The 55,228-nt window shown below is 60.0% G+C and carries 46 protein-coding genes, 1 tRNA gene and 1 pseudogene; 23 read left to right on the top strand and 25 right to left on the bottom strand.

The window, feature by feature from the left end; translation table 11 throughout:
• Positions 1 to 9: 9 nt before the first annotated feature.
• The 9 genes from RTX98_RS03180 to RTX98_RS03140 all read right to left on the bottom strand — a co-directional run bounded on the left by RTX98_RS03180 (position 10) and on the right by RTX98_RS03140 (position 9,319).
• Positions 10 to 711 carry a glycosyltransferase gene (locus RTX98_RS03180; protein ID WP_312794508.1) on the bottom strand — a complete coding sequence of 234 codons (702 nt, stop codon included), beginning with the start codon at positions 709 to 711 and terminating at the stop codon, positions 10 to 12.
• Positions 712 to 825: 114 nt separating this feature from the next.
• Positions 826 to 1,434 carry a hypothetical protein gene (locus tag RTX98_RS03175; RefSeq protein WP_312794507.1) on the bottom strand — a complete coding sequence of 203 codons (609 nt, stop codon included), beginning with the start codon at positions 1,432 to 1,434 and terminating at the stop codon, positions 826 to 828.
• Positions 1,435 to 1,446: 12 nt separating this feature from the next.
• Positions 1,447 to 1,845: a F0F1 ATP synthase subunit epsilon gene (locus RTX98_RS03170; RefSeq protein ID WP_312794506.1), complete on the bottom strand. Its 399-nt coding sequence runs from the start codon at positions 1,843 to 1,845 to the stop codon at positions 1,447 to 1,449.
• Between the two features lie 65 nt (positions 1,846 to 1,910).
• The gene (atpD, locus tag RTX98_RS03165) at positions 1,911 to 3,353 is read right to left on the bottom strand and encodes a F0F1 ATP synthase subunit beta (RefSeq protein ID WP_312794505.1); all 1,443 of its coding nucleotides are present in this window, start codon (positions 3,351 to 3,353) and stop codon (positions 1,911 to 1,913) included.
• Positions 3,354 to 3,409: 56 nt separating this feature from the next.
• A complete protein-coding gene (locus RTX98_RS03160; protein ID WP_312794504.1) occupies positions 3,410 to 4,294 on the bottom strand; it encodes a F0F1 ATP synthase subunit gamma in 885 nt (294 codons plus the stop codon).
• A 24-nt stretch (positions 4,295 to 4,318) separates the two neighbouring features.
• The gene (atpA, locus tag RTX98_RS03155; protein ID WP_189504764.1) at positions 4,319 to 5,848 is read right to left on the bottom strand and encodes a F0F1 ATP synthase subunit alpha; all 1,530 of its coding nucleotides are present in this window, start codon (positions 5,846 to 5,848) and stop codon (positions 4,319 to 4,321) included.
• Positions 5,848 to 6,408 (bottom strand): F0F1 ATP synthase subunit delta, encoded by a 561-nt coding sequence (locus RTX98_RS03150; RefSeq protein WP_312794501.1) that lies wholly within the window; start codon positions 6,406 to 6,408, stop codon positions 5,848 to 5,850. Before RTX98_RS03150 ends, atpA begins: the two co-directional genes overlap by 1 nt.
• Positions 6,409 to 6,649: 241 nt before the next feature.
• The gene (locus RTX98_RS03145) at positions 6,650 to 7,045 is read right to left on the bottom strand and encodes a DUF4345 family protein (RefSeq protein WP_312794499.1); all 396 of its coding nucleotides are present in this window, start codon (positions 7,043 to 7,045) and stop codon (positions 6,650 to 6,652) included.
• Positions 7,046 to 7,126: 81 nt separating this feature from the next.
• Positions 7,127 to 9,319, bottom strand: coding sequence for a primosomal protein N' (locus RTX98_RS03140; protein WP_312794497.1), 2,193 nt, complete (start codon positions 9,317 to 9,319; stop codon positions 7,127 to 7,129).
• Between the two features lie 112 nt (positions 9,320 to 9,431).
• Here RTX98_RS03140 and fsa point away from each other — a divergent pair, with 112 nt between their 5' ends.
• Entirely contained in the window at positions 9,432 to 10,085 is a 654-nt protein-coding gene (fsa, locus tag RTX98_RS03135) for a fructose-6-phosphate aldolase (protein ID WP_189504768.1), read from the top strand.
• Positions 10,086 to 10,156: 71 nt separating this feature from the next.
• Here fsa and RTX98_RS03130 read toward each other — a convergent pair whose 3' ends face one another.
• The 4 genes from RTX98_RS03130 to RTX98_RS03115 all read right to left on the bottom strand — a co-directional run bounded on the left by RTX98_RS03130 (position 10,157) and on the right by RTX98_RS03115 (position 16,473).
• On the bottom strand, positions 10,157 to 11,047 hold the full coding sequence (locus RTX98_RS03130; RefSeq protein WP_312794494.1) for a 1-acyl-sn-glycerol-3-phosphate acyltransferase: 891 nt from the start codon (positions 11,045 to 11,047) through the stop codon (positions 10,157 to 10,159).
• Positions 11,048 to 11,143: 96 nt separating this feature from the next.
• Complete coding sequence (locus tag RTX98_RS03125; protein WP_312794493.1) at positions 11,144 to 11,800, bottom strand: hypothetical protein; 657 nt, start codon at positions 11,798 to 11,800, stop codon at positions 11,144 to 11,146.
• On the bottom strand, positions 11,787 to 14,372 hold the full coding sequence (gene leuS, locus RTX98_RS03120) for a leucine--tRNA ligase (RefSeq protein ID WP_312794492.1): 2,586 nt from the start codon (positions 14,370 to 14,372) through the stop codon (positions 11,787 to 11,789). Before leuS ends, RTX98_RS03125 begins: the two co-directional genes overlap by 14 nt.
• A 100-nt stretch (positions 14,373 to 14,472) precedes the next feature.
• Positions 14,473 to 16,473 carry a choline BCCT transporter BetT gene (locus RTX98_RS03115; RefSeq protein ID WP_312794490.1) on the bottom strand — a complete coding sequence of 667 codons (2,001 nt, stop codon included), beginning with the start codon at positions 16,471 to 16,473 and terminating at the stop codon, positions 14,473 to 14,475.
• Positions 16,474 to 16,639: 166 nt separating this feature from the next.
• On the opposite strand from RTX98_RS03115, the gene RTX98_RS03110 reads away from it, so the two are divergent.
• Entirely contained in the window at positions 16,640 to 17,302 is a 663-nt protein-coding gene (locus RTX98_RS03110; RefSeq protein ID WP_312794488.1) for a YggS family pyridoxal phosphate-dependent enzyme, read from the top strand.
• Positions 17,303 to 17,860: 558 nt separating this feature from the next.
• On the opposite strand, the gene RTX98_RS03105 is transcribed toward RTX98_RS03110, so the two are convergent.
• Entirely contained in the window at positions 17,861 to 18,967 is a 1,107-nt protein-coding gene (locus RTX98_RS03105) for a branched-chain amino acid ABC transporter substrate-binding protein (RefSeq protein ID WP_312794486.1), read from the bottom strand.
• A 235-nt stretch (positions 18,968 to 19,202) separates the two neighbouring features.
• Between RTX98_RS03105 and RTX98_RS03100 the strand changes: the two genes are divergently transcribed.
• The 5 genes from RTX98_RS03100 (at position 19,203) to RTX98_RS03080 (ending at position 29,279) form a co-directional block, all read left to right on the top strand.
• Positions 19,203 to 20,249: an aldo/keto reductase gene (locus RTX98_RS03100; protein WP_312794485.1), complete on the top strand. Its 1,047-nt coding sequence runs from the start codon at positions 19,203 to 19,205 to the stop codon at positions 20,247 to 20,249.
• 187 nt (positions 20,250 to 20,436) lie between these two features.
• Positions 20,437 to 22,398, top strand: coding sequence for an acetate--CoA ligase (gene acs, locus RTX98_RS03095; protein ID WP_312794484.1), 1,962 nt, complete (start codon positions 20,437 to 20,439; stop codon positions 22,396 to 22,398).
• A 5-nt stretch (positions 22,399 to 22,403) separates the two neighbouring features.
• Positions 22,404 to 23,015, top strand: coding sequence for a LysE family translocator (locus RTX98_RS03090; protein ID WP_312794483.1), 612 nt, complete (start codon positions 22,404 to 22,406; stop codon positions 23,013 to 23,015).
• A gap of 112 nt (positions 23,016 to 23,127) precedes the next feature.
• Positions 23,128 to 27,864, top strand: a complete 4,737-nt coding sequence (locus tag RTX98_RS03085) for an NAD-glutamate dehydrogenase (RefSeq protein WP_416223055.1) — start codon at positions 23,128 to 23,130, stop codon at positions 27,862 to 27,864.
• Positions 27,861 to 29,279 carry an MFS transporter gene (locus tag RTX98_RS03080; protein ID WP_312794482.1) on the top strand — a complete coding sequence of 473 codons (1,419 nt, stop codon included), beginning with the start codon at positions 27,861 to 27,863 and terminating at the stop codon, positions 29,277 to 29,279. The genes RTX98_RS03085 and RTX98_RS03080 overlap by 4 nt, the downstream gene beginning before the upstream one ends.
• Here the strand turns inward: RTX98_RS03080 and RTX98_RS03075 are convergent.
• The 3 genes from RTX98_RS03075 to rplU form a co-directional block, all read right to left on the bottom strand.
• A complete protein-coding gene (locus RTX98_RS03075; protein ID WP_312794481.1) occupies positions 29,259 to 29,852 on the bottom strand; it encodes a GNAT family N-acetyltransferase in 594 nt (197 codons plus the stop codon). The two genes, RTX98_RS03080 and RTX98_RS03075, sit on opposite strands and share 21 nt — an antisense overlap.
• 124 nt (positions 29,853 to 29,976) lie before the next feature.
• Complete coding sequence (gene rpmA, locus RTX98_RS03070; protein WP_189504794.1) at positions 29,977 to 30,246, bottom strand: 50S ribosomal protein L27; 270 nt, start codon at positions 30,244 to 30,246, stop codon at positions 29,977 to 29,979.
• A gap of 109 nt (positions 30,247 to 30,355) precedes the next feature.
• Positions 30,356 to 30,670, bottom strand: coding sequence for a 50S ribosomal protein L21 (rplU, locus tag RTX98_RS03065; RefSeq protein WP_189504796.1), 315 nt, complete (start codon positions 30,668 to 30,670; stop codon positions 30,356 to 30,358).
• A gap of 298 nt (positions 30,671 to 30,968) precedes the next feature.
• Between rplU and RTX98_RS03060 the strand changes: the two genes are divergently transcribed.
• Both RTX98_RS03060 and RTX98_RS03055 read left to right on the top strand, forming a co-directional pair.
• Positions 30,969 to 31,058, top strand: a tRNA-Ser gene (locus RTX98_RS03060).
• 661 nt (positions 31,059 to 31,719) lie between these two features.
• Positions 31,720 to 32,664, top strand: coding sequence for a hypothetical protein (locus RTX98_RS03055; protein WP_312794476.1), 945 nt, complete (start codon positions 31,720 to 31,722; stop codon positions 32,662 to 32,664).
• A gap of 47 nt (positions 32,665 to 32,711) precedes the next feature.
• Here RTX98_RS03055 and RTX98_RS03050 read toward each other — a convergent pair whose 3' ends face one another.
• The gene (locus RTX98_RS03050; RefSeq protein ID WP_312794475.1) at positions 32,712 to 32,903 is read right to left on the bottom strand and encodes a hypothetical protein; all 192 of its coding nucleotides are present in this window, start codon (positions 32,901 to 32,903) and stop codon (positions 32,712 to 32,714) included.
• A 134-nt stretch (positions 32,904 to 33,037) separates the two neighbouring features.
• On the opposite strand from RTX98_RS03050, the gene RTX98_RS03045 reads away from it, so the two are divergent.
• Genes RTX98_RS03045 through RTX98_RS03025 form a run of 5 tightly spaced genes read left to right on the top strand, consistent with a single transcriptional unit; the run spans position 33,038 to position 36,757 of the window.
• Positions 33,038 to 33,607: a hypothetical protein gene (locus RTX98_RS03045; protein ID WP_312794474.1), complete on the top strand. Its 570-nt coding sequence runs from the start codon at positions 33,038 to 33,040 to the stop codon at positions 33,605 to 33,607.
• On the top strand, positions 33,604 to 34,983 hold the full coding sequence (locus RTX98_RS03040) for a 7-cyano-7-deazaguanine synthase (protein ID WP_312794473.1): 1,380 nt from the start codon (positions 33,604 to 33,606) through the stop codon (positions 34,981 to 34,983). The genes RTX98_RS03045 and RTX98_RS03040 overlap by 4 nt, the downstream gene beginning before the upstream one ends.
• Complete coding sequence (locus RTX98_RS03035) at positions 34,980 to 35,543, top strand: helix-turn-helix transcriptional regulator (RefSeq protein ID WP_312794472.1); 564 nt, start codon at positions 34,980 to 34,982, stop codon at positions 35,541 to 35,543. The genes RTX98_RS03040 and RTX98_RS03035 overlap by 4 nt, the downstream gene beginning before the upstream one ends.
• On the top strand, positions 35,449 to 36,156 hold the full coding sequence (locus RTX98_RS03030) for an ImmA/IrrE family metallo-endopeptidase (RefSeq protein WP_312794471.1): 708 nt from the start codon (positions 35,449 to 35,451) through the stop codon (positions 36,154 to 36,156). The genes RTX98_RS03035 and RTX98_RS03030 overlap by 95 nt, the downstream gene beginning before the upstream one ends.
• Positions 36,131 to 36,757: a hypothetical protein gene (locus RTX98_RS03025; RefSeq protein WP_312794470.1), complete on the top strand. Its 627-nt coding sequence runs from the start codon at positions 36,131 to 36,133 to the stop codon at positions 36,755 to 36,757. Before RTX98_RS03030 ends, RTX98_RS03025 begins: the two co-directional genes overlap by 26 nt.
• Positions 36,758 to 37,167: 410 nt before the next feature.
• Here the strand turns inward: RTX98_RS03025 and RTX98_RS03020 are convergent, their stop codons facing one another.
• Entirely contained in the window at positions 37,168 to 38,265 is a 1,098-nt protein-coding gene (locus RTX98_RS03020; RefSeq protein WP_312794469.1) for an HNH endonuclease domain-containing protein, read from the bottom strand.
• A gap of 150 nt (positions 38,266 to 38,415) precedes the next feature.
• The gene (locus RTX98_RS03015) at positions 38,416 to 38,586 is read right to left on the bottom strand and encodes a hypothetical protein (RefSeq protein WP_312794468.1); all 171 of its coding nucleotides are present in this window, start codon (positions 38,584 to 38,586) and stop codon (positions 38,416 to 38,418) included.
• 137 nt (positions 38,587 to 38,723) lie between these two features.
• On the opposite strand from RTX98_RS03015, the gene RTX98_RS03010 reads away from it, so the two are divergent.
• The 4 genes from RTX98_RS03010 to RTX98_RS02995 all read left to right on the top strand — a co-directional run bounded on the left by RTX98_RS03010 (position 38,724) and on the right by RTX98_RS02995 (position 44,565).
• A complete protein-coding gene (locus RTX98_RS03010) occupies positions 38,724 to 39,149 on the top strand; it encodes a phage portal protein family protein (RefSeq protein WP_312794467.1) in 426 nt (141 codons plus the stop codon).
• Between the two features lie 790 nt (positions 39,150 to 39,939).
• Positions 39,940 to 41,163 (top strand): SIR2 family protein, encoded by a 1,224-nt coding sequence (locus RTX98_RS03005; RefSeq protein WP_312794466.1) that lies wholly within the window; start codon positions 39,940 to 39,942, stop codon positions 41,161 to 41,163.
• Positions 41,160 to 43,913 carry a hypothetical protein gene (locus RTX98_RS03000; protein ID WP_312794465.1) on the top strand — a complete coding sequence of 918 codons (2,754 nt, stop codon included), beginning with the start codon at positions 41,160 to 41,162 and terminating at the stop codon, positions 43,911 to 43,913. Before RTX98_RS03005 ends, RTX98_RS03000 begins: the two co-directional genes overlap by 4 nt.
• Positions 43,914 to 44,193: 280 nt before the next feature.
• The gene (locus tag RTX98_RS02995; protein WP_312794464.1) at positions 44,194 to 44,565 is read left to right on the top strand and encodes a hypothetical protein; all 372 of its coding nucleotides are present in this window, start codon (positions 44,194 to 44,196) and stop codon (positions 44,563 to 44,565) included.
• Here RTX98_RS02995 and RTX98_RS02990 read toward each other — a convergent pair.
• A complete protein-coding gene (locus RTX98_RS02990) occupies positions 44,534 to 44,752 on the bottom strand; it encodes a hypothetical protein (RefSeq protein WP_312794463.1) in 219 nt (72 codons plus the stop codon). The two genes, RTX98_RS02995 and RTX98_RS02990, sit on opposite strands and share 32 nt — an antisense overlap.
• Positions 44,753 to 44,895: 143 nt before the next feature.
• On the opposite strand from RTX98_RS02990, the gene RTX98_RS02985 reads away from it, so the two are divergent.
• The gene (locus RTX98_RS02985; RefSeq protein WP_312794462.1) at positions 44,896 to 45,480 is read left to right on the top strand and encodes a hypothetical protein; all 585 of its coding nucleotides are present in this window, start codon (positions 44,896 to 44,898) and stop codon (positions 45,478 to 45,480) included.
• A complete protein-coding gene (locus tag RTX98_RS02980; RefSeq protein WP_312794461.1) occupies positions 45,473 to 46,534 on the top strand; it encodes a hypothetical protein in 1,062 nt (353 codons plus the stop codon). Before RTX98_RS02985 ends, RTX98_RS02980 begins: the two co-directional genes overlap by 8 nt.
• A 689-nt stretch (positions 46,535 to 47,223) precedes the next feature.
• Here RTX98_RS02980 and RTX98_RS02975 read toward each other — a convergent pair.
• Together RTX98_RS02975 and RTX98_RS02970 are read right to left on the bottom strand one after the other, a co-directional pair.
• Entirely contained in the window at positions 47,224 to 48,120 is an 897-nt protein-coding gene (locus tag RTX98_RS02975) for a hypothetical protein (RefSeq protein WP_312794459.1), read from the bottom strand.
• Positions 48,121 to 48,273: 153 nt separating this feature from the next.
• A pseudogene (locus RTX98_RS02970) lies at positions 48,274 to 48,399 on the bottom strand (IS3 family transposase); the annotation flags it as partial.
• 264 nt (positions 48,400 to 48,663) lie between these two features.
• Here RTX98_RS02970 and RTX98_RS02965 point away from each other — a divergent pair.
• The 3 genes from RTX98_RS02965 to RTX98_RS02955 all read left to right on the top strand — a co-directional run bounded on the left by RTX98_RS02965 (position 48,664) and on the right by RTX98_RS02955 (position 53,572).
• Positions 48,664 to 49,512 carry a hypothetical protein gene (locus tag RTX98_RS02965; RefSeq protein ID WP_312794457.1) on the top strand — a complete coding sequence of 283 codons (849 nt, stop codon included), beginning with the start codon at positions 48,664 to 48,666 and terminating at the stop codon, positions 49,510 to 49,512.
• A 1,999-nt stretch (positions 49,513 to 51,511) separates the two neighbouring features.
• A complete protein-coding gene (locus RTX98_RS02960) occupies positions 51,512 to 51,673 on the top strand; it encodes a hypothetical protein (protein ID WP_312794456.1) in 162 nt (53 codons plus the stop codon).
• Between the two features lie 1,176 nt (positions 51,674 to 52,849).
• Positions 52,850 to 53,572, top strand: coding sequence for a ParA family protein (locus RTX98_RS02955; RefSeq protein WP_312794455.1), 723 nt, complete (start codon positions 52,850 to 52,852; stop codon positions 53,570 to 53,572).
• Positions 53,573 to 54,281: 709 nt separating this feature from the next.
• Here the strand turns inward: RTX98_RS02955 and RTX98_RS02950 are convergent.
• Together RTX98_RS02950 and RTX98_RS02945 are read right to left on the bottom strand one after the other, a co-directional pair.
• Complete coding sequence (locus tag RTX98_RS02950; protein WP_312794521.1) at positions 54,282 to 54,443, bottom strand: helix-turn-helix transcriptional regulator; 162 nt, start codon at positions 54,441 to 54,443, stop codon at positions 54,282 to 54,284.
• Positions 54,444 to 54,502: 59 nt separating this feature from the next.
• The coding region (locus RTX98_RS02945) for a site-specific integrase (protein ID WP_312794454.1) at positions 54,503 to 55,228 on the bottom strand (726 nt) is incomplete at its 5' end.

Here is a 55,228-nt window from a genome sequence, read left to right as displayed (position 1 = left end):
GAGTGCGGATCAGATCGGCTGCCAGCCTGGCTCGACCTTGTCGGCCTCAGCGCGCCATTCATCGCCGTAATCAACATTCTGCCAGTCCTTGAACCAGGGGCCGCCATTGGTGAAGTGGACTGCGCCCGGCGTGCCGGTTTCCGGCTTCTCGTTCCAGCCTTCCAGCCAGTTCCAGCGTGTCAGAATCTCGCCGATCTCATCATCACCCGCCCATTGCATGCGGTGGAGGTAAGCGCCGCTTTCGCGGTTGATCCGTTCCGGTGTCAGCTGCTGGGTCGAAGGGTGTTCGCAGTTGAAGAGCATGAAGCTCGACCAGTTCTTGCGGGGATAATTGGTCTGCACCTTCCCATCCATCTTCACCGTCGCCTTGGGCGTGTAGTCGTGTTTCACGCAGGCCACCGCGAGCGAGGGATCGCGATGTTGCAGGATCTCGGCGATGTCATCGAGAAACAGAAAATCGCAATCGCAAAACAGCGCCCAGCCCTTGAAGCCGGCCATATAGGGCACGAAGAAGCGTGAATAGGTGAATTCGGTGGAAGCGAGCGGGTCGATGTCGCGGGTGTAAACACCCTGTTCCACTAGTTCATGTACCTTGATCGGGAAAACCCGCACCGGCACGCTGGCATGGTCCTTCAGCGTTTTCTCGGCGACGTCGTAAGCAATCGGCTCGCGCGAGTCCCAGCCGATGTAAATGTCCAGCGATTGATCCATGGTTTCCAAGCCCTCCAGTTAACCCGCACCACCCCGCAAGATGGAGGAACAGAAGGAAATGTCGAGCAAAACCATCATGGCCGCATAGGCCAGTTGTCGGAAATCGGCTGGTCGTCAGGCCATCATGGTCAAGCGGCCGTCGGCGATCTTCTTTTCCACCCAACCGCGCTCGTCCGACCAGGCATGACGCTTCCAACCTTCCCAGGAGAACCCACAAATCTGGACGTGGTGCTCGGGGTAATGGTGGAAGACGTGGCGCAGGCCGAGATAGCCAGTGCTGGGGAAGACCGTGCGCATCTGCTCACGCGGAATGCCGAGCTCGGCGCAGCCATCCTCGTAAAAAGACGGCGGCATGATCCGCACTTCCTTGCCGGCCATGCCAAAGGCTTCAACGGCCTGGATGGTCCAGTCCGCTTTGCGGCCGCGCAGGCTCGACAGCCAGTTCGGCCGGATCATGTAGGTGCGAATGGCGTAGGGGTGGTAAGGGAAAACGATCTCGCCGGCGTTCTGCACGATGGCAGAGCGGAAGTAACCGGGATCGCGCAACCGGCGCTGCATAGGCTTGCCGGAATTGCTGACCATCAGCATGTCGGTCTTGACGCCCGACAGGCCGATCGACTCTTTGGGTTCGTTGAAGCGCAGAACGAAGTCGGCGCTTTCGACCTCATCCGTCAGATCGCGCGGCAGCCGGCCATTGCCGACAACGACGACACGGCCGGTCATAGCCGTTCAGCCTCAGACTGCGTCGCCGAGAGCGGACAGGTGATGCAGGAATTCTTCGGCGCGGGTGCGGGCATGATCGTCCGGCGCGCTGCCAATATCGGCGCGTGCGCGCTCAACGCGGGCCGTGATGTCGGCCTTGTCTAGCGTGTTGATATGCGTGGCCGATTCGGCCAGAAGGGTGCAGGTATCCGGAAGAATATCCGCGAAGCCGCCATAAACGACGTAACGATCTTCCTTGCCGGAAACCGTCTTCACCGTCACGATGCCGGGCTTGATCGTGGTCATCACCGGCGAATGGTTCGCCATCACCGTCATCTCGCCTTCGGTGGCGGGAATGACGATCGATTCAACGCTTTCCGAAACGAGCAGGCGTTCCGGCGAAACGAGTTCGAACTTGTAGGGCTCGGCCATGACGTCTCACATATCAGCTGAAATGACCGGCGATGAACCTCGCCGGTCATGGGGTGCTTGGTTGATCAGGCTGCTTCGGCAGCGAGACGCTTGGCCTTTTCAACGGCCATGTCGATGGAGCCGACCATGTAGAAGGCGGCTTCCGGCAGATGGTCGTATTCGCCATCCACGAGGCCCTTGAAGGAGCGGATCGTGTCTTCGAGCGGAACCAGCTGGCCGGGTGAACCGGTGAACACTTCGGCCACGAAGAACGGCTGCGACAGGAAGCGCTCGATCTTGCGGGCGCGAGCGACCGTGACCTTATCTTCTTCCGACAGTTCGTCCATGCCCAAGATGGCGATGATGTCCTGCAGCGACTTGTAGCGCTGGAGGATTTCCTGAACGCGACGAGCGACCGTGTAGTGTTCTTCGCCGACGATGATCGGGTCGAGCATGCGCGAGGTCGAATCGAGCGGATCAACGGCCGGATAAATACCCTTTTCCGAGATTGCGCGGTTCAGAGTCGTGGTTGCGTCCAAGTGAGCGAAGGAGGCGGCCGGAGCCGGATCGGTCAAATCGTCGGCGGGCACGTAGATGGCCTGCACCGAGGTGATCGAACCCTTGGTGGTAGTGGTGATGCGTTCCTGCATCGCGCCCATGTCGGTTGCCAGCGTCGGCTGATAACCCACGGCGGACGGAATACGGCCGAGCAAAGCGGACACTTCCGAGCCAGCCTGCGTGAAGCGGAAGATATTGTCCACGAAGAACAGCACGTCCTGGCCCTGATCGCGGAAGTGCTCGGCGATCGTCAGACCGGTGAGAGCGACGCGGGCGCGGGCACCTGGCGGCTCGTTCATCTGGCCGAACACGAGGGCGCACTTGGAGCCTTCGGTCGAGCCGTTGTTCTCGTGCGGATCCTTGTTCACGCCGGACTCGATCATCTCATGGTAGAGATCGTTGCCTTCGCGGGTCCGCTCGCCGACGCCGGCGAACACGGAGTAACCACCATGCGCCTTTGCGACGTTGTTGATCAGCTCCTGGATTAGCACCGTCTTGCCGACGCCAGCGCCGCCGAACAGGCCGATCTTACCGCCGCGAGCGTAAGGAGCCAGGAGGTCGATGACCTTGATGCCGGTAACGAGGATCTGCGCCTCGGTCGACTGGTCGACGTAAGGCGGGGCTTCCTGGTGGATGGCGCGGCGCGATTCCGAAGGAACCGGACCAGCCTGGTCAACCGGCTCGCCGATGACGTTCAGGATGCGGCCAAGCGTGGCTTCGCCGACGGGAACCATGATCGGGGTGCCGGTGTCGCGCACGGCCTGACCACGAACCAGACCTTCGGAGGAGTCCATGGCGATGCAGCGCACAGCGTTTTCGCCGAGATGCTGCGCCACTTCGAGAACGAGGCGATTGCCGCCATTGTCGGTCTCGAGCGCGTTCAAAATTGCCGGAAGGTCGCCGCCGTCGAAGGCCACGTCCACCACGGCGCCGATGACCTGCGAGATGCGGCCGGTCTTGGCTTCTGCCATCGTATCTAACCCTTTTATCTAGGCTGCGGCGGCTTTCGCCTCCGAGCGATTGGTTTTTAGAGCGCTTCCGCGCCCGAAATAATCTCGATGAGTTCCTTGGTGATCTGCGCCTGACGCTGACGGTTGTAGGTAATCGTCAGACGGTTGATCATGTCACCGGCATTGCGCGTCGCATTGTCCATGGCGCTCATCTTGGCACCCATCTCACCAGCGACGTTTTCAAGCAACGCGCGGAAGATCTGGACGGAAATGTTGCGCGGGATGAGATCGTTGAGGATCTCAGCCGGATCCGGCTCATAGTCGTATACCGCGCCATTTGTGCCCGACACGGCGCCAGCCACAGCCGGCAGGCTCGCCGGGATGATCTGCTGCGCGGTCGGAACCTGGCTGATCACCGACTTGAACTCGGAATAGAACAGGGTGCAGACGTCGAACTCGCCGGCATTGAACATCTCGATGACGCGGCGGGCGATTGCTTCCGCATTGGTGAAGCCGATCTGCTTGACTTCGCGCAGTTCGACCTTCTCGATGATCAGCGAGGCGAACTCGCGGCGCAAAATGTCGTTGCCCTTCTTGCCGACGGTGAAGATCTTCACCGTCTTGCCTTCGGCGATCAGCTTGCGGGCATGATCCCTGGCAAAGCGCGCGATCTGGCTGTTGAAGGCGCCGGCCAAACCGCGGTCGGCGGTCGCAACGACCAGCAGATGCACGTCGCGCTTGCCAGTGCCCGTCATCAGGGCAGGGGCGTCGCCGCCATCGGCAACAGCCTGGCTGATATTGGCCAGAACGGCTGCCATGCGCGTGGAATAAGGCCGCGCGGCTTCCGCTGCTTCCTGGGCACGACGCAGCTTCGCCGCGGCGACCATCTGCATCGCCTTGGTGATCTTCTGCGTCGCCTTAACCGAAGCGATGCGGTTGCGAAGTTCTTTCAGGGAAGCCATGCGGCGGCTCTATCCTCGGGTCGGTTACGCGTAGGTCTTGGCATAAGCGTCGAGCGACGCCTTGAGATTGGCACGCGTCGCATCCGACAGCTGCTTCTCCTGGCGGATCGTCTCGAGAACGCTCTTGCCTTCGCTGCGCATGTAGGACAGCAGGCCCTGCTCGAACTTGCCGACCTGGTTCACAGGCAGCTTGTCGAGATAACCGTTGACGCCGGCATAGATCACCGCGACCTGCTCTTCCGTCTTCAGCGGCGAGAACTGCGGCTGCTTCAGGAGTTCGGTCAAGCGTGCACCGCGGTTGAGCAGGCGCTGCGTCGAGGCGTCGAGATCCGAGCCGAACTGCGCGAAGGCAGCCATCTCACGATACTGGGCAAGCTCGCCCTTGATAGAGCCGGCAACCTGCTTCATCGCCTTAATCTGGGCCGACGAACCGACGCGCGACACGGAAAGACCGACGTTCACGGCAGGGCGGATACCCTGGAAGAACAGGTTGGTCTCAAGGAAGATCTGGCCGTCGGTGATCGAGATCACGTTGGTGGGAATATAGGCCGACACGTCGTTGGCCTGCGTTTCGATAACCGGCAATGCCGTCAGCGAACCCTTGCCATTGTCGTCGTTCAGCTTTGCAGCGCGCTCGAGGAGACGCGAATGCAGGAAGAACACGTCGCCCGGGTAAGCTTCACGGCCTGGCGGACGGCGCAGCAGCAGCGACATCTGGCGATAAGCCACGGCCTGCTTGGAGAGATCGTCATAGGCGATCACGGCATGCATGGCGTTGTCGCGGAAGAATTCGCCCATGGCGCAGCCGGCGAACGGTGCCAGGAACTGCATCGGAGCCGGATCGGAGGCCGTTGCGGCAACCACGATCGAGTATTCCAGCGCGCCGCGCTCTTCCAGCGTCTTCACGAACTGAGCAACGGTGGAGCGCTTCTGACCAACGGCAACGTACACGCAGTACAGCTTCTGCGATTCGTCGTCGCCCTGATTGAGCGGCTTCTGGTTGAGGAAGGTATCCAGGATGATGGCGGTCTTGCCGGTCTGGCGATCGCCGATCACCAGCTCGCGCTGGCCACGGCCGATCGGGATCAGCGCGTCGATGGCCTTGAGGCCGGTAGACATCGGCTCATGCACGGACTTGCGCGGGATGATGCCGGGAGCCTTGACGTCGACGCGGCGACGCTCGTCGGACACGATCGGGCCCTTGCCGTCGATCGGGTTACCCAGGGCGTCGACAACGCGGCCGAGCAGCCCACGGCCAACCGGCACGTCCACGATCGCGCCGGTGCGCTTGACGGTGTCGCCTTCCTTGATGTCGCGGTCGGCGCCGAAAATAACCACGCCGACATTGTCGCTTTCGAGGTTCAGCGCCATGCCGCGGATGCCGCCCGGGAACTCGACCATTTCGCCCGCCTGGACGTTGTCGAGACCGTAGACGCGGGCAATGCCGTCACCAACGGAAAGAACCGAACCAACTTCAGAAACCTCGGCCTCGCGACCGAAGTTCTTGATCTGGTCCTTCAGAATTGCGGAAATTTCCGCGGCGCGGATATCCATCAGCCGACCTCTTTCAGTGCGAGCTTAAGCGAAGCGAGTTTCGTTTTGAGCGACGTGTCGATCTGGCGTGAGCCCATCTTGACGACGAGGCCGCCGAGAAGGGTCGGATCAACAGTCACGTTGATTGATACGTCCTTGTTGGCAATGCTTTTCAGCGCAGCCTTCAATTCGGATTCCTGGGTTTCCGTCAGCGCATGCGCCGTGGTCACCTCGGCCGTTGCTTCGCCGCGATGATCGGCAGCGATTCGGCGGAATGCCTGGATCATGCCGGGAACAGCAAACAAACGGCGGTTCTGAGCGACAACCTGCAGGAAATTGGCGACCAGACCGGTGATGCCAGCCTGTTTCAGCACGGCGGCGAGCGCCTTTTCCTGATCTTCAGCGGAAAAAACCGGGCTCTTGATGAGGCGGGTCAGATCCTCGCTCTCATGAAGCAGAGCCTCGAAACGGGTAAGATCAGCCTCAACAGCGGGGATGCTGTTTGTTTCGCGCGCGAGGTCGAACAATGATCCCGCGTAGCGGTCGGCAACACCAGCGATCAGCGAAGTGGATTGAGCCACGTTACGTCTTTTCTCTCTGCCTTGAGGGCCGCAGGGTTAAGGACCGCAGATTGTGGCGCGAGCACTTGGACTCTGGCTTAAATCTTTGACCTTGTGTGCAAATCAGGCTGAAGCAAGCGGCTTTGCCACCCCCTCCGGCCAAAAGTCGATTGCCGTCTAGCACAGGCAAAACGGTGCCGCAACATAGCGGACGGCCACGATTTGAACAGATTTGTCGCAGCGGACCGAAGCGTTCCTTCGATCAGGCGATGAATCCCAGCGCGAAGGCCAGCGCCAGTCCGGCCAGAGCGCATTCCAGCACGAGGCGCATCCAGTTGAAGGGCGTGCTTGCCTTGTCGGAGAGGATCGAAACGAGGCGGCCGAACGCGGTGAAAGCCCAGGAAAACCCCAGCGCCAGATAGACCCAGAACTGGCCGGTAAGCAGGCAGCAGAGCCCAACGCCGAGATAAAAGCCGGCCATGGTCGCGCGGCCTTCGCTAATCGCCTCGGGATGACCGGGAAGCGGAGCAATGCGCAGGATGCGGAACGACAAGGCGGGCGCGATCAGCAAAGCCAAGCCAAACAAAACCGTGATCGCGGCGGATGTGAAAGCCAGCCACTCGCCATTCGTGATCGGCCAGGGAAATGCGAGGTTCATGCGGATCCTGCGAATCGCTCAGTTTGGCTGTTCTAGCGCGAGACGGCCTGCCTTTGCATCACCGCAGCTGAAGCATCGCATTTACAGGAAACTCTGCGGGTCGATGTCGACCTGGACCCGCAGCGATCCACGCGGCTTGGGGCCGGTGGCGAGCAGGGTGCGGATGTAGGTCTGGATGTCGGCCTTGCGTTCGCCCTGGATCAGCAGGCGGAAACGATGGCGGCCGGCGATGAGGGCGAGCGGGGCTTCGGCGGGACCGAGAATGTCGATGAAGTCGGACTCCGGTGCTGCGCGGCGCAGAGCGCGGGCATGGGTTTCGGCTTCGGCCTTGGTTTCGCCGCTGACGATGATGGCGGCAAGGCGTCCGAAGGGGGGAAGGTGTCCGCGGCGGCGTTCGGCAATTTCCTGCGCGTAAAAGGCGTCCGAATTCCCTGAGACCAGCGCACGCATGACGGGATGATCGGGCTGGTAGGTCTGGATCAGGCCCCGGCTCGCCTTGCCGGTGCGGCCAGCACGGCCCGTGACCTGGCTAAGCAGCTGGAAGGTTCGCTCGGCGGCGCGCGGGTCGCCGTTGGCAAGACCGAGGTCGCCGTCCACGACGCCGACCATCGTCATGTTGGGGAAGTTGTGCCCCTTGGCGACGAGCTGCGTGCCGATCACGATATCGGCTTCGCCCTTGGCGATGGCTTCCAGTTCCAGCCTCAGCCGCTTGGTGCCGCCCAGCATGTCGGACGACAGCACGATGGTGCGCGCCTCGGGGAAGGCCGCGTCCACTTCCTCGGCGATCCGCTCCACGCCCGGTCCGCAGGCGACGAGATGATCCAGCGTGCCGCATTCCGGACAGGCTTCGGGCTTGGGTTCATGATGGCCGCAATGATGGCAGATCAGCTGGCCGCGGAAGCGATGCTCCACCAACCAACTCGAGCATTGCGGGCATTGGAAACGGTGACCGCACACGCGGCAGAGCGTCAGCGGGGCGTAGCCGCGCCGGTTGAGGAACAGCAGCGCCTGTTCGCCGCGCTCGACGCTGTCGCGCATTGCGTCAACCAGAGCCGGCGACAGGAAGTTGCCGCGCGCCGGCGGGGAACGCCGCATGTCCACGGCCCGAATTGATGGAAGGGCGGCTTCGGCATAGCGGGCGGGCAGGGAAACGAGACCGTAGCGCCCGCTGGTTGCGTTAACGCGGCTTTCCACCGACGGTGTCGCGGATGCCAGCACCACCGGGAAGCCGCCAAGCTGGCCCTGCACTACCGCCATGTCGCGCGCATTATAGAAGACACGGTCTTCCTGCTTGTAGGCGGGGTCGTGTTCTTCATCGACCACGATCAGGCCGAGTTCCTTGAAAGGCAGGAACAGGGCGGAGCGTGCGCCGGCCACGACCCGCACGCGGCCCTCGGCTAACTGGCGCCAAACCCGCTCGCGCATGCGCGGGGCGAGATCGGAATGCCATTCGGCAGGCTTGGCCCCGAAGCGATCATGGAAGCGGTCGAGGAAGGCCTGAGTCAGCGCGATTTCCGGCACGAGAACCAGCACCTGACGGCCCTCCTTGAGGGCTGCCGCGATCGCTTCGAAATAGACTTCCGTCTTGCCGGAGCCGGTGACGCCATCGATCAGCGACACGGAAAAGGCGTCATCGGTGATGCGAAGGCGCAGGGCTTCGGCTGCCTCGGCTTGGCCGTCGCTCAGCGTCGGCGCGGCATAATCCGGATCGGGCTCGGCGACGACGGGCCTCGCGGGGATCTGCACCTTTTCGAACACGCCTTGCGCCGCCAGCCCATCCACAACGGTCATCGACACGCCGGCCGCATGGGCCAGGCCGGAGCGTGTCCAGGCGAGGTCGCTGCCGTGTTCTTCCACGATGGACAGGACCCGGGTGCGTGCCGGCGTCATGCGGTCGGGATGGCGGTTGGTCAGCACCAGACCGTCAATATCAGGCTCGGGATCGAAGGCGGTTGGCACGCGAAGGATCATGCGCGGGACCATGCCGGGTGCGGCCAGCGTGTAGCCCGCGACCCATTCCACGAAGCGGCGCATGCGCTCCGTGACAGGCGGGCAATCGAACACTTCCGAAATCGGGCGCAGCTTGCGCGCATCCACCGAGCCGCCTTCGCCATCCCAGACGATCCCCGCGACTTCACGCGGTCCAAGCGGGACGCGCACGATCGAGCCCGGCACGACCTGCATGCCGGGTGGAACCTGATAGGAATAGGGAGCTTCGGCAGGCATCGGCAAGAGAACCGGCACCACGCGAACCCCAAGCGAATCTTGCGTCATTGCGCGTGACCTTGCCGCTTTCTTGCGCTAGAGCAAGCCCCATACAAAAGCGGGCCAATCGACCCGCGCCACGCCCGCTTCCACCGTGGGCAAACATGCCAAGGAGACGGTTATGAAGTTTTTCGTCGATACCGCTGACGTCAAGGACATCCGCGAGCTGAACGATCTCGGTCTGCTCGACGGCGTTACCACCAATCCGTCGCTGATCCTGAAGTCCGGCGGCTCGATCGCCGAAGTCACCAAGGAAATCTGCTCCATCGTCGAAGGCCCGGTTTCAGCCGAGGTTGTGGCGATCGAGTATGACGAGATGATGCGCGAAGCCGACTTCCTGTCGAAGATCGCCGACAATGTCTGCATCAAGCTGCCGCTGACCCTGCCCGGCCTCAAGGCCTGCCGTGCCATCACCGGTGACGGCCGCCTCGTCAATGTCACGCTCTGCTTCTCGGCCAACCAGGCGCTGCTCGCCGCCAAGGCGGGTGCTACCTTCATCTCGCCCTTTATCGGCCGCGTCGACGACATGGGTCTGGATGGTATGGAGCTGATCCAGGAAATCCGCCAAATCTACGACAACTACGATTACAGCACGGAAATCCTTGCGGCCTCGATCCGCACCGTGAACCACGTCAAGCAGGCCGCGCTGATCGGCGCCGACGTCATCACCGCACCGCCCGCCACGCTCAAGGCCCTGGTAAAGCATCCGCTCACCGATAAGGGTCTCGAGACCTTCCTGGCCGACTGGGCCAAGACCGGCCAGAAGATCGGCTGATTTTTTGGCATCGTGAAATGAGAAAGGCCCGGGCGGCGACGCTTCGGGCCTTTTCTTTGTGGGGTGCCTGCTTAGCCGAATGTCGCGGCGGGGTTGGTCTTCAGCGTGTCGACCGTAAAGGTCTGGAGCCGTGCGGTCAGTTCGGCCGGGTCGCCGTCGAGCTGGTCGGGTTCAATTGCCTTGCCGACATGGAAGGTGAATTTCATGCCCTTCTTGTTCAGCAGCTCGCGGAACAGCGTCATGTCGCGCAGTTCGGTGGAATGCTTGGACAGGAAGTAGAACAAGCCGGAATTGCGGGCTGAAATGTTCACCGGCACGACGGGAAACTTGTAGCGACGTGCCAAGGCGACAAACGACGTTTGCCACGGACGTTCGGTCAGCTTGCCCTCATTCCAGTAGGCAATGCGGCCGGCTGGAAACAGCACAATGGCGCGCTTTTCCTGAAAGGCGCGCGCCGTCAGTTCCAGCGTTTCGCGGCTCTTGGCATGGCTCTTCTCGCCGGCGCGCCATTCCACGGGAATGATCACGTCGCGAAACTGCGGCGCAACGCGCTGCGCATCGCGATTGGCGAAGATGGCGATGTCCTTGCGCACCTTGTTGACGAGATCGAATGCCGCAATCCCGTCTGCGATGCCGGTTGGGTGGCTTGGCGCCAGGATCACGCCGCCGGTCGCCGGGATGTTTTCCAACCCGGTGATCGTGAGATCGAGCTGCAGCACCTTGCTGATGAAGTCGAGCGCGTCCCAGCCCGGCAGCGGCGCGATGCGGTCGGCCATACGCACGGCCTGATGATAATGCATCAACCGGAACAGAAGCGGCTTGGCGATGGGCCAAAGGGGGTGGCGTGACAGGTTGGTCGTGCGCTCATCGATCAGGCGATCGATGATATGCCGTTCATCCGCCGGAAAGAGTTCCGCCGGAAAACTGCCGACCCCGGTCGTGACCGAAGGTCTCACTGTCATGACACCGTGCCCCATGACCTGTTGTTTGGACAGCGAGCATGACGCGCGGATGACGCGGGCGCCACAACTTTCTGGTCGGTCTGAAGCCGGCAAGTCTTAGTTCGCAATAGACCCTCGAGTCTGGTTGCCGGGCCGCGGCGTGACCTCGGCGATCGGGGCCGAAACGCTGGACTTGGCGCCGAAGCCTGCTGGCTGCGACAGGTCCTGCGCGATAGCCAGACGAAGCAGTTCGGCGAGTTCGCGACCCGCACGCTCCTGCGCATCGCGCTCTGCACGCAAAGCGGAAAACTGCTGGCGCGGCACGTCGAAGGAGGACACGACCTGGCGGCTGCCGGTGCGAATCACCTGGCCGGTCGTGGTGTCGGTAATGTCATAGGCGCCACGCATGGTGACGGCACCCGCGGTCGGCTCGTCCTCGCTGGTGCGCTGGACGTAAGCAGCCGAGGATGTTTCCGACGTGACGTTGAGGCCCACGGAATAGCGTGTGGTTGCTTGTGGTTTTGCACCGCCGTTCAACAGGAACACCAACTGGTTGCGCACGATCTGCGCCGGACGGCTGCCGACAGCCTTGACGCTGATCGAGGACAAGGGCGTCACATCGCCGGTTGCCCCGCTGACCAGCGTTCCGCCGCTGCCGTAAAGCGGGCGGGCCTGACAGCCGGCGGCAAGGCCGAGCAGTCCTGCTGCAACAACGAGAAGGGCGGGGCGCAGGAACCGAACCGCGCCAGAGTTACGAACGTCAACCAACGACATTCACGATCCTTTGCGGCACCACGATAATCTTCTTGGGCTGGCGGCCTTCGAGCGCAGCCTGGACGAAGTCCAGCGCCAGCACGGCGGCTTCCACGGCAGATTGGTCAGCGTCGCGGGCAATTGTCAAATCACCACGCTTCTTGCCGTTGATCTGGATCGGCAAGGTGACCTCGTTGTCCAGGAGGAAGGACGGATCGAAATCCGGCCAGGCACGCGCTGCAACCATCTCGGTGCCGCCGATTTCCGCCCAGCATTCTTCCGCTAGATGCGGCATCATCGGCGCGATCATGGCGATCAGGAAGTCGACCGCCTGGCGCAGGGCCGGGCTGGCTGTTCCGGTCGATGCGGCTTCGGTCAGCGGCGCATGCAAGGCGTTGACGAGTTCGTAGATGCGGGCAACTGCCTTGTTGAAGGCGAGCTTCTCGATGTCTTCGCCGACATGCTTCAGCGTGCGATGCGCGATCTTGGCAACAGCCTGATCGCTGGCCGCCGTGCCCTGCGGCGCCTTCAGCCCGTCAGCAGCTTCCGCGATCAAACGCCAGATGCGCTGCACGAAGCGGTGCGAGGCATCCGCTCCCGCTTCCGTCCAGATCACGTCGCGCTCGGGCGGCGAATCGCTGATCATGAACAAGCGGGCGGTATCGGCGCCGTAGCTGTCGATGATGTCGTCGGGATCGACCACATTCTTCTTCGACTTCGACATCTTTTCGATTGAGCCGATCTCGATCGGCGAGCCATCGGATAGAAGCGTCGCCGTGCGCTTCCCGCCGACATCCGAAATCTTGATCTCGGCCGGCGTCACCCATCCATTCGGACCCTTATAGGTCTCGTGAACCACCATGCCTTGCGTGAACAGGCCCTTGAAGGGCTCGGCCAGATCGACATGGCCGGTGTCGCGCATGGCGCGGGTGAAGAAGCGCGAATACAGCAGATGCAAAATCGCGTGCTCGATGCCGCCGATGTACTGGTCGACGGGCATCCATTCATTGGCTGCCTTGCGATCGGTCGGCTCGTTTTCCCAGGGTGCCGTGAAGCGCGTAAAATACCAGGACGAGTCCACGAACGTGTCCATCGTATCGGTTTCACGTCGCGCCTGGCCACCGCAGGATGGGCACTTCACGTGTTTCCAGGTGGGGTGACGGTCGAGCGGGTTGCCGGGCGTCTCGAAATCCACGTCGTCCGGCAGCTTCACCGGCAGATCGGCCTTCGGCACGGCAACGATGCCGCAGGCGTCGCAATGGATCATGGGGATTGGGCAGCCCCAATAGCGCTGGCGCGAAATGCCCCAGTCGCGCAAACGGAACTGTGTTTCGCGCTTGCCCCAGCCGTCCTTCTCGAAGATGGCGAGCGAGCGCGACATGGCTTCATAGGCCGTCTGCGTGCAGGGCTCGCCGACCCATTGCACATAGCGCACGGGTTGCGTCTTCAGCGGCACGAAGGCGGTGTTTCCGACGCGCTCGTCGCTGTCCAGCGGCAGGAAGACGTCGATCACCGGCAGATCGTACTTGCGGGCGAAGTCGAGATCGCGCTGGTCATGCGCGGGGCAGCCGATGATGGCGCCCGTGCCGTAATCCATCAGCACGAAATTGGCGATGAAGAGCGGCAGCGTCCAGCTGGGATCAGCGGGATGCGTGACCTTGATGCCGGTGTCCAGCCCGAGCTTCTCTGCCGTCTCGATCTCAGCCGCCGAGGTGCCAATGCGGCGGCATTGCTCGTTGAACGCCGCGACCTCCGGGTTGTTTTCAGCAAGCTTCTTGGCCAGCGGATGGTCGGCCGCGATCGCCGCAAAGGTCGGCCCGTACATGGTGTCCGGGCGTGTGGTGAAGACGGGCAGCGTGTCGAAACCATCCGGTGCGTCGACCAGGCCGAAGGCGAAGGACAGGCCTTCCGACTTGCCGATCCAGTTGGCCTGCATGGTGCGGACCTTTTCCGGCCACTGGTCGAGGCCGTCCAGGGAGTCCAGCAGGTCCTGCGCGTAATCGGTGATCTTGAACACCCATTGCGCCAGCTCGCGCTGTTCGACCTCGGCACCCGATCGCCAGCCACGACCGTCGATCACTTGTTCGTTGGCGAGCACTGTCTGGTCGACCGGATCCCAGTTGACCTTGGACACTTTGCGGCCAACCAGGCCCTTGGCCTGGAAGTCGATGAACAGCATCTGCTGGCGATGGTAATAATCGACATCGCAGGTGGCGAATTCGCGCGACCAGTCGAGCGACAAGCCCATCGACTTCAACTGCGTGCGCATCGCCGCGATGTTCTGGTAGGTCCAGTCCTTGGGATGGACCTTGTTCTGCATGGCCGCATTCTCCGCCGGCATGCCGAAGGCGTCCCAGCCCATCGGGTGCAGGACGTTGAAGCCCTTGGCCTTGCGGTAGCGCGCCAAAACGTCGCCCAGCGTATAATTGCGGACGTGGCCCATATGGATGCGCCCCGACGGATAGGGGAACATCTCCAGCACGTAATATTTCGGGCGTGGATCGTCGTTCTTCGTCTCGAACAGCTTTGCGGAATCCCAGGCTTCGCGCCATTTGGGCTCGGCGGCACGGGGATTATAGCGTTCGACGGGCATGGGACGGGTCACTTTCACAATCGCGCGGCATCAATAAGGTGCCAGGCAAGGTTTGCAAGCCATTCTTAGTGCGGCGCGATTGCGAAGGGCCGTCGGCGCCTCAGGCGCCGGCAGCGTGCAGGAACTGGAAGTGCCGGTCATATTGCGACAGCACGTCCTGGATCAGTTCTTCCTTGGAGAAGCCCATCACGTCATAATCCTGGCTGCCTTCGGCCAGGAACACCTCGGCGCGATAGTAATGATCCGCCTCGTGCCTGCGCCGTGCCGCACTTTCGATGAAGCTGTAGCTCGGCAGATCGTAGCGGCGCATGCGGATGCCATAGCCGAAAGCTTCGGGTGCGTCTGGCGCCACCCTCAGGCGGATGCGATCGTCCCGCACATCCACGTCAGCAAGGAGGTCGCGCTTGCGTAACTCTTCGGCCACATCTTCCAGCGCCGGGCGCGCCGTTTCATCCATGAAGCGGGTGACCTCGCTGCGGCTCGGATGATTGAGGATGCCCTGCAGCTGGCGCTGCCAGTTGCGCGTGGCGCGCGGCCGCAAGGTCTGGGTCAGCGCGTTCTGGCGAATGCCTTCGCGTGCCAAACCCTTCCACAAGCCGTAACACATGATGAGCATCACGAAGGTGAAAGGCAGGGCGCCGGCGATCGAAGCGGTTTGCAGGGCATCGAGGCCGCCCGCCCACAACAGTACCATGGCGATGACGCCCGACAGGATCGCCCAGAATACGCGCCGGGCGGTCGGGCCGTCCTCACGACCGCCCGAGGTGATCGTATCGATCACCAGTGCAGAAGAATCCGCGCCTGTGACGAAGAAGAACACGATCAGGAACATGGCGAACCAGGAGACATAAACGCCAAGCGGGAACTGCTCGAGGAATACGAACAAAGCGAGCGTGACATCTTGCGAAACCGCATCGGTGACGGCACGCGTTGCGCCGGTGAGATGCATGCCCAAAGCGGTATCGCCGAAAACGGTCATCCAGGCGAAGCTGAAGCCGGTGGGAACCAAGAGAACACCCAGCACGAACTGGCGGATGGTGCGGCCACGCGAGATGCGGGCGATGAACATGCCGACAAAGGGGGACCAGGCGATCCACCAGCCCCAATAGAAGAGGGTCCAGCTGCCGAGCCATGCGCCCGGGCCATCATCCGGCGCATAGGCATACATATAGAAGGTACGCGAAACGAACTGGTCGAGATAAGCGCCAAAATTCTGCACGAAAGCGCGCATCAGGAAGGCGGTCGGACCCATCACGAACACGAAGGCCATCAACGCAATGGCCATGATCATGTTCAGATTCGACAGGAACTTGATGCCCTTGTCGAGACCGGTCGCAACCGACACCGTCGCCATGCCGGTTATGACGACGATCAGCGGCAATTGCACCCAGAAGCTCGTCGGCCAGCCCAGCACATGGCTGAAGCCTGCATTGATCTGCAGCACGCCCAACCCGAGCGATGTCGCCACGCCGAAGATGGTGCCGATCACCGCAAAGATGTCGACCGCATTGCCGATCGGCCCGTAGATGCGCTCGCCGATGATCGGATAAAGGGCCGAGCGCATCGTCAACGGCAAACCGTGGCGGAAGCTGAAATAAGCGAGGCTCAGGCCGATCACGGCATAAACGGCCCAGGCATGCAGACCCCAATGAAAGTAGCTGATCTCCATGGCGGTGCGGGCTGCCGCGATCGTTTCGGGATCACCGACCGGCGGCTTGGCGAAGTGGGTGACAGGTTCTGCCACGCCGAAGAACACAAGGCCAATGCCCATGCCGGCGGCGAACAGCATCGAGAACCAGGCGCCGTAGCTATAATCGGGTTCGGAATGGTTCGGGCCGAGCTTGATGCGTCCGAAACTGGAGACGGCCAGGAACAATGTGAAAAGCAGGAAGATCGCGACCGAAAGGAGATAAACCCAGCCAAGCTCCGAGACGATCCAGGATTGCACCGCCTTGAACAAAGCGGCAGAGCCCTCCGGAGAAAGGACGCCGGCAAGCACAAAAGCCAGCGTGATACCCACCGAGCCGAAGAAAACAGATCGATTGACGCCCTCGGTCAATCCGACGGGTTTGGCTGCGGGCGGGTCTAGGTGATCGGTCAACGGAACATGGTCTCCTGAGGGCGGATTTTGGGCGCGACCGTGTCACCCACCGGGTGGGCAAGTGGGGCGATCTGCGTCACCGACAAGTCAAAAACCGGCCTCTCGCTTGACGAGGCGCGCTGTTCGGCTCCAAACGGCAAGCCATAGATCTCAGGAGAATGCAGCCATGTCGGACGCAGTCGACAACCTCAACCAAGTCCGGTCCCGGATCGCGGATGCCGAGCGCCAGGCGCAGCGTCCGGCTGGTTCGGCTGTGCTTGTCGCGGTGTCCAAGACCTTCGATGGCGACGCGATCCGGCCGGTTCTGGACGCCGGACAGCGCATCTTCGGTGAGAACAAGGTACAGGAAGCGCAAGGCAAATGGCCGGCGCTGAAGGCCGACTTTGCCGATGTCGTCTTGCACCTGATCGGACCACTGCAATCCAACAAGGCGAAGGATGCCGTTGCGCTGTTCGACGTGATTGAAACGGTGGATCGCGAGAAGATCGCGGCCGAACTTTCCCGCGAGATGGCCAAGCAAAACCGGCAGATCCGGCTTTATGTGCAGGTGAATACGGGATCCGAGCCGCAAAAAGCGGGCATTGAGCCGACTGAAGCGGTGGCTTTCGTGACCCGCTGCCGCGATGTGCACGGCCTGGCGATCGAAGGCCTGATGTGCATTCCACCGGCCGACGAGAACCCCGGACCCCATTTCGCGCTGCTGGAAAAGCTCGCGCGAGAAGCGGGGGTGGAGAAGCTTTCGATGGGGATGTCGGGGGATTACGAGACGGCGGTTGCGTTTGGTGCGACGTCAGTGCGGGTGGGGTCGGCGATTTTTGGGGCGCGGTGAAGGAGGGGAGTAGGGGAGTAGGGGAGTAGGGGAGTAGGGGAGTAGGGGAGTAGGGTGCGTCCTTCGAGGCTCGCCTGCCGAACTTGGCTCGACACCTTCTAGCCCATGCGGGCTCGCGCATCAGGAAGAGGAGCGTTGTGGCTGATGTGGGGAGCGCTGAGCACTTGTATCCGCGCCTGTGAAGCTTTGGCGCAGCTTCATGTGGACCATTGTCCCCGCCCATCCGCTTCGTCATCCTCGGGCTTGACTCGAGGATCCATGCCGTGTCTCCTCCGCGCTTTAACCGCTCCGATAATTTCGGTCCTGCGTGTTGAGCGTCGGGCTAGGACACCGTGACGACTGTTCAGGCATGGATCCTCGGATCAAGTCCGAGGATGACGAAGTCCGACCGGCCTCGTCCGGGCCGACGGTGCTCGCCTGACGATGGAGCAGGCACGACGGCTCTTATCTTGAGGTGCGAGCGTGGCGAGCCTCGAAGGACGCACGTTTTCACCGCCACCAAGATGATTCACGTGAAAAGGGCCGGCGAACCGGCCCTTTTGTGGCTGCTAAACGGCTTTACTCGCCGGCGGCGACGATCTTGCCGGCTTCCCACTTGAAGAGGGAGAAGCTGGGGGAGGACAGGTCGCCGGTCTCGCCATAGGTGAGATCGCCGATGGCGGTTTTGATGGGCTGGCCGTCCTTGAGGGCGGTGGAAACGGCCGCGCTGTCGTCGGCGCCGGCCTTTTCGATACCGGCTTTCAGCACTTCCACGGCGGCGTAGGCGTTCAGCGTGAAGGCTTCGGCCGGGATGTTCTTGTCCTGCAGCGCCTTGATTGCGTCAGCGGAAGCCGGGTTCTTGGAGGCGTCGCTGGCATTGGTGAAGAGCGTGCCGGCGGCGGCTTCGTTGCCGATGGACCAGAACTCGGTGTTGGACAGGCCTTCGCCGCCGATGATCGTGGCGTTGACGCCGGCGTCCTTCAGCTGGCGGGCGAGCAGGCCGCCTTCCGGATGGTAGCCGCCGAAATAAATGACATCGACATTCTCGGCCTTGAGGCGCGAGGTCAACGCAGAGAAGTCCTTTTCGCCGGGGGTCAGCGAGTTATAGAACACTTCCGTCACGCCGCCCTTGTTGATGCCGGCCTTGAAGGCATCGGCGAGGCCTTTGCCATAGGTGCCGTTGTCATGGACGATGCCGATGCGCTTGTCCTTGAGGCTCTTCAAGACATAATCGGCGGCAACGCCCGCCTGCTGGTCGTCACGGCCGCAGGTGCGCAGCACGTTGGTGAGGCCACGGCTCGTCAGTTCCGGCGAGGTCGCGGTCGGGGTGACCATCAGAACGCCGTTTTCCGCAAACACGTCGGACGCGGCCATGGCGACGCCGGATGTGACCGGGCCGACCACGAACTTGATGCCATCGGCAACCAGCTTGTTGGCAGCCGACACGCCCTGCGTCGGATCGCCGGCATCGTCGGCCAGCGTCAGCACGAGCTTTTCGCCCTTGATGCCGCCGGCGGCGTTGATCACGGCAACGGCGGTTTCCGCGCCATTCTTCACCTGTGCGCCATAAGCGGCGACAGGACCGGTCAGCGGCGCGATCAGGCCGACGGTGATGTCGGCTTGAGCAGCGGAGTTAAAGGCGAGGGATGCGGCAAAAGCCGCGCTTGCGAGAAGTATCTTGCGCATTTCCTGCTCCAATTCGGCTTCTTGCCATCGAAAACAGGTCGTTTCCGACAGGAACCATCATGGCTAAGACAAGGAGGCTTCCAACGCAATCGACCAAGCCGTGATCTTGGCTCTACCAGTCTGAAAGTTTCGGATGTGGTTGCGGGGAGCGTCCTGCGTTCCATCTATCCCCTCGTCTTCCTCCCTTCACAGGCAAGCCCGATCATCGGGCAGGGATGACCAAGGAGATCCCCTCATGAAGTATAGTCAGCTTGGCCGCACCGGCCTGTTTGTTTCTGAAATCTGCCTGGGCACCATGACCTTCGGCGAAGCCAGCGAAGGCCAGTGGGGCAAGATCGCCAGCCTCGGCCAGGACGGCGCAAACGAAATCGTGGAGCGGGCGCTGGCCGCCGGCGTCAACTTCATCGACACCGCCAATGTCTATTCGTTCGGCGAATCCGAGCGAATTCTGGGACAAGCGCTGCTTGACCTCGACGTGCCACGCGACGAAGTGGTGATCGCCACCAAGGTGCATGGCCGGATGGGCGACAAGCCAAACCAGCAGGGCTCTTCGCGCGGCCACATCATGGATTCCATCGAGCAAAGCTTGGAGAACCTCCAGCTCGATTATGTCGATCTCTACCAGCTGCACGGCACCGACACGGTGACGCCGATCGACGAAACGCTGCGGGCGCTGGACGATCTCGTGTCGAGCGGGCTCGTGCGCTATGTCGGCGTTTCGAACTGGCAGGCGTGGCGGATTGCCAAGGCGCTCGGCGTTTCGGAACGTCGCGACATCGCCCGCTTCGAAACGGTACAAGCCTATTACTCCATTGCTGGCCGGGACCTCGAACGCGAGATCGTGCCGCTGATGGCGGAAGAAAAGCTCGGCCTCATGGTGTGGTCTCCGCTGGCCGGCGGTTTGCTGTCGGGCAAATACGGCCCGGGCGCGCCGAACGAAGGGGAAGGCCGTCGCAAGAATTTCGACTTCCCGCCGGTGAACACCGACAAGGCCTGGCCGATCGTCGCCGCCATGCGCGAGGTGGCGAGCAAGCACGGCTCGGACGTCGCGACCGTGGCGCTGGCCTATATTCTCGCCAAGCCGTTCGTGATGAGCGTGATCATCGGTGCAAGCCGCATGGATCAGCTTGAGCAGAACCTTGCCGCCGTGGACCTGCAGCTCGATGCCGACGATCTCGGCAAGCTCGACGAGATCAGCAAGCTGGCGCCGGAATATCCGGGCTGGATGTTGGAACGGCAGGGTGCCGGACGCCGTCCTGCGCCGTTCAAGCCGGAAAGCTGATCGATCGCTCAGATGGAAGCGCGGCTGCCGGCGGCGGCCGCGCTTTTGTTTGCTGGCCCGATGCATCTTTGTTGCGGGCAGCTTGGCTGGGACCGCTGCAAAGGTCTAATGTCGCTGAGGCGGCAGGTTTGCTAGGAACGCACCAAGGAGGAGCGCCAAGCAAGGCGCTTGTTGAGGGAGGCATGATATGACCGAGAACCAGCTTCACGCCGTTCAGCCGGACTGGAAAGCGCGCGCGCTGATCGACGACGACACCTATCGCGCGTGGTACGAGGAAAGCGTGCGAGACCCCGAAACGTTCTGGGGCAAGCACGGCAAGCGGATCGACTGGTCCAAGCCTTTTACCAAGGTCAAGAACACCAGCTTCGACGATGATGTCGTGATCCGCTGGTTCGAAGATGGCGAAACCAATGTTTCGGTGAACTGCATCGACCGCCACCTGGAAAAGCGCGGCGATCAGGTCGCGATCATCTGGGAAGGCGACGATCCCAAGGATGATCGCAAGATCACCTATCGCGAACTGCATGATCAGGTTTGCCGGCTTGCCAATGTCCTGAAGGACAACGGTGTTGCGAAGGGCGACCGGGTCACGATCTATATGCCGATGATCCCCGAAGCGGCCTATGCGATGCTGGCCTGCGCGCGGATCGGCGCCGTTCATTCGATCGTGTTCGGCGGCTTTTCGCCGGATGCGCTGGCCGGCCGCATCGTCGGCTGCGAATCCACCTTTGTGATCACCGCGGACGAAGGTTTGCGCGGCGGCAAGAAGATCCCGCTGAAGGACAATACCGACAAGGCGATCGACATCGCGGCGCGCCAATATGTGATGGTCAACAAGGTGCTGGTGGTGAAGCGCACCGGCGGCACCGTCGGTTGGGCCGATAATCGCGACATCTGGTTTCACGAAGCGGTTGAAAAGGCCTCGCCGGATTGCCCGGCTGAAGCGATGAACGCGGAAGATCCGCTGTTCATCCTTTACACATCGGGTTCCACCGGCAAGCCGAAGGGCGTGCTGCACACAACCGGCGGCTATCTCGTTTATGCCTCGATGACGCATGAATACGTCTTCGATTACCATGACGGTGACGTTTATTGGTGCACGGCCGATGTGGGCTGGGTCACGGGCCACAGCTATATCGTCTACGGGCCGCTGGCGAATGGCGCGACGACGCTGATGTTCGAGGGCATCCCGAACTATCCCGACCAGTCCCGCTTCTGGCAGGTGATCGACAAGCATCAGGTCAACATCTTTTATACCGCGCCGACGGCGCTGCGCGCGCTGATGGGTGCGGGCGACCCCTATGTGACCTCGTCCTCACGCAAGTCCTTGAAGGTTCTGGGATCGGTGGGCGAGCCGATCAATCCCGAAGCCTGGGAATGGTATTACCGGGTGGTGGGCGACAGCCGCGTGCCGATCGTGGATACGTGGTGGCAGACGGAAACTGGTGGCATTCTCATTACGCCGCTGCCGGGCGCGACCGACCTCAAGCCTGGTTCGGCGACACGCCCCTTCTTCGGCGTGCAGCCGCAGCTCGTGGATGCGGAAGGCGGCGTGCTGGAAGGGGCTGCCGACGGCAATCTCTGCATCGTCGATTCCTGGCCGGGCCAGATGCGCACCGTTTATGGCGACCATGAGCGCTTCGTGCAGACCTACTTCTCGACCTATCCCGGCAAGTATTTTACCGGCGATGGCTGCCGCCGCGACGAGGACGGCTATTACTGGATCACCGGCCGCGTCGATGACGTGCTCAACGTTTCCGGCCACCGCATGGGTACGGCCGAAGTCGAGTCGGCGCTGGTGAGCCATGATAAGGTCTCGGAAGCAGCCGTCGTCGGTTATCCGCATGACGTGAAGGGGCAGGGTATCTACTGCTATGTCACGCTCATGAACGGTGTGGAGCCGACGGACGAGCTGCGCAAAGACCTCGTTGCGCATGTGCGGCGCGAGATCGGTGCCATCGCATCACCCGACAAGATCCAGTTCTCGCCGGGCCTGCCAAAAACCCGGTCGGGCAAGATCATGCGTCGTATTCTCAGAAAGATCGCCGAGGACGATTACGGCGCGCTCGGCGATACGTCGACGCTGGCCGATCCGGCAGTGGTGGACGATCTCGTCGCGAATCGCCAGAACAAGAAGGCGGCGGCGTAAACGGCATGGACCTCGGTTCGCTCCTGATCTTTGCCGGCGCGCTGTTCGTGGCGGCCGGCTCGCCGGGTCCCAGCATCGCGGCCCTTGTGGCGCGGGTGCTGACCGGCGGTATCAGGAGCGTGCTGCCGTTTCTTGCGGCCATGTGGGTGGGCGAAGCGATCTGGCTGTCGCTGGCCGTGTTCGGCCTCGCTTTCATTGCGCAAACGTTCCAGCTGGCGTTCACCATCATCAAGTGGGCGGGCGTTGCCTACCTTGCCTGGCTTGCTGGCAAGATGTGGACGGCGCCGGTGAAAGCGGAAGGCGATGCCTTGCCGAGAGCCGACGCGCCCTGGCGGATGTTTGCGACAGGTCTAGCGGTGACGCTCGGCAATCCCAAGATCATGATGTTCTATCTGGCGCTATTGCCGACCATCATCGATCTCGGCCGCGTTTCTCTTGTGGGCTGGGCGGAACTGACGGCCACGATGGTGATCGTGCTGATGGCGATCGACATCGGCTGGGCGGTCGCGGCATCGCAAGCCCGACGCTTCCTGCGCAGCCCGTCTGCCATGCGCATTGCCAATCGTTTGAGCGCGACCGCGATGGCGGGCGCTGCGGCGGCAATTGCGTCGCGCTGAGCCGCGCCGTCATAACTGCATCATCCTTATCGCGCACTTTCCCTTTGCAGATGGTCGATAAACGGCCTTGATCTGCTAGATAGACCTGCAAAGCAGATGTCTGGAGGAAATCGTGGACAGCGCAAGCCGAACTTCGCCTCAGGATCCCACCGGTCCGAGCTTTGCCAAGCGTCTCTTTGAACGCGCGCCTGCGGGGGATCTGGCGCGCTATGATGCGGCGACCCTGGAGGCGGCGGCTGCGTTTGCGAAAGCAGCGCTAAGACAGCACCGGCGTGGCCAGAGCGTCGTTGCCTTCGATGCGCTTGCGGTGCCGAACAGCAAGACGCCGCTGACCGCGATCACCGTGATCAACGACAATATGCCCTTCCTGTTCGATTCGGTTGTCGGCGAGGTTGCCGCTGACACCGGCGAAGCGGTGCTGGTGGTGCATCCGATCTTCAATGTGCGGCATGGCCCCGATGATGCCTATGTCGAGATCATTTCCGGCGAGAGTGGGACCGAGACGGACCGCGTCAGCGTGATCCAGATCCACACGACGCAGCTGAGCAGCGCCGATGCCGAGCTCTTGAAGCAGCGCATTCTGTCCGTTCTCAAGCAGGTGCAGGATGCGGTTACCGGCTGGCAGCCTATGCTGGCGCGTTTGGACCAGGCGATCGCCGGCCTGCGCGATGCGCCGGCGCAACTGGCTAAGCCGGCCGTGGACGAAGCGGTGGCGTTCCTAGAATGGCTGCGCGACGAGAATTTCACCTTCCTGGGTATGCGCGACTTCCATTATCAGGGCGATGCCGCCGAGGGCGGGCTGGAACGCGTGGATGCGCCGGGCCTGGGCATCCTGTCTGATCCCGAGATGCGTGTTCTGCGCCGCGGCAGTGAGCCGGTTGTCACCACGCCGGAAATCCGCGCTTTCCTGCATGGGCCGGAGCCGCTGCTGGTCACCAAGGCCAATGCGAAGACATCCGTGCATCGCCGCGCTTATCTCGATTACATCGGGGTCAAGACCTTCGGCGCCGATGGCAGTTTGCAGGGCGAGCTGCGCATTGTGGGTCTGTTCACCTCCACCGCCTACACACGTTCGGTGATGACCATCCCCTATCTGCGCTCCAAGGCGAAGACGGTGATCGGCGAACTCGGCTTCGATCCGGGCGATCACAGCGGCAAGGCGCTGATCAACGTGCTGGAAAGCTATCCGCGCGACGAGTTGTTCCAGATCGAGGTTCCGGTTCTGCGTGACCATGCCGAAGCGATCCTGGCGCTGGGCGAGCGGCCGCGCGTGCGGGTGCTGACGCGGGCCGACCAGTTCGACCGCTTTGTGGCGGTACTCGTTTTCGTGCCGCGCGACCGTTACGATTCCATCGTGCGCGAGAAGATCGCGGCTTACCTCAAAGACATCTACCGCGGCCGTGTGTCGGCTTATTATCCCTCCTTCCCGGAAGGCGGTTTGGCGCGCGTGCACTTCATTATCGGCCGCTCGGAAGGGCAAACACCGACGCCGTCACAAGCGGAGTTGGAAGAGGCCGTTCGTGCCATCGTGCGCACCTGGGATGATACGCTGCGCGAAGCCGCGATCCAGGCTGGACCGGCACCGGAAGCGCTGACGGTGGCCGCGCGCCTGCCCGAATCGTATCGCGAAAGCTTCTCGCCTGTTGATGCCTTGCTCGATGCCGAGCGTTTGGCCGGCTTGACGGCAGACAACGGGATCGCGATCGACTTTTATCGCCGCGAGGACCAGCCGGATACCGCGCTGTCCCTGAAGATCCATCATTTCGCAGCCCCGGTGCCGTTGTCCAAGCGCGTGCCGCTGCTGGAAAATATGGGTTTCCGGGTGATCAGCGAGCGCACCTTCGAGATCCCGCACACGCAAAGCGACGGCACCGACTTCATCCATGACATGGAGTTGGAACCGGCGGACGGGCGCGCGCTCGATTTGGCCGATGCAGGCCTCCTGTTTGAAAGCGTGTTCTTGGCGGTCTGGAACGGCCAGGCCGACAATGACGGCTATAATGGTCTGGCGCTGACGGCAGATCTTTCCGCACGCGACATCGTGGTTCTGCGCGCATACGGCCATTACCTGCAACAGGCCGGCATTCCGCAAAGCCAGGACTTCATCGCAGGCGTTCTCAACCGATCGCCTTCCATCGCGCGTGCCTTGCTCGACCTGTTCCGGGCGCGGCTGGAAGCCGGCGATGCCGCCGCCGAAACAGCCAGTGCGGACGCCATTCTGCAGGCGCTGGACGATGTGGCGAGCCTTGATGACGACACGGTTCTGCGCCGCTTCCTCAACCTCGTGCAGGCCACGCTGCGCACCAACCATTTCGCCGGCGACACACCGGTTGGCGCGACGTTGGCGCTGAAGCTGGACGCTCGCGCCGTGACGGGCCTGCCGGAGCCGCGTCCATGGCGGGAAATCTTCGTTTACGGGCCGGAAGTCGAAGGCGTGCATCTGCGTTTCGGACCAGTGGCACGCGGCGGCTTGCGCTGGTCGGACCGGGCGCAGGATTATCGCACCGAAGTGCTCGGCCTCGTGAAGGCGCAGCAGGTGAAGAATGCCGTGATCGTGCCGGTGGGCGCAAAGGGCGGATTCTTCCCCAAGAAGCTGCCGACGGGCGGGTCGCGCAATGCCGTGTTCGAAGCGGGTACGCAGGCCTACGTCACTTTCGTGTCGGCGCTGTTGTCGATCACCGACAATATCGTCGGCGACCATGTCGTTGCGCCGGCAAACGTTCTGCGCCGCGACGAGGACGATCCGTATTTCGTGGTTGCCGCCGACAAGGGAACGGCGACCTTTTCCGACACGGCCAATGCCATTAGCCAGGCGCATGACTTTTGGCTCGACGATGCTTTCGCCAGCGGCGGTTCGGCCGGCTATGACCACAAGAAGATGGGCATCACCGCGCGCGGTGCCTGGGAAGCGGTAAAGCGGCATTTCCGCGAAATGAACCGCGACATCCAGTCTGAGCCGTTCACGGTTGCCGGCGTCGGCGACATGTCGGGCGACGTGTTCGGCAATGGCATGCTGTTGTCGGAGCAAACGCAGCTGGTGGCGGCGTTCGACCATCGCGACATCTTCATCGATCCGCAGCCCGACATCGCCGCGAGCTTTGCGGAGCGCAAGCGGCTGTTCGATCTGCCGCGCTCGTCCTGGCAGGATTACGACAAGAACCTCCTGTCCAAGGGCGGCATGATCGTGCCGCGCAATCAGAAGACGATCACGCTGTCGCCGGAAGCGGCCGCTCTGCTGGGCTTGGAGAAGACCAGCGCCTCGCCGACCGAGGTCATGACGGCGATCCTCAAGCTGCCGGTCGACCTGCTGTGGTTCGGCGGCATCGGCACCTATATTCGCGGTTCGAGCGAGAACAATGCGGATGTCGGCGACCGCGCCAACGATCCGATCCGCATCACTGGTGGGGATGTCGGCGCCAAGGTGATCGGCGAAGGGGCCAATCTCGGCGTGACGCAGCGCGCGCGCATCGAATATGGTCTGCGCGGTGGCCGCTGCAACTCGGATGCGATCGACAATTCCGGCGGCGTGAACTCGTCCGATCTGGAAGTGAACATCAAGATCGCGCTGGCTTCCGCCATGCGCTCCGGCCGTCTGACGCGCGAAGACCGCAATGTCTTCCTGGCGGAGATGACGGGTTCTGTGGCGTCGCTGGTGCTGGAAAACAATTACCGGCAGACCCTCGCTCTTTCGCTCGCCGAGCGTCGCGGGCTGGTGGAACTGCCTTACCAGCGCCGCTTCATCACCGGGCTGGAAGAGCGCAGTCTGCTGGATCGCGCGGTGGAAGTGCTGCCCTCGGACGTGCAGCTGGCCGATCGCGAAAGCCGCGGCGTTCCGCTGACGCGCGCGGAACTCGGCGTGCTTCTGGCCTATGCCAAGCTGACCTTGTTCTCCGATCTCGTCGGCAGCGGTTTGCCGGATGAGCCCGTGTTCGAGCGCGATCTGATTGGCTACTTCCCGCGCGAAATGGCCGAGCCCTATCGCGACGAAATCCTCAGCCATCGCTTGCGCCGCGAGATCATCGCCACCGAAGTGGCCAACGACATCGTGGATCGCGGCGGCCCTGCCTTCGTGTCGAGGCTGCAGGACATGACGGGGGCGAGCGCCGCCGAAGTCGTGCATGCCTATGTTCTGGTGCGCGATGGCTTCGAACTCGCCGCGCTTTACGCGGCGGTGGATGCGCTCGACACCAAGATCGATGGGCATGCGCAGCTTGATCTTTATGCGGCGATTGCCCGGCTGGCGCGCCACGCCACGACTTGGCAGCTGCGCAATGGCGAACGCGACAAGCCGCTGGCCGAGCAAATCGTGGATTTGCGCGCCACGCGAACAGCGCTGGAAACGGCGCTTCCGGAGCTGCTGCCCGACGGCATGCGCGACAAGCTGCAGGAGCGCGCGCGTGGTCTGGCCGAACAGGGTGTTTCGCCGGAACTTGCCGACAAGCTTGCGCTGCTCGACGTGCTGCACGTGATCCCCGAAATCATGCAGGTGGCGGCGCGGTCTGGTTCGACCTTGCCTGCAGCCGCAAAGGCGTTCTTTGCGGTGACTGCCTTCTTCCGCATCGGCCGCATCGAGGATGCCATCCGCAGCCTCAATCCGACCGACTATTATGAAGGCCTGGCGCTGACGCGGGCGGAAGACGCGGTTGGTGCCGCGCGTCGCAGAATCGCGGCGGCAGTCTTGCAGGCGGAACCGACGGGCGAGACGTCTCCCGATGACTGGGTGGCGAAGGCGGGTGAGGCGGTGTTGCGCGCGCGCTCGCGGCTGGAAGCGCTGACGGATTCCGGTGAGCTGACCGTGTCCAAGCTCACCGTTGCGTCCGGCATCCTGTCCGATCTGGCGCAAGGATGAGCTTGCCCGCCCCCACAACGCCTGGTTCCATCGATGCCAAGGCAGCGACGGGCAAGGGCATCTGGGGGTGGATGCTGTTTGATTGGGCAGCTCAGCCCTTTTTCACGGTGGTCACCACCTTCATCTTCGGCCCGTATTTCGTGTCGCGAATGGTGGATGACCCTGCCGTGGGGCAGGCGGCCTGGGGCTATGGCATCGCCGCCGCCGGTTTGGTAATCGCGATCCTGTCCCCGGTTCTGGGCTCGGTTGCCGACCAGACCGGCCGGCGCAAGATCTGGATCGGCATCTTTGCCTTCATCAAGATCACCAGCCTGATCCTCCTTTGGTGGGCGGCACCCGGTTCAAACCTGATCTCGCCGCTGCTGGTTTTTGCGCTGGCTTCCGTTGCGGCCGAGTTCTCCATCGTCTTCAACGATTCCATGCTGCCGCGGCTCGGCATGGGGCGCGACATCGGCCGTATCTCCAACCTCGCCTGGGGTTTGGGCTATGCGGGCGGCATGGTGGTGCTGATCTTCGTGGTCGGCTTCATCGCCGGGACGCCGGACACGGGCCGCACCCTGCTCGGCTTCGCGCCTTTGTTCGGGCTCGATCCGGCTACTGGCGAAGATGCGCGCGCGACAGGACCGATCGCCGCCATCTGGTATCTCGTTTTCATCCTGCCGATGTTTCTGTTCACGCCCGATACGCGAACAGGAACGCCGGCTGGCAAGGCCGTGAAACAAGGCTTGGGCGAGCTGCGCGACACGCTGAAGGAGGTTCGCGGCCGGCCGGGCATTCTGCGCTTCCTCGTGGCGCGCATGATCTTTCAGGACGGCGTCAACGCGCTGATCGCGCTTGGCGGCACATTTGCAGCGCTGCTGTTCTCGTGGTCGGTGACCGAGATCGGTCTTTTCGGCATCATCTTGAACGTCGCGGCGATCATCGGCTGTTTGACCGCCAGCCGGCTCGACAACCGCTTCGGCTCCAAGGTGGTGGTGGTGTTGTCGCTGGTGATCCTCATCGTAGCGACACTCGGTGTCGCGTCGACCTCGGCCACCGCAACCCTGTTCGGCTTGCTGCCGCTCGGGGCGGCCGATGTGCCGGGGCTGTTCGGGTCGACGGCCGAAAAGGCCTATATCTTTTACGGCCTGTTGATCGGTGTGGCGTTCGGGCCGGTGCAGGCCTCGTCGCGCGCTTACCTCGCGCGCAGCATCCCGCCTGAAGATGCGGGGCGGTATTTCGGACTTTATGCGCTGGCTGGCCGTGCCACCAGCTTCGTCGCGCCCTTCGTGGTGGCGACGGTCACCGCCTTGTCCGGCTCGCCTGCGGCGGGCATGGCGACCATCATCCTGTTCTTGGCGCTGGGGCTGGCGATCCTCTTGCGCACGCCATACCCTGCCGACAAAGTTGACGCTTCAACCGTTACGCGGCCATGAGCGCAGGCTGATCCAGATCTTGCGATCGAGCTGATAGTGCTCGACCGGCACCTGGCCGGCCACGCGCGATTGCGCCAGGCCGGGGCCGGCATAATGGAAGCCGCATTTCTGGATCACGCGACGCGAGGGCGTGTTGACCACGCGGCAGCTGGCATAAAGCCGGTCGATTTCAGTGGCGCGAAAGGCCAGATCGACAAGCGCATGTGCTGCTTCGGTGGCAAAGCCCTGGCCCTGATGCGGACGGCCGATCCAATAGCCGAGCGTGAGATCCTGGCGGCCCTGGATCAGGCTGGCGCAGCCGATAAAGGTGCCGGTGTCGGCGAGGGTCAGCGCGTAGCCGGCACCGGCTCGTGGCCGGCTCCAGTTATCGACAAAGGCTAGCGCGTGCTGTTCGCCATAGGGATGCGGCATGGTCGCGAGCATCGCGGCAAGCTGGCGATCATTGGCCAGTTCCACGAGATCGGCTACGTCGTCCGCATGCGGCGGACGCATCACCAGTCGCTCGGTGAGCAGTACCGGGCAGTTGATCGTCAGCGCGTGCGCTTCATCGACCTCATCTGTCTCGACAACCATGTGCAGTCCCTCCAGAGCACAAGAAAAAAGGGGAGATGGCGACCCATCTCCCCTTCATCTGATCTGGTTTTTCACCAGACACCGGACCCCGAGATGGGCGCCGGTGTTGGTGGTGCGGAACCGGCTACTCCGCGGCTTCGGCCAGTGCGTCGACCGACACGTAGGTACGGCCGTTGGCTTTCGCGCGGAACGACACAGCACCTGGAACGAGCGCAAAAAGGGTATGGTCCTTGCCCATGCCCACATTGGTGCCCGGATGCCACTTGGTGCCGCGCTGACGAATGATGATGTTGCCCGGAATGACCTGCTCGCCACCGAACTTCTTCACGCCAAGGCGCTTGGATTCTGAATCGCGACCGTTGCGCGAAGAACCGCCAGCTTTCTTATGTGCCATGGATCTACTCCTTGAATGGCGCTCTTTGTGCCTGATGACCTCTTAGGGATCAAGCGGCGCCCAAAATTGTCGTTGCGTCAATCCAAGCCGTTCAGCCTGGATCAGTTCCTCAAGCGGCCGAAATGCCGGTGATGCGAACCACCGTGTGCATCTGGCGCTGACCGCGCTTGCGGCGTGAATTCTGACGGCGGCGCTTCTTGAACGCGATGACGGTCTTGGAACGGCCGTGCTCGACGATCTCTGCGGTGACCTTGGCGCCGGAAACGAAGGGCGCGCCGAGCGTGGTGTTGTCGCCATCGCCATAAGCGAGGACTTCGCCGAACTCGATCGTGTCGCCGGGATTGCCGGTGAGATTGCTGATGGTGACGACGTCGTCGGCAGCGACGCGGTACTGCTTACCGCCGGTCTTGATGACTGCGAACATCTTTCTTCCTTTCGGTGTTCATCCGGCTCTGAGCGGGAAACCGCCCGGCCGTCTTCTTGTCAGTCTTGTTGCTCGAAATGCGTCCGGCCTCACGGCACGGACCACGTGATTGGCGCAAACCAAGCACGGCACGCACGGATCGAGGATCCATGCATGATCGCGCGTCCATAAAGGAGCGGTCTCGCTGCGTCAAGGTCACAGCGCAGAGACTTCGCATCGAACATGCTTTGGGCCCTTGTGTCGGCCTGCTACAGCCTATATGGAGTGCGCCGCGCCCTTAATCGGGCGGACCAGCCGCGGAGAGGTGGCAGAGTGGTCGAATGCACCGCACTCGAAATGCGGCATGGGTGCAAGCTCATCGGGGGTTCGAATCCCCCCCTCTCCGCCATTTTCCATTGTTCTCGTTGATCTTTTCTCTAGTTGATTGTTGCTGGGCCCACTTCCAGGCCCACTTCCTACGAAGCTTCGACGGTAGAGCGTCCTTGATGAACCTATGCAAAGACGCCATTAGGCAAGACCTAGGTGCACTGTGCATCTGCCGCAAGCTCTGGTCAGCACAACGTTTCGAAAAATTGACAGAGCAGGCAGCTGCCGAGCCTGTAATACGATTAGCTTCCTAGCGGCTCAACTTGTATATGCTCATTAAGCCATGCGAAAAGTAGCTCTCCAGTTGATCGCGGGTGATCGCGGGACACGTGGGCAAGAAGCGACAGTTTTGCGCCGATTAGGTCCATTCAAGTTGTTTGTCCTACTTCCCGAAATCTGACGACCCACCACAGCAAATCAGTTGCCCGAAGCCGCATTCATGTGGCTAGTTGTGATGATGCGGATGCGAGTTGCTTTGTATTTGCATCGATTGGATGCAAAAAGACTATCCGCAGTCGTCGTAGTTCTGGGAGTCTTATTCCCGGGAGTTTGACCATTCAAGGCAGAACGGGAAAGGTCGACTTTCAGTTGCCATGGCTATGAGCGCGGGTTCGGTTCCGATCTCTCGTCGATATGGTCGTAGCTCTCTGGCAGGCTTGAGACTTGAAGGGGACAAAAGAGTCGTGAAGAAGCGAACGACGCATGCCATGTTCAAGGAAGAGTTGGATTGCTTGTTCGAAGCGATGGATAATGTCGCGCTGTCGGGGAAGCATCCGATCTTCAAGAAGGCCGATGACAAAGAATACTACAAGACGCAGCTGATGTTCGCCTACCGCAAGCAGGAGGCGGCCGAGCACCATGTTGCCAATGTCGAGGCCAGGCTGGCAACGGATAAAGCCAAAGCGATGGTGGCGATGAAGAAGCCGCGGAAGCTGGCCAAGAACGTCACGACTTCGACCGCGCAAATGATCACCGATGTCGGTTCCCATGCATATGTCCACGAACTTGCGGCATTCCTGGCAGCCATTCGCAGCGGCCTCGATTTCCTGGCGACAGCAGCCGTGAGGACCCTTCCCGGAAAGAGCGCGCATTCGGTGCATGACATGGAGAAGTGGGTCGAGAAGGGGCAACAGGGCGGGGTGCTCGACGTGGTGAAAGCTCACCAAGAATGGCTGGTCCAGTTGCGCGGCTATCGAGACGAGCTAATCCATAACAGTTTGCTGCAAGCGCCGGCCATAGGCTGGTTGATCTCGACGAAAGGGAGCACGCCCAAGGCCAAGATGTCTACGGCGGTGCTGCCGATCGTCGTCCCCCGCCTGACGCCCAAGCGAAGTCTGGATACGCGACGCTCAAGGATGATGGATGAGGACGTGCCCTTTGGGCTGGAGCGGCACGAGATGCATGGGGCGTTTACTCACAGTGACGGCACCGAAGTTACGCTCGAGCACGAGGTCAGCTTCAAGCCCAGTCCATCGCACATGCCGATAACGGAATTTATGAAACACCATCTCCTCCAAATATCGGGCGTTCTCGGTAGACATGCTCGGCGCAGTTCGAAAGAGCGACTTCGGGACGATCAAGTAGGCGCCCGCCGACGCGAGAGATTGGTCGCCGATCCGGGGGTCTAGCGCTAGTGCGCCAACATCTCGGCGGCGATCTCCTCGTTGCTCAAGGACTACTGGTAGTAGGCCGACCAGTTGGCGAGTTCGTCGAGCAGAGCGACCCCGATCGTCACCCCAGTTCCGGTGATTAGTGCCCGGCCTCCTGCGGCGCGAAGGCGTGATCGCTGAACTGAAGGAATCCGGGCGGCAGCGGCGCCATCGGCCTTCTCGAAGATGAAGCGAACCCGCACAGCGATTGCGGCCACCAATGGCCCTGCAGCGATAGCATGCAGGTCACGTGCGTATTCCCCTGCAACTTTAGCTCCGCTGAAGACCGCAGCTACCAAGATTTGACATTGTCGAATTTTAAGATAAAAATTCTGACATTGGAGATCTTCAAATGAGCGACGGCCCCCATCGAAGCCTGCTGATGCCCAGAGCGTGGAAGGAATTTGCCCGCAAGGGCGATGCCACGACTTATGCCGAAGAAGAGGTGAGGGACGCAGCGGTTTACGCACTCGCCCGGGACTTCGCGAACGAAGTGTCCGGACCCTTGCTGCGCGCGCTACGAGACATCTTCGATGGAGTCGGGAATTCGCTGAAGATGATCGACGTCGCCAGTCAGGCAATTGAGGATGCGAAGCATATGGCTGCTGGATCGGTGTTCGGTTTGGCTGCTGTCCGCTGGTGCGAGGAGTTCGTGCTTGAAGGCTCGTTCGGGCGCGACAGATTTCACGAGGCTGTCGGTTGCGCGGTCAAGGAGCGCGGTTATGCGGGCCAGAAGCAAGTGCAGGAGCATTACCTGCGCAAGTCGGGTACGCGACGTTCCGACGGCGTCGCTGCGAGGATAGGTAGCGCGATCAACAGCCTGAACTCTCAGGAAATCGGGCGATCCTTCTCGGACGACGGCGAACGTGCCAAGGCGCCGCGGAAGAGCGTGGGGATGGATGAAGGAGTACGGCTGTCATGAACGACCTGACGCCGGCTTTGACCTTGCGAAGCCTAGACGTCGACGTGGTGCAGCCAGGCACTGCAGTCCGTCGAGGTCGTACGCCCTGCGAAATCGAAACGCATGTTCGTTTCGACACGAGCGCCCTCGAATCGTTCGCATCGCGGAATTGGCGCCCCGATGTCTACGATGCCTTGCTTGTCGCGGCCGCGGTCGAGTTCTGCGATAGAAAGTTAACGCGCCATGCGCATGCTTGGGGTCGATCGTTCAAGGTGCGCGTCCCGGTTCACTCGCCAGCCCTTTGGAATTCGCGTGGCGTGAGCCAGTCGCTGATCTCGGCCTTAGAGCTGGTCACAGGTGATGCATGGTCTTTCGAATTCGTTGAACGCGCGCCGGCTACTCAATCGGTTCAGCAGACTCGCATGGAATTCCCACGCGACGTCGGTTCTGTCATTGCCTATAGCGACGGCATGGATTCCCGCGCCGTCGCTGGAATCGAAGAGCGTCAGCTGGGGGATCGGTTGGTACGCGTTCGGGTGGGGAAGAAGTTGTCCGACATCCGCGGCAACGATCACCGGAAGCGCCCGTTCGCACGGATACCGTATCGGGTTCTCTTGCACGCGAACAACGGGGAGACTAGCGCACGGAGCCGTGGCTTCAAGTTCGGCCTCGTTGCTGGCGTAGCAGCATTCCTCGTTGATGCGCCCGAAGTCATCGTTCCCGAAAGCGGGCAAGGCGCTCTGGCGCCGGTCATGATCCCCGTGGGTCAGGGCCATCCCGATTATCGCAACCACCCTGTCTTCACCACCAAGATAGCCAAGCTCATCGGCGCGATCTTCGGTCATGAAGTAACATATCGATTCCCCAGGCTGTGGCACACCAAGGCACAGACGCTTCGCAAATACGTCGATCTGCATGGTGATCGAGCGGCGTGGCAGGATACCCGCTCGTGTTGGCAACAGGCACGCCAAGTGTCTGTCGCTCATGTCTGGCGCCAGTGCGGGATCTGTGCTGCCTGCATGCTCAGACGCATGAGCGTGCACGCGGCCGGATTGACAGAAGCGCGGGACATCTACGTTTGGGAAGACCTCGGCGTCTCCGATTTCACGAGTGGCGCGGCGGGAAGTTTTGGCGGAAGAAACCGTAATTCGTTGCGCGAATATGCGCTCGCGGGCGCCCTGCATCTTGATGACTTCGCGGCGCTCGATGGTTCGGCAGAAGGCGAATTGATTGTGCGTCGCGCGCAAGGAGAGGTTTCACGAGCCACGGGAATTGCTGTAGCAGAAGCCGCGGATGGTCTCAGGGCCCTCATCAAACAACATAACAAGGAATGGACGAGCTTTTCCGAGAGCCTCGGAGACAGCTCGTTCGTCAATTCCTGGACAGATCGATCATGAGTTTCGCGAACCTTCCCATCGGCCCCATCGAATTGGGGGAGCGATTGCGCATCGCACGCGAGAGCGCAGGCATCACGCAGGAAGCCGCCGCCAGCGCCGGCGGCGTCGGCCGAACGACCTTAGTCGCCGTTGAAAAAGGCGCGCGCGAGGTCCGGCTGGAGGAGATTCAGGCTCTGGCCCGCGCCTACAACATCTCGGTGAATTCGCTGCTGCGCCGCGAAGCCGTTCACGTCGATCTGGTCCCCCGTTTCCGGTCGTTGCCCGAGACCAATGAGAAAGGGATCGATCAAGCTGCAAGAACCCTCAGCGACCTGGTCAGAGCCGAGGTTGAGCTCGAGAACCTGCTGGGCGTGGAGCGCGCCCGGAACTATCCGGCCGAGAAGACCATCCTCAGGGGCGACGTTCGTTTGCAGGCCGAGCAGGATGCGCTTGGGCTTCGCCACTGGCTCGGCTTGGGACAGCCCCGTGCACGACGTCTTCGCGCTCATGGAATTGCAACTCGGGATCAGGGTCTATGCCCGGTCCCTCGATGCGATGGTTTCGGGGCTCTTCGCCTATGACGACAACGTCGGCGCGTGCATGTTGATCAACGCTGGGCATCGGCGCGATCGCAGAAGGCTGACGGGGGCGCATGAGCTCGGCCATTTCACCGCGACGAGGCGCAGCCCGGAAGTCTATCAGGACACCAAGCACGAGAACTCCCGCGACGAGCGCTACGCAAATGCCTTTGCACGCTCGTTCCTCATGCCAGCGCGAGCCGTGATGGAGAAGTTTAAGGAAGTGACCGCGGGATCGACGCACCTGACGCGCAGACACGTCATCCTGCTCGCTCATTATTTTGGCTCCTCGCGCCAGGCTCTGGTGATGCGTCTTGAGGAACTGGATCTCACGAGGAAAGGCACGTGGGACTGGTTCGCCGACAACGGCAGCATTACCGATGAGCAGGCCCGAGAAGTGTTGGGCGACATCGCCGACGCGGTCCCGCGCAGTTCCAACAAGCCACTGTCGTCTCGCATCTTCCTCTTGGGCATTGAGGCTTGGAAGCAGGACCTTTTGAGTGAAGGGCAGCTGGCAGAGGTGCTCAAGCTGGATCGACAGGAAGTGCGTGGGCTGCTGGCGGAAGCCGAGGCCGATCAGGACGAAGCAGATGATCTATTCAAGCTGCCTCACTGAGGAAGATGGGCTTCTCGTCCTTGACGCCAGCGTCGTTATCAATCTCCTGGCCACCGGCTGTGCTCTTGATGTCATCGCCGCGTTGAGCAGACGGGTCGTTCTGCCCGAAGCCGTCGTCCGAGAGGTCGAGAATGGTGAAGAACGGGGTCATGGGGCCGCAAGCCGCTGCCGCGACCTCCTCAAGATTGGTGGCGTGGAGGTCTTGGTACTGGAAGGGCCGAGCCTTCCGGTTTTCATAGAGCTGGTGAGCGGCAGCGCCTCGGCCTCGCTGGGCGATGGCGAAGCCGCAACCATCGCGCTCGCCAGCACGCGTCCTGGCTGCGCAGTAATCGACGAGAAAAAGGCGACGAAGCTGCTGACGGCAAGGTTTGCACAGGTTAGGAGCGCGACGACCATCGATCTGCTGGCGCATGCCGAGGTCGAACGCAGCATCGGTCGCGACAGGTTGGCGCTTGGAATCCGGTCGGCGCTCAAGGAAGCGCGCATGCATGTTCGCCAGTCACAGTTCGACTGGGTGAGCGGCTTGATCGGGGACACGGCGACCGACAACTTCCCGGCGCTGAGACGGTTCGCGAGCCCCGGCAAGAACGCGTCTCGATGAAGTCGACAGGCTATGCTCGTCGCGAAGCCGGTTTGCGCGTCGTTGCCCATGTGCCAGCGGACGGAGCTACGTTCACACGGTCGCATTGGTTATGACGTTTCACAGTTCTGTCGCCGGTGGTCAAAACCTTTTCGTCTTCAGTCCGGACAGCCTTGCCTTCGTCGAAGGTTCTTCCTCGGCTCAACAGGTGCCTCGCCGAGTTTGTAAGATGCAGCCGGTCACGAAGGTGACTTCTGAGAACAAGCGGACGACTATCTGCCGGTGGCCTTGAACGAAACGGTTAATTCTCTGTGGAAGTTTCGTCTTTTACATCGTTTCGGGTGCTATAGGGCAGGACCCTTCTTCGATGTGCCATCGGGTGGAAAGTACCCAATCGCACTTGATTGTGCACTCACAAGACAATCAGGGGGTCACGGACGCCAACCGGCCGGGAAACCCATGCGCGCGGCAATTGACATCATTGCCGGCACCACCGACACGTAGGCTTCGTGCAATGCGTCGGGGGCAACCAGGTGCTCTGGTGCAAGTCTTAGGTCGAGGCAGTATTGTTCGACCAATGGGCCATCCTCGCCATTGGCCAAAGCGGCCCTCAACGACATGGCGTGAAATTGCGCCAGCGCGCCAACGAAGATTTGATCCGGGATGCGAGCGCCTTTCGACGTATTAAGGTTCATCGCCACGGGGACGAGATTCCAGATCCGGTCATGCGCGACGAAGCTGCGTGGCAAAAAGTGATCGACGTGAAAATTGGTCCCGAAAGGCGCGTCTGTATAAATACACCTGAGGCGCTCCTGTTCGATGCCGCGAACAAAGAACGCGCGCTGTCTGCTCAGTGAACGCCTGACATTTATCGCCGAAAGCTTTTCCAAGGTGACAGGTACGTTTGGGTTTCGGGCCTGGACCCAGCTGCACCAGACGTTGTCAACCCAGCCCTGGACGACCGGCAGGTTAGCGGTGAAGTACTTCAGCCAATCGTCCCCGAGCACGACCGTTTCACGTGCGATCGCATATATAGGCTCTGTCGATCCGCCGGTCCAAGGCTCGAGCAGGCGTTCGGGCACATACCGCAGGGGCGTATCCTTCCGCCCCGATTTCAAAGCGGCCCGGCTAACGATGAGCGCTTCGGAACGATCCAGTCTGATCCGCTCAGCCGTGCCGATGGCGCCGACCAAGGCCGTGAGCAGATCGTTGCCTGCGGCGTTACCTATTGTCAGCCGGGACACGGCGATCGGCCACCAGGCTCCCATGATCATGTCGGCGAGCAAGTCGTCGAAGGCGATGACTGGCTGCTTCGATCGGTGGACCGCAGCCAGGATGGCTTTGAAGAAGAGGAATTTGTAGGACTGGGTCGCGTTTCTGAATAGCCCAGCAAGCCGATCCACGTCGACGACTTCGCTGAACGGCAGAGTTGCTGTCACGGCAGTGATGGCCTCAACGATGCAGATGGCTTTCGACGATATGCGAAGCCGGCAGTGCAGGCAATCGGAGATGATCTGATGCGGCTGCACTCCGCGGTACCATAAGCCGCTTCCCGACTTGCGCGATCCCAGAGCGGCCCGGTAGCGTTCCACCGAACAATGGCGTGCGAGGGCAGGCAGTTGAGTGATAACTACCAGGGTCCCACTCCCAATCCGCCCAGGGTGGGAAGGATCGTCGCTTCAAAACGCACGCTTAAGGGGCTGGGATTGGAGCAACAAGGAGCTGTTAGAGCTCAATGCATCAAACACGGTATCCTTGGCGAGCGGCGCAAAGGCAAGCACAAGCGGATCGACTTCGACCAGGCGCTGCTCGATGGGCTTTACCAGCGCATCTGCCTGGTCATCGGCCACGTTTGGTCGCCGGCGACCGAAGCTGCCTGGCGCCAGGACATTGTCGACTTCTATGCGGAGGGTGCTGACGAGGAACTGTTCTGCGTACCGAGGCAAGGCTCATCGCCGGCGATTGTGCCGCCATCATTCCGGATGGCATGGCAATCGAATTCATCGAGTCGAAGTCGATCGGCGCCTCGTCAGAACTTTATGACAAGCGTGTCGACTGGTTGGATCGGCAGGTTTCCAAAGCGGTGCTCGGCCAGACCAGGACCACCGATGCGATTTCAGGCGGTCAGGCAGTCAGCAAGGAGCATCGCAAGGTCCAAGAGGACATCCAGCGCGCCGATGCGAAAGCCTTGGCCAGTGTCCTGAACCGTGATCTGGTGCGTGTCTGGATCGACTTGGAACATGGACCGCAAAAGCAATATCCGCGTCTGAAGATCGTGCGGCCGGATGAAGAGGATCTCTACCAACTCACCAGGTCGCTCGGCGTTCTTGTGCCGCTTGGCCTGCGCGTTCAGGCATCCGAGATCCGGGATAAGTTCCGCCTGTCGGATCCGGGCGCGGCGCCGAGGTTTTGACGCCGCAATGTGCCGCACAAAACACTTGCCACAGCACCAAAGCCGGCGGCACGGCCGTCGTTGCACCAGGTGAAGACGGAGGCCGGGCTGGCTGCCGACGAGATCGTCGCGGATGCCGGGTTGCAGCAAGCCGGTCCGGCGGCGACCTTGGGGATGCTCTCAAGTCGGTGAAGGAAAGAGCGACTTTCGACGCCTTCCTGAAGGGTTCACGGCAGCGACTGAGCGGTACGGCTGGTTGGCCGGCGATGATTCGATACCGCGTGGCGCGCTAAGCTGACCTTCCGGGCTATGACAGCACAAGCCTATGCGGCGGGTTGGTGGCAGCAAATTCAGCGGCTGAAACGGGTGCGGCTCTATCTGCGTTACGTTCATGTCGATCCGGACCTGACGCAGCCTGGATCCCGTCATGAGCATGCCGAGTGGCATGGTGTGATCCTGCCTGTTGATCATCCGTGGTGGGACACACATTAGCCGCCCAACGGCTTCAACTGCCGCTGTTATGTGCAGTCGGTCTCCGAGCGGGATCTGGCGCGGTATGGCTGGACGATGTCGGCGGATGCGCCGATCGAGCGGATGGTGATCAAGTTCGTACGAGGCAAGGCGGTTGAGATGCGGGTGGGGCTCGATGCGGGGTTAGGGTTCAATGCAGGTCTGGTGGGGTTAGGGACCCAGAGTTGAAGCGGCTGTCGAGACGACGTCGGCGATTCAGCAGGAAATGTTGTTAAGGACATAGGAACGTTCTAGAACTACGTGCCCCTATAATAAAAAGGGCTTTATAAGAGCCTTCTTTGTGGCGGAGTATGTAGGTTGTGTCTTGGGTCCAGGTATTGAAGATCGTGTGATTTCTCTGGGTAGCGGCTTGGCCGCTATCCCCGAACGTCTTCTGTTGGCTCATGCTCGGGGCGAGGTGCTATTCATCTGCGGAGCAGGAATATCTCTCCCAGCTGGCCTTCCTGATTTTCGCAAACTGGTGATTGATGTTTATTCTCAGCTGGACGCTGGTGTTCATGCGGTTCTTTCCACGCTGCCATCTGGTGTACAGAAACACAGTCAAGTTGATTGTAGTGGGTTGACCGGCCGTCAGACAGCTGAAGTACAGCGATTTATCAATGGTGAATACGACGTCGTCTTGGGAATGCTCGAACGGCGTCTCGATGACCGCACGCGTGGCGATAGCCAAGTAAGGCGTGAAGTTGCCTCGCGGCTTCATTCCAAAACGAGCAAACCAGCCCCAATCCATCGAGCTTTAATGCGGCTAGCTGACCGAGGTGGGTCCACTACTATCGTGACCACGAACTTTGATCTGCTCCTTGAGCTAGCTGCGCAGCGGCTCCGATCTCCTGTTCCAACGTATGCACTGGGTTCAATCCCACGACCTTCGAGGCATTCAGATTTTACAGGTGTGCTCCACATACACGGCGCGCTCGAAAAAAATTCATTGCAGATGTCCGAATTGGTTCTCTCTGACCAAGATTTCGGCGAATTTTACATGCGTCGACGCGTCGTGCCAGATTTCATCTACGATGCGGCAAGACTATTTCATCTCGTTCTGGTTGGGTACAGCCTCAATGACCCACCGATGCGTTACTTGTTGAACGCAGTTGCTGCAGATGGCAGCCGCTTCGACGATCTGAGAGAACGCTACATCTTCTTCGGCTCAGATGTGCCGGATCCTGTCTCTTTAGAAGACTGGAAAGCGCGCGGCATCACGCCAGTTTCTTATGACTCCAACGGCAAACACATATCGTTGCTGGAAACCTTAAATCGTTGGGCCGAACTCTCAGCCGTGAACGGTAAGAAGGAGAAAATTGACAAAGAGCTTCGCCGGATTGTCAAAGCTTCGCGGGCGACAGCTCTAGAAGCTGACCGGGACTTATTCGATCATCTTTTTCGCAGAAGCAATTCAAGTGAACGGGCAAGGCTGGCCAGTTTGATATCTGATGCGAGAGCGGACATCGATTGGCTTACAGCTATTCTTGAGATTGGCGCTGAGCGGGAACGAGGACGCAAATGATGATCCCGGCGTGGGGCTACCTTGAACCTCAAGATAAAGACGCCTTTCGAGCGGCCATTGAGTTTCTTCGTAAGCGTTTGCAAGAAGAAAAAACTGTTACGTGGGCTCTAACAGAGGGCCGGAAGCAACGTATTGCAAAATTGGCGCTTGAAGAGCTTCTAAGCGGTCCCGTCGCAGTGGGTTTGGAGGAACCTTGGGCAAGTACGTGGCGTCTAGTCGAAGAGAGTTGGTCCGCCAGCGAGTTCCGAGAGGATGATGGAACCACTATTCACGCCGTGAACCGTCGACTTCGCGGCGGCGATAATTCCGGTGCCGTTGTTGCCGCTTTGGTCAGCCTCGTGGCCCCGCGCCTGAAGGTTGAACCTATAGAGAAATGGCGTTGGACTTTTACTAAAAAGCCCCGACGCCCAAAATTCTTCGGTGATCTGATTGCGGTAAGCCTGACAAGCGGAGACTTGATATCCCCAGACAAACTTGACCTAGATAAAGTGGACGACCTCCATCTCCTTAAGTCGTTGGCGCGGTCTTTGGAGGCGGTCATCCTGCAGGGATTAGATATCGCTTCCCGTATTGGGTGGGACGGACAGGGAGGTTTATGGAGGCTCGGTGATCTGCGGAGGGTGTACTATGTTTCGCATGCTTCACAGGACGGTGAAAATAGGGATCCGGACCTCTTCCACCGTGGAATCGCGCCGTCAGTGAAGCTTCTGTACGCAGTTGTGTCTCGCATGGCGGATCTTGACCTGAACGGCGCGAGGCTCTTCGTACGAAGTTGGCGGTGGGTTGACACTCCGGTGCATCTCCGACTCTGGGCCGCAATGGCGCGGAATGCTAAACTAGTAACACCCGACGATGTCAGTTCCTTCATCTTGGAACTTAACTCTCGTCAATTCTGGGACTTGCACATCTATCCTGAGGTAGCTGAACTTAGAGCGGCCCGTTTCAATGATCTTTCTGAAAAGACACAGGAGGACATTGCTAATCGTATCCGGAAGGGCCCTCCGCGAAATCACTGGCCAAAGGAATCAGACCCGTCCAAACTGAAGGAAGCACTCCTGTATTGGTCTATTCGTGAGTTCAAACGGATAGAATGTGCCGGCGGGCATCTGACAGGACGTTTGAAGTCGTGGGTCGACGCTCAAGGTAAGCAATTCGACGATCTTGATGTGGTGACTATAGACGAAGGCTTCCTTGAGACGGTTAGTGTCCGGTCGGCACCCCGAAGCCCGGATGATAAATTCAACACGATTGAGGGGACGTCTCGACTACGGGCGCTTGAGACTGCTCTCCAAACAAGACGTGGCGGCTGGGACGACGACCCTGCCGAGCGGGCAAACGATTGGTTGCGTGAGCCAGGAAAGGCCGCCCTAATCCTGAGCGACTTAGAAGCTAGCGGCGACGGTGGAGACGAATTCCCAACGGTCTGGAACCGTTTCGGTTGGGCTCACTCTCCAGAGTCGAAAAGCAGTGCACCAGCGAATCCCGAGGACGAAGTAGAAAGAGTCCTCAAGCTGTTGAACCAACTCTCAAAAGGCACCCTTTTAGCCGCTATTGAAGGCATCAGCGCTTGGCTAAGCGCTTGGGAAAAGCAGCTCGTCACAACGCGGCTCATGCTACCTGTATGGTCTCGGATCTGGCCCATTGCCGTTGACGCAACTAATAAAGCACCCAAGAGCAAGGAGACGGATCTCAGAATAAGGGCTCCTTCCGTCGACGATGATCGGGAGCCGATGGATATCGAGACCCTTAATTCGCCAGCAGGCAAGCTTGTCGGTGTGTTCCTGGCAGCATGCCCAAGACTAAGAAGGGGAAAGCACGCGTTCACGAAGGGCTCCGTGGAACGTAGCATGAGAGACATAGTTGTAGCAGCCGCTGGCACGAGCGGCTTAATCGTCCGAAAGCGCTTAATCGAAGCGTTGCCATACTTTCTAAACGCCGACCCGGAGTGGACGAAAAAGCACCTAGTTGCGCCCCTGAGGCAAGACGATGGAGCGTCGCTAGCGTTGTGGCAAGCCATTGCTCACCGCACGCACTTCACCAAAGTCTTGAAGATCATCGGAAGCGAGATGGCGGACCGAGCAACGGATCTCCGCCTTGCCAGAGAGACAAGGCAGCGACTGGCGTTCAGCATTGTCGTAGAGACCCTTCACGCTTTTCGGGAAGACCGCGAACCCGCGATCCCGTTCCCACGGGTGACGCAGATGCTGAGGACGCTGGATGACGAAATCCGCGCGTCGGCAGCGAACGCAATCCAGCAGTTCGTAAATGAACTCTCTAAATCTGGCGCTAGCCAGGGGCAGGCTGGTGGCGAAGAAGATAACCGCCGAGAACATGCTGGAGACATCTTCCGTTGCGCGGTGGCACCGTTCCTTCTCAGGGTTTGGCCACAAGAGCGATCACTGGCAACACCCGGCGTCAGCAATGCTCTTGCTGATCTTCCGGCGACATCGGGAGAAGCCTTTGCGGAAGCGGTTGAGGTTATCTCACGCTTCTTAGTGCCGTTTGATTGCTGGTCGTTGCTCGATTTTGGTCTCTACGGTGACAAAAATGGAAATAAGAAGCTTGCCCTGATCGATGACGGAGATAAGGCAAGAGCTTTGTTGAATTTGCTCGACCTGACCGTTGGGTCAGTTGAGGGTGCTGTCATCCCGTATGATCTGACTGATGCCTTAGATCAGATCAAAGCTGTTGCACCATCGCTTAGCGAGGAACGTGCCTTTCAACGACTCTCTACCTCGGCTCGACGCTAGGTAGTCAACCTGGAACGCTCAGCTCTATTGTAACTCGTTAACGTCATTTCCCTTGCGGCTATAGCGCCATCTAGGTGGGAGAGCATCGCTCTTGCTTGCAGGCACTCATTGTCGCCTATCTAGCGGCCGCATCTACCTGCCAAGCATTGCGGCATCGCCACCGCGCCGGATCTGATGATCCATGCCTATCAGGCCGCCAACCGTGTTGCGGAAGGCGCGATCGCTGTTGAATGGCGCCGGCGCATTGCCGACATCTACTAGTTTCCGTGAGGCCTGTCTGATGGCGACAGCTCTCATTGGCATGGCGGGTGCTTCGCTCGGCGCCGCCTTTGGGCCGATCGGTCTGATCGCCGGCCGCGCGGTGGGCGCAATCGCCGGTGCCTTTGTTGATCAGGCGATGGTCTCCGCCCTGACGCCTGCCCAAAGGCGTGAAGGGCCTCGGCTCACCAGCACCGACATCCAGACTTCAACCGAAGGCACGGTGATCAACCGGATCTATGGCCGCGCACGCACAGCCGGCTGGGTGATCTGGTCCACGCGCTTCGAGGAAGAGGTCAGCAGGGAGCGGCAGGGCGGCAAAGGCTTTTGGGTCCGAAGGTCGAGGTCACCACCTTTACGCATCATGAGAAAGCCCTGGCGCTCTCGCCATTGATCAAGCTCGTTTCATCCTTGGCGTAGGTATAGATCCAGCTGTGATCGCCGCGCCTGCGGGAAAGCCGTTCGTTGAAAGCGGCCATTATGGCATGACCGGGTCTGATCGCCGGCGGCGTGATGCCGAAGAAGGCGAGTGCCAGCAACACCACCAGCAGCATTGCTAGGATCGAAAAGCCTAGGCTCATTTTTTACCGCTTCTCCTAAGCGGCCGCATCGGCTGAGTTGATTGACGCTCATTGAACCCTTGCCCCGCAAAGCAGAGCTGGCTTGTACCTATGCGTAGCGGGATCTTCTCAGTAAGAAGCTTTAGATCAGGTTGAGATTGGCAATGCACAAAGAATCGATCAAGAAATATCTGAAGCCAAGTACGATCCTATCGCGCAGAAGCACGATCAATAACGCGTTTATCTCCGCGCTTGCGCCTTTTGATACCTACTCAGAGGAGGAGGTTCGTTCGGCCATCTTGGATCTTGGCCAAGATCCCGATGGTGAGCTGAGTTGTATCTACTGCCCCGCACTGGCCGCAACTTGGGACCACCTTTTCAATCGCGTTGTGGGTGGCAAATTTTCTGGACACGGTCATCGCATTCGCAACCTGGTTCCCTGCTGTCGGACCTGTAACGAGCGAAAAGGTGGCAAATCCTGGCGAGTCTTTCTTGAAGAACGGGCACACCAGGATCTTGAGGCGCGAATAGCCACCATCGACCACTTCGTTTCGCGGGCTACAGCTTCGATAGTCGATCACGCAAAGCTCGAGGGCTTGGCGCTTGAAGAACTGTCTCGCTTCGAAGCAATCCGCGCGGAAGTGTTTCAACTGATGAAGGAAGCCGATCTGCTTGCCGTCGCAATTCGCAACAAGGTCGCTCCCCAGGGATCGACGTCATTGGCTAAGGCAGTGGCCGAACATGAGTGATCACTTCCAGCCAAACAGCCAGAAAAAAGAGCAGAACCCCGCCTCCCATAGAAGCAACGCGATAGGCATAGCCATAACCCTCCTCGCAGCAGTGCTCGGTTTAGCTTGGCTCTGGTCTGTCTATTGGATTTTCACCCTCCAAGACAGTGCAAACGACATTTCGGTTCGCGAACGCATAGATATGGCCCGGAATGTCGGCCTGCTCCTGCTCGGGCTCGTCGGTTTACCCCTAGCGATCTGGCGAAGCTGGACTGCAAGCCTACAAACTCGGGAAGCCATTGCACAGGGAAAGCGCGTCGAAAGGCAACTCATCTACACGGCTCGGCAGATTGCTGTCACAGAAGAGAGCAATCTTGCAAAACTGTTCCAAGATGGGGTGGCCGCACTGGTCGATTCGGACCCAGTCAAAGTCTCTGCTGGCATAGCCACTTTGAGTATCGTGGCCCGGACTGCTGCTGAGCCATTCGGCAACGAAGCACGAGTCCTGCTTCTCCAATATGTGAGGAAGTTTGGTGAACAGGGACACGGCGGTCAAAATGTACAAAGGGCCATTACCGCTCTAAACAGTGCCTACACCGTCAGATCGGATAACGTCATGGATCAATTGAATTTCGAAGAGGATGCTGACGAGGGAGCGCGCTACGATGATTATGAGGCCCCTTGGGAGTTGGTCTTTGGCGCTGAGCATTGCAGTTACTCAGGCGGAGTATTTTACGGCCGGAGTTTCGAAGGTGAGCTACACGGATTCATATTTCGCGGCACCACCTTCATGCAATGCGCGATCGATAACCTAGATCATCTTGATGTTCACAATTGTTTCTTTAATCAATGTCGTATCAAGGCCGGCACTCTAAAGGAGGCGGATCGATCGAGTTTCTATCGGTGCGATTTTAGCGCCGCTGTTCTGCAGTTAGGCGATGAGATCACTGATTTGGGTGAGAAAGGTAACTACTATCGGCCTGGGAAAACTCCAAAGCTGATGAAAGGTGGAATGCCGGTCGAGCTAAGTGACTTCCTAGTGGAAAGATCACCAGGCACCCCATTGCTGCCCTAAGAGCGCGTAAGCAAAATCGGCTCGCAAACTAGCTTGCCGAATCCGGAATATGTTCCTAGTTCGTTCACCTATGACGCGGACGATCGATACGCTGGGTAAAGCCGCTCCGGCACCATTTCTTGTTGCAGGTGCGGTGCCCCGCCTGCCATGCATCACGTTATTATCCTACCGCTGACCTCGCGCGCATCTACGGCGCTGGCCGGGATCCGCTTCAGCTTACCTTTGGTTGTGAGCGCTGCAACCCGCAGCCGAGACTTTCGCTGGTCGCGCCAAGCTGCCTGCCGGCGGAGACGGTGATCCAACAGCTTCAAGGTAAAGGCCGTGACGCTCGCTGGGTCGACAAGAAACTTGAATCGGCCCGCTCGCTGCACGATGCCTGGACGGACTATCAGACCTTGGTCATTTCCTACGAAACGTAGCGGGAACCACGATCGGGATGTCCTTGCCGAACTTGCCCGGTGCGGATGCAGCAAGCAACGGCTGAGCTTGAGCCTGGGCCGGTGGACGCTTGAACGTGCCCGTTTGCTGATGCGACTGATGTCCGAAAAGCCAGTTCCAAAGCCCCGCCATCCCCTCCCGCGTGTCCGCTATGGCATCATGTTGGCAGGTGACGACGCACGCAAGCTGGCTCCCTCGGCGGGGAGCGCTTGACGATATATTGGCCGCTGTAGCGGTAGGCGCTGCGCTGGTCAGCTGATCATGGAGTGGATGAGCGCGAGAACGCCACTTGCCGCAAGATTGCCTGCGGCACCGCTCACTGCGGTCCGAAGGTCAATTAGTGCGCCTTGAACCTTATCGGCGTTTGGTTCGGCCTTGTCATTCTCGGCGCGAAGTTCGTCGATGGCACGCCCCAAGGCAATGGGATTGGCGCCAGCTTCCACGAGTTGCTGGCTTCCGGCGGACACCTCACGAACAAGGCGTTTCAGCGTGTCCTGTTTGACCGAGGTGACGGTGATGTCGCCGGACGTGTTTCCGGCGCCGAGATTGCCGGCAAAGTTGCCGATTGAACCGATATTGTAGGTGACGGGACTCACTTGAGCTCGAGATTTCTCTTGTGCGCTGAAGGTGAAACCTTCTCCCTGAATGCCAGCTTGTTCCAACCGGAGGGACCAATCAAGAACGAGATTTCGAACGGCCGAGAGTATGCTCGATAGCTGGCTGACGGCCAAATGATTGCCCATCTGGCCAATGTCCTCGTTAAGGATCTTGTTGAGCATGGCGATGTTTTCTGCCGGAAACGGCTTCTGCAGCGTGTCGCGTGGATCGTGATTTTGTGTAGTTGTTTCCAGGGAAGGAACAGCGTCAAAGACGCTGCAGTCGGATAGCAGCTTGTTCACTTCAGCTTCGTGGAAGACGATTGGTAGCCAGCCCTGGTACGGGTTGAGCCCCATCGGCCTCCCTTTCAACAGCCTGTACTCGGGCAAGTCCTCCTTTGACTTGTAGCCATTCAACTCATTCTCCACCCAGCCTTCGACGCCACCGAGCTGCATCTTCACTGCCGCCACTTTGACCTTTCGCAGTAGGGTCGCGACGGGCACGTTCGGATCGAGCGCATCTCGCTGAATTTCTTCGATCAGGCCGGCCATCTTTCCTCGCTGCCTCTCAACGCCTCAAGCGTGCTGAGAAATCCATAAGCCCCATGTAAATGCAAGATCCCACCTCAAGAAGGCATCAGGCACGCGCACGCAAGCCTTCGCCCCGAAGGGTGAATAGTCCCGGTTTTCTTGGACACCTTCGGGTTATATTTTCTGCCGCCGTTTAAATTCGACAGGCGACAGCATTTCGTCGCGGGCGTGCTTTCGCTTCGGGTTATAGAACATCTCAATGTAGTCGAACACGTCCTGCCTTGCTTCCTCGCGTGTGCTGAGCGTCTAAGAAGCTTTTACGATGAGCTTCTTAGACGTATCACTAAATGTTTCTTGAAGCTGCTACGCCCTCGCTACAGGATCGGCATCGAAATCAGCCGCCGGCTCCTATGATAGCGGTCCGAAAAACGAAGAATTTCCCAGGATTTGTCTGGCCCTATTAAGGTCAAAACACCAATTTTATCAGAGAATTAGGTGGTACCCTTCATTCGCCTTCGAGAGTGTCAGGCAATAAATTGTATTCACGGTGATCGAGAGATCAACGTGGGCAGCGAGCCAGTGGCTCGGGGCTTGTCGGGGGAGGTGAGCCTACTCTTCAAATCTCCCCCAGGGGGGAAACGGAAACCTCCCCCGCGGGGGAAACTAGAGGATAAAGTGATGAACGCGACGAACGAAAGCGCAAAGGCGCTCGGTTATCAGGCTTCGACGGTTATCGCTCACATCATGGACATGGACGTCGACGCCGGCGGCAACGCCGAAAAGGCAGCGTGGAAGCGGTATCTTGTCCTGATCCTCATGGCGCAAGCCAAGGCGGCCGACAAAAAGAAGCTGATTGAAGCCGTTTTCGGCAAGGGTGAGAAGGCTTCCAAGACGTTCCAGAATATGTGGGGTGTCGCATCCAATGCCCGCAACGTGGTGCTGGGCAATCGGTCATGGGATGACATTCGATCCATGTCCATCGCGGAAGCCAAGTACGCCGTGTTGCTGGCGGTAAACGGCCACGTGGGAGCCTTGGAAGTCTCCTCGAAGAATGACTATGCGGCGGTCTGCATGCTGAGCCCCTCGGAAGCGTTGGCAAAGCGCGAAGCCGATGCGGAAGCCGCGAAGGAAGCGGAAGCGGAAGCCGCTGCAAAGGCGGAAGCCGCCAAGGAAGCCAAAACCGCCAAGGAAGCCGCTGCCAAGGCGGAAGCCGATGCCAGACCGGAACGGTCGCCAGCCGATGCCGCAATCGGCGTGCTGCACGATGCCCACCGGAACAACCTGATGCAGGTAGCCGGGTTCATCCTCTCGAAAATCAGCGTCGAGGACATGAAGCTGATGCAAGAGACACTCAGGGCGATGCTAACCAATGCCACCCGTGAAGTGGCCGCACCGCTGGCGATCGCCGCCTGATGATTTCCTCCCCGAAGGCTCCCCCAATGGGAGCCTTGCCCTACATCTCACCACAGGTGGAGGGCGTATTTCAACGTGTCGCGATAGGTTTCGGCTTCCAAGTCGAAGAACGCGAGTTTCAGGACTCGGATCTTCCGAGTTAAGGCTAGGTTCTGTGAACCTGTTGATCTCAACAAAACGATGCTCGAGGCCATTCGAGAGTTAGTTCAGGGACCGACCGTTCCGTGATCGCCTCCCGGTGGGGCTCCGGAGACGATCAAGAACCATGAACTAGAGCCGAGATCATCGGCGCACCGGGGCTGGGCTCGTAAAGGCTTCAGCGATGCGCCGCTGGTTAATTATCAATCGGACCACGGGCGTGCTTTTGTTCGGGTTCGCGGTTCGCTGACGTGGATCAGATCAAACTCGCGGCTCACAAGCTCAGTTGTCCAGGAAGATCTGTACTGGCGGGCGTCAGTTTGGATCGAGAGGTGACCGAAAATAACGGAGTGTTATGCGATGTTGCGCTCAGCTGTTCTCACTTCCTCAGCAATCATCAACCTTTTTTGGAGAATCGCATGAAGGAGTTTTTCTATCTCGACGCTCGCGGCAGGCTATTGGGTTCAGTCATGGCCTTCACGTTTCGCGATGCACATGCTTGGCTCGGTGAGCAGTGTATCAGGTATACCAGCGTGACCCAGTTCAAGCCTACAGCTGGCAAGGACGAGTATCGCCAACGCCGTGAGCACCACGACCACGCTGCAAGATTTGGCTCGTCGGCTACGCGGTCAGGGTGGTGCTCGTAGCCAGCATTGAACGATGCCTAGAGATGTGAACCGGGTGGGTAGGGCTGAGAAGAGGCCATAATTGTTAACTGCCATGCTGGCGCATTCGAGTTCCAAGTTGGCTGGCATGAGCCTCAGAAGCGCATAGTGGCCGAAGCAGCCGAAACTCCACCGGCGGCTATTCAGCCTTCCGGCCACACCGGGGACACACTAAAAATTCTACAGAGCGTTTCTCTGTGGCAAGGCGAGTATCCATGTACATAATCAAGACCGCAGTTCCACAATTCAGGAAACGGGGGACAATTTGATGGTCGATCAGGAGGTCATTCACGTTACGTGATGCTCTTGCCTGGCTCGGATCGCAAGGTGTGAGCTACCACAGCGGGACGCAGTTCAAGCATCGGACTCGCAGAGCCGGGATCGCCGGCTGCGGATGGCTGAAGCGGCACGACCGCCGGCTAAAAGCTGTGGATCTGCTCGATCCTGGCCACTCTGGTGTTCCTGCACCGATGCAGTGGCGGGTGGCCAATATGAACCGGTTTGTGGCTTTACGGGCTAGGAACCGAGTTCTGGATCAGGCTCGGCTAGTAGGTGGGCGGATGTACCAGTACAGTGTACTGATGTGAGCCTTGATGTTTGGGCTCAGTTCGATTTCTAAAGGTATTCTTTTTCTTCTATTTCTTCGTTAGAGAGAGAAAAGAGTATAGTGTACTAAGAGGAGATTAGAGAACGTAATCACCCTCTGATTTCAGCCCACCTACCCTTTGCTGGCAATTATGGCCAGAAACCGCTCACCTGCGGCCGATTGCACCCTCCCGAGTTCACACATCACTCAACCTGACAAAATGCACGGAGACCCACTCTCTGCGGCGAGGAGGCTCTATTGGCTAGTTCTGCCTTCATGCTGACGCGGAGACTCCCCTCCGGACCCACCTCATGAACGGTATGACTTGGTTCAACGCTGCCGATGTCTACGCGGCTCTGAACCTGAACCCGACGGATGTGGCATGGTTAACAAAGGTAAGCACGAGGCTCATATAGGGTTATCTCCCGAACCGGGTTCAGTCCTTTGCTTGCTCATCGATACAGGCATGCCAATGGTTTTTAAATCACCACTGGCAATAATGGCTAGAAACCGCTCTCCAGCGGCCGATTAACCCCCTAGGCAGTCCCCAACATCAACCAAGACCATAAAGCGCCCCACAGACCCTGTTTCTGTGGCGAGGAGACCCGTTATGGCACTTTACTCAACCTTGATGCTCAACTCGGGCACAATCCGGACTTTCGTCGAGGCTGGCACGGTTCACTACCTCGCCAGCCACATCAACGACGTACTCAGCATTCGCCTAAACCAAGAGTCAGCCCGATACGCAAACCTGAACCTGAACCTGAATTAAAACCACATCCGCTTCCTGCGCCCGCCCCTGGAAAGGGAACAAGCGTGAATGTTGTCACTATCGAAGGCTTCCGAGCCTTTGCCAAGGACAGGCCGACATCCTGAAGGCACTCGGTGAAGGACGTCACACTCAGTCCGAGTTCGCCGTCCTCAACGTGAAGGACGGACGCGATGATCTTTGCGGCCGTACATCATGGTCACCCGCTGTAGCTGTGCGCTCGCAAGAGCCGGGGTCGCCTGTGGCGGCTGAGCGAGCAAGAGGCGGCATAAGCGCCGGGTACAAGCTGTGGCTCGCCGGTAAAGCTATCGTGGTGCTGGCCCTCGCGGGCTGGTGATGGCGCACGCAATGAACTGGCGGGTAGCAATGAACCAGCTGGGTCGGGTTGCCTACATAATCTGGATCTGGTTCGGGTTCCGATGGCGAGGTGGTTGACTAATCAGTGAGCGGATGGGCCAGTACAGTGTACTGATGCGCTCTCGAATGTGTCGGATTCAAACGCAATTCTAGTGGTTTTATATTTTCTCTTTTTCTCCTTCAGGAGAGAGAAAGAGTATAGTGTACTAAATAGATTTTGGTAAAAGGCCGAAGCCTCTACCATTCTGGGAACTCCTCCAGAAACCCTGCGGGCCACTTCGGCCAGAAATGGCCCGCCAGCGGCCGATCCGGCCCGGCGCCGCAACTAACCACCACTTGACCCGACAAAACGGCCACAGACCCCCTCCCTGTGGCGAGGAGCGCATCTACGTGTACAGTCAGCTACCGCAGTTCGACTGTCCAAGTCACAGACGACGGTTTGATCGTCGCCCAGGACCTGACTCAAATGCTGCATGGGTGCCAGGACCGCGACATGCTCGCCGGGGTTCCCGCCCACCACATCTGCTCCGTGAATCGCAAGCAATTGAGGAGCAACGTCGACGGACTCCGACCCACCGTTCGCCTGCCAACCCAAGCCGGAGCCGCGACCCTCGTTCTACGAACCTATGCTACACTTGGCATCCTGCTCTTCGCCACCGACGTCGCCCTCCGCTACAAGGAACCTTCACGGTGATCTTTGTCCACCTTCATCGCTTGGCGGTAGCAAGCCGATGTCGCGACGCATCAAGCTTCCGCAGCCCGATGTCAAATTAGGTCATCAGGCGAAAGTGCTGGATTTCTGCTTGATCTTGGAGACGTTGGATGAACATGGGATCCTGTCAAGGATCTTGGTTCATCGGTGATCACGTTATGCCTATCATAAGCGTGGCAAACCCACAGGGTGGCGCAGGAAAGTCGACTTCAACCCTCGTCTTGGCCACAACCCTTGCGCAGCAAGGCGCCAGCGTAGCAATTCTCGAATGTGACCCAAACCGGCCGATCATGGGCTGGAAAGCAGGACAGTCCAACAACACCGTCTTCGTCGATTGCGAAATCACGGAAAGCACGATTACCGCGAAGCTGGACGCCTATCGCAAGCGGTTCCAGTTAGTCATCGTGGATCTCGAAAGCACAGCCAGTCGGCTCATGTCACGAGCACTCGCTCGGTCTCAGCTGGTGATCATCCCGGTCCAAGCCAGCCCCAATGACGCCGAGCTGGCGGCGCGAACCATCCACCTGATCCAGGAGGAAGAGGCCGCTTTCGAGAAGGTGATCCCCTATAAGATCCTGTTCACGAGAACCTCCCCTGTGATCCAGACACGGATCGAGAAGGCGATCATCAAACAGCTGGCCGATGCCGGCGTCCCTCGCTTCCAGGCTCACCTGAACGAGCGAGCCGCGTTCAAGGCGATCTTCTATCATCAGCGGGATCTGGCCGAGCTAGACGACAGCGAGGTGAACGGATTACCCGCGGCAAGAGACAACGCCTTGCGGTTGACCAGCGAGCTGGTCGACTTGCTCACTAGGGAGAAGGCAGCAGCATGAACGGAAGAACCTGGGTTTCGGGAAGCTGGCTCAGATCAAGCCTGACCGGGCAGATGAGCCGGCGGTGCCTGATGCCGCGATCGACGCAGTTGCCGACCGCTATGGCTTTGTCATCCGTGAACCGGTCACGAAGCTGACGCGGCGCACGCCTGCCGAGCCTTCGGCCAACCTGAACATTCGGTTCCGGTGCCCGTCCTCCATCGCTTCGTTCAGTTCTGCGAAGATAACCGCTATAGCTATCCGGAAGCCCTCGACGTCTTGCTGAAGAGGGCAGGGAAATAGATGCGTCAGCGTTGACGCACGTTAATGCAGGTTTGAGAGCAGAAGCAGCAAGGCCGAGTCAGCCGGCGCAACCGGGAGGATGAGCCTACCCGGTTGAGGCAAACAGGCTTTGCTCTCGAAACTGGAGGTGAGCATGTGGTTCATACCGCTTAGCATCAACCTCAAAATGAAGAAGACCCGGAGTCGCTGGCAAGTGACACTCCGGGTCCAACTTTTCATCTAAGAGGAAACGAGGGGTGGGCGAACGCTCTCCCCTCACTCAGACCAAAATATAGCACTACCCATAGACCCCATCAAGGAGGTCTCCCAGAGCGGCCCGCCTGAACCAGTTGCGACATCGGCGCAAGGGTCTATAGCTGCCTCATACAGGAAGGTCCCCCTCTTCCACCCTATGTTCCTGCCTTTGGCAGAGCACTTGCTGCAAAGGCTATTGCATCCGCGATGCAATCCATTTCTCGACGGAACCGACAGTGAATGCAATGCGTGACGCGCTCAGCCGAACACCCTTGGGAAATTCGTTCCTTTGCTGCAGACGCCAGATCGTCGTACGGGACAGGGATGTCGATTTGCAGACTTCTTTCACGGTCATGAGGTTGTTCATTTTAGCTCCTTAGTGATTAGGTTGTTTGGAAAAGAGGGTTGTGCAGGTTATCCAACGGCAGAAATCTCGTCCGCAGGAGATTGTGCTGTCAGAACAAACATCTCCCACGCATTCATGATGCGACGGCGTGCTTCGAGGGAGTTGCCCCGCCGATAAGCGCGCTCCACCGCACTGCCTATCGTGTGAGCAAGGCATGCTTCGGCGTGTTCGCGCGAAAAGTCAGTCTTCTCCCCACACCAGTCCCGGAAAGTGGAGCGAAAGCCGTGAACTGTGTAACCCTTCGTCAGACTGTGCAGCACCTTCGACATCGTCATGTCTGAAAGAGGCGTATTCTCGCGAGATCCCGGGAAAACAAAGTTCGAATGACGGATTTCCCGCATGCGTTCTACGATCAAGATACTGCTGTCACACAAAGGGATGGAGTGTTCCTTGTTCGCCTTCATGCGTGCTGCAGGAACGACCCAGAGTTTCTTGTCTACATCGAACTCTGACCATGTTGCTCCGCGTATCTCCCCGGAACGAGCAGCTGTAAGAATAAGAAGCTGAAGAGCCGCCGCTGCAATCGTGTCCAACTCCTCAAGGCTTTTCCAGAACTCAGGTAGGTCTGAGAAGGGCAAAGCTGGATGGTGGCCACGTTGGAGCTTCTGGCGTTTGGGTAAGAGAAGCTGAAGGTGCCCATGCCAAGCGGCTGGGTTTTCACCCGAGCGATGCCCGTGAACTTTGGCTGCGTTAAGAACACGCTCAATGCGTCCCCGAATGCGGGACGCTGTTTC

The sequence above is a fragment of the Tianweitania sp. genome (assembly GCF_032053605.1).
In the GTDB taxonomy this organism is placed as follows: Bacteria; Pseudomonadota; Alphaproteobacteria; order Rhizobiales; family Rhizobiaceae; genus Tianweitania.
This window is presented reverse-complemented; position numbering and strand designations above follow the sequence as displayed.

Coding starts and splice junctions, on each gene's coding strand:
- RTX98_RS03140 (WP_312794497.1), bottom strand. CDS start 9,319: ATGACGCAAGATTCGCTTGGGGTTCGCGTGGTGCCGGTTCTCTTGCCG.
- atpA (WP_189504764.1), bottom strand. CDS start 5,848: ATGGATATCCGCGCCGCGGAAATTTCCGCAATTCTGAAGGACCAGATC.
- RTX98_RS03170 (WP_312794506.1), bottom strand. CDS start 1,845: ATGGCCGAGCCCTACAAGTTCGAACTCGTTTCGCCGGAACGCCTGCTC.
- RTX98_RS03035 (WP_312794472.1), top strand. CDS start 34,980: ATGAGTTTCGCGAACCTTCCCATCGGCCCCATCGAATTGGGGGAGCGA.
- rpmA (WP_189504794.1), bottom strand. CDS start 30,246: ATGGCACATAAGAAAGCTGGCGGTTCTTCGCGCAACGGTCGCGATTCA.
- acs (WP_312794484.1), top strand. CDS start 20,437: ATGACCGAGAACCAGCTTCACGCCGTTCAGCCGGACTGGAAAGCGCGC.
- RTX98_RS03105 (WP_312794486.1), bottom strand. CDS start 18,967: ATGCGCAAGATACTTCTCGCAAGCGCGGCTTTTGCCGCATCCCTCGCC.
- RTX98_RS03080 (WP_312794482.1), top strand. CDS start 27,861: ATGAGCTTGCCCGCCCCCACAACGCCTGGTTCCATCGATGCCAAGGCA.
- atpD (WP_312794505.1), bottom strand. CDS start 3,353: ATGGCAGAAGCCAAGACCGGCCGCATCTCGCAGGTCATCGGCGCCGTG.
- RTX98_RS02975 (WP_312794459.1), bottom strand. CDS start 48,120: ATGGCCGGCCTGATCGAAGAAATTCAGCGAGATGCGCTCGATCCGAAC.
- RTX98_RS03025 (WP_312794470.1), top strand. CDS start 36,131: ATGATCTATTCAAGCTGCCTCACTGAGGAAGATGGGCTTCTCGTCCTT.
- rplU (WP_189504796.1), bottom strand. CDS start 30,670: ATGTTCGCAGTCATCAAGACCGGCGGTAAGCAGTACCGCGTCGCTGCC.
- RTX98_RS02960 (WP_312794456.1), top strand. CDS start 51,512: ATGGCACTTTACTCAACCTTGATGCTCAACTCGGGCACAATCCGGACT.
- RTX98_RS03090 (WP_312794483.1), top strand. CDS start 22,404: ATGGACCTCGGTTCGCTCCTGATCTTTGCCGGCGCGCTGTTCGTGGCG.
- RTX98_RS03010 (WP_312794467.1), top strand. CDS start 38,724: ATGGCAATCGAATTCATCGAGTCGAAGTCGATCGGCGCCTCGTCAGAA.
- leuS (WP_312794492.1), bottom strand. CDS start 14,372: ATGCCCGTCGAACGCTATAATCCCCGTGCCGCCGAGCCCAAATGGCGC.
- RTX98_RS02955 (WP_312794455.1), top strand. CDS start 52,850: ATGAACATGGGATCCTGTCAAGGATCTTGGTTCATCGGTGATCACGTT.
- RTX98_RS03000 (WP_312794465.1), top strand. CDS start 41,160: ATGATGATCCCGGCGTGGGGCTACCTTGAACCTCAAGATAAAGACGCC.
- RTX98_RS03075 (WP_312794481.1), bottom strand. CDS start 29,852: ATGGTTGTCGAGACAGATGAGGTCGATGAAGCGCACGCGCTGACGATC.
- RTX98_RS03160 (WP_312794504.1), bottom strand. CDS start 4,294: ATGGCTTCCCTGAAAGAACTTCGCAACCGCATCGCTTCGGTTAAGGCG.
- RTX98_RS02995 (WP_312794464.1), top strand. CDS start 44,194: ATGGCGACAGCTCTCATTGGCATGGCGGGTGCTTCGCTCGGCGCCGCC.
- RTX98_RS03125 (WP_312794493.1), bottom strand. CDS start 11,800: ATGTCGTTGGTTGACGTTCGTAACTCTGGCGCGGTTCGGTTCCTGCGC.
- RTX98_RS03175 (WP_312794507.1), bottom strand. CDS start 1,434: ATGACCGGCCGTGTCGTCGTTGTCGGCAATGGCCGGCTGCCGCGCGAT.
- RTX98_RS03100 (WP_312794485.1), top strand. CDS start 19,203: ATGAAGTATAGTCAGCTTGGCCGCACCGGCCTGTTTGTTTCTGAAATC.
- RTX98_RS03045 (WP_312794474.1), top strand. CDS start 33,038: ATGAGCGACGGCCCCCATCGAAGCCTGCTGATGCCCAGAGCGTGGAAG.
- RTX98_RS03180 (WP_312794508.1), bottom strand. CDS start 711: ATGGATCAATCGCTGGACATTTACATCGGCTGGGACTCGCGCGAGCCG.
- RTX98_RS03110 (WP_312794488.1), top strand. CDS start 16,640: ATGTCGGACGCAGTCGACAACCTCAACCAAGTCCGGTCCCGGATCGCG.
- RTX98_RS02990 (WP_312794463.1), bottom strand. CDS start 44,752: ATGAGCCTAGGCTTTTCGATCCTAGCAATGCTGCTGGTGGTGTTGCTG.
- RTX98_RS02950 (WP_312794521.1), bottom strand. CDS start 54,443: ATGACCGTGAAAGAAGTCTGCAAATCGACATCCCTGTCCCGTACGACG.
- RTX98_RS02985 (WP_312794462.1), top strand. CDS start 44,896: ATGCACAAAGAATCGATCAAGAAATATCTGAAGCCAAGTACGATCCTA.
- fsa (WP_189504768.1), top strand. CDS start 9,432: ATGAAGTTTTTCGTCGATACCGCTGACGTCAAGGACATCCGCGAGCTG.
- RTX98_RS03130 (WP_312794494.1), bottom strand. CDS start 11,047: ATGACAGTGAGACCTTCGGTCACGACCGGGGTCGGCAGTTTTCCGGCG.
- RTX98_RS02980 (WP_312794461.1), top strand. CDS start 45,473: ATGAGTGATCACTTCCAGCCAAACAGCCAGAAAAAAGAGCAGAACCCC.
- RTX98_RS03040 (WP_312794473.1), top strand. CDS start 33,604: ATGAACGACCTGACGCCGGCTTTGACCTTGCGAAGCCTAGACGTCGAC.
- RTX98_RS03145 (WP_312794499.1), bottom strand. CDS start 7,045: ATGAACCTCGCATTTCCCTGGCCGATCACGAATGGCGAGTGGCTGGCT.